Here is a 57045-nt window from a genome sequence, read left to right as displayed (position 1 = left end):
CCAGGGCGTGGGACAGCACGTCCCTGCCCGCCGGACTGGTGGAGGTCGCCTCCGGGTTCACCACGAGAACAGCGCGCACACCCGAAGCCTAGCCACCCCGTCCCCGTCCGTTCACTCGACCGGGGTGATCCTCGGAGGTCCCCCGTGCCGCCACCTCCCTGCCGTGTCCCCCCGGGGGGCGTTCACCCCTCGGCGTGCTCCGACACGCTTCGGCGGATCGGCTCCGTCACCGGACGGGCAAACACCCCGAAAACCCGCCCGGTGGGCACCGATCCTGTCCGCAGGATGCTCCCCGGTTCCGGCGGCGGCCATGCGGCAATCGGGCGGTATTACCATCGGCGACGGGTACGTACCGTGACCAGTGGTGTGTTCAGCCAGGAAAGAGGCTCCTCGTGTCGGCAGCGACAGCCCCCCGTACAGTCCGCCTCGCCGGTGCGGTGACCGTGCTGCAGGCACTGGCCGGCTTGGTTTTCGTCGTGGCTCTGCTGATCCGCGCCAGCCAGCTCGACCTGGGCTCGGCCGGTTCGCTCAGCCGGAGTTCCACGTACGGCGAGGCCGGATACTTCGGGATCATCTCCCTCGGTGTGCTGGCCGCGGGGATCGGCCTGCTGCGGAGCAAGCACTGGGCACGCACACCGGTGCTGCTGCTGCAGTTGTTGCTGCTCGGGGTCTCCTGGTACGCGATGGGCCCCTCGGACAGCCCGCTGGTGGCGTTCGCGTTCGCGGTGCCCGCCGTGTTCGTGCTGTGGTGCCTGTTCAACCGCGCCGGCAGGAACTGGTGGACGGGTTCCGTGACGGCCGCCCGGGAGGACCGCGAAACACGGTGAGCGCGTGCCGGGCACGGTGCGTCCCGGTCTCCGCCCGGCGGAGTCCGGGTGGCTGGGATCACCGGGGGCGACCCGAGCCGTTCTCGCCACGGGGGTCGCCGGGAAGGCTCCGTGGGTTGGCGGCGGCCCAGTTCTCGGCGATGCGTGCCAGCGCCCCGGGCTTGTCCCAGTCCGAGGGATTGGCGGGGATCGCCGCCACCCAGGTTTCCCGGTCCCGGGCCGGATCCTCGGAAGGACGGTCGGATATCGCGAAGTGCTTGGGCCGCGTCACCTCGATGAACGGGTTGCCCTCCACGACGTAACCGCGTTTCACGGCGATCTCGCGGTCTCCCTGGGCCCAGCGGAACGTCAGTCCGTGGTTGAAGTACCTGCTGATCGGCCGAGTGGGCATGCCGACACCTCGCGTCGTGCTGCGTTCCGGTTGGCCCGGCCAGATTATCCTTTTTCCCGCCGGACGGAATCCGTCAACCGTGGGCCGTCCGTTCGGGTCCCCGTGGGACACGGGCGGGGACACTGTTCGTCCGGGGGACGGCCTCGCGAGCGGTTCGCCAACGTCCCCCCGCGCTGCTCGTGCCGGATGGGAGGGGGTCAGCGCGGTGCCCACTCCGGTCGGCACGACCCGCGCGGAACGAGGGTGAAGGGGTACTGCCCCGGCGTGGCCGACATGTGCACCTGGTCGGTGACGCCCTGGTAGGTCCCCAGGGGAGTCTCGTCCGTGAAGGTCTCCGGGTCGAGGTAGGCGTGACGTGTTCCGGTGCCCGCCACCCGGCCGGCGTAGTCCCTGTCGACGATTCCGAGGCTGAGGATCCACAGTGCCGCCCGGGTCAACGAGACGTGCACTCGGTAGCTGCCGCCCTCGACGGCCCGTCTGGCCAGCGCCCGTCCGACGCCCGCGGCCAACAGCCAGGAGACGATGTAGTCGTTGACCACCATGATCGGGGGAAGGGCCGGTCGCTGGCCGTCGCCCTCCAGGTGCATCATCCCGACCAGGCTGCCCGCGGTCTGGTCGAAACCCACCCGCTCGGCCCAGGGGCCGGTGGGGCCGTTGAGGGTGGTGGTGGCGTGCACGATTCCCGGTCGCACGGCGGCGGCCTGGTCCGCGTCGAACCCGATCTCGTGCAGGTAACCGGGACGCCGGTTGGCGTAGAAGACGTCCGCCTCGCTCAGCAGTTCGCGCAACCGGCAGGCCCCCTCGGGGGAACGCGGGTCGACCGTGGCGGAGCGGACACCGACGTTGGCCGTGGCGTAGGTGGTGTCGTGCTCGTGCTCACCGGGGCGCCAGATGTTCAGCGCGTCGGCACCGTGCAGAGCCAGGGCGCGGCCGACTCCGGCACCGGCGATCACATGGCCCATTCCCAGGGCGCGGATGCCGCTCAGGGGTTGTTCGCCGTGCGAGGGGAGCGGTTCGGCGGGGCTGTCCCCGATCCTGTCGATCCGCACCAGCGGCATGTGTGCGAGGTGGTCCCGGTACTGGGGTTCGGCGAGGATCTCCTCGGGCGAACGCAGCACCGGCATCACGACCCCGGCCTCGGCCCCGGCCCGCTCCAGGTCCCAGGAGCGCCACCGGGACACCGCCCGCGCCACGGCGTCCGGGTCGTCGGGGACGTCCAACAGCTTCTGGGCGGCCACCTTGATCCCGGGGTAGGGGTTCAACGGCATCACCCAGCGGGAGTCGGCGGTGGGGTAGAAGGAGAAGTTGAACGCCTGGTTGACGTTACTGCTGGTGGCCGGTGGGTAGCCGTTCAGCAGTTCCCAGCGTCGGTCGTAGAACGGGCACAGTCGGTGGGGCGCGCTGCGCAGGTCGACGGAGATGTCCTGACCCGTGCCGCCGCGCCGGCGCCACAGTGCGGCCACGGCGGCGGACTTGGCCGCCAGGGCGATGCCGGCGGCCGCTCCCAGCCGCAGGGTGCTCGGCACGACGGGGTCGGCTCCGTGGAAGGTGACCCTGCCCCCGGTGTCCTGTGGGGTCATCCCGAGATCGGTGAGCACGTCCGCGAACGCGGTGTGCACGTCGAAGGCGTCGTCGGTGGCGGGGCGGGTGATGGCCTGTTCGATGCGTCGGGTGAGTTCCGGTTCCTGTCGGGCGCTCATGGGGCGGCTCCCTGACCTGCGCGCGGTTCCTGGACGGGGGTGCCGTCGACATCCTTACTGTTGCATAGTACACCTAAATAAGTGTTCGTGCACTGCTCCCGGTCGAGGACGCGTCCCGGAGCGGAAGCGGAAGAAGGGGTTCAATCCTTCCTGGCCCCCGGAGGGTCTCGTCGACCTGCCGAGGCTCTCGTCGTTTCCGGTCAGGAGTAGTTGGCCCGGTTTGCTCGATCGGACCGTACAGGGTCCGCCAGGGCGGATCCGTGCTTTCCCGTCCACCGCGGACTGTCCGAATCTTCCTCCGCTGCTGGAAAAATCTCGGACGTCGAGTCGTACCGGTATTCTTCCTGGTCTGGTGAACTGTGCGATAGCTGTCACCGGCGCGGCAGGAACAACGGTGTCGGCTGTTGTCGCTGTTTTCGTCTCCGGAGGCCGCTCGCCTTCGCATCCCCTTTCTGCGGGATATTCGGGGCGGCGTTGCGGGGTCGTGTTAGGATGAGAACGTAACTCCTCCCTCTCTCCTGGCGAAAGATGGTATTGCGAGGCCGCTGTGAGTCGGATATCGTCCAAATTCCTGATAGTCGATTCGATAATTCTTTTTCTGGTCGACTTCACGTTGACAGTGAATGTGGCCTCGGGATCGAGTTCGCTCCTGCCGGAACCCGTCAGATGGGTTCTGGTTGTGTTGACAACATTTCTTCTTCTGGCTGCTTTGGTGGAACTCGCGCGGCGCAAAGCGGCCGGCTCGCCGCGAAGCGACGTTGGATGACCAAAAAGAAAAATCATCGCCGGCGTGTTTTCCCGTGGAACATGCTGTCGATTCCTTGCCGACAACAGCTGTCCTCGAAGGACTAACAGGGCTCGCGGCCGTCCGCGGGTCGTCAGGCCGTCCACGGGCCGTGGGACACCGCCGGCCGACACGAAACGACGCTGACCAACGAAGTGGTGTTTTCGTCGGTCAGCGTCGTGAAGAAGGCTATGGGGTCAGCCCTTCTTGGTCTCCCAGAAGATCTTGTCGATCTCGGCGATGTAGTCCAGCAGCTCCTGGCCGGTGGACGGGTCCATCGAGCCCTTGGTGCCGGCGGCACCGGCTGCCTTGGTCGCCTTGTTCACCAGCTCGTGCAGCTGCGGGTACTTCTCGAAGTGGTGGGCCTTGAAGTAGTCGGTCCACAGTACCCAGAGGTGGTGCTTGACCAGCTCCGAACGCTGCTCGGCGATGTTGATCGCGCGAGTGCGGAACTCGGGGTCCTCGTTGTTCTGGTACTTCTCCTGGATGGCCTTGACCGATTCGGCCTCGATCCGGGCCTGAGCCGGGTCGTACACGCCGCACGGCAGGTCACAGTGCGCGGTGGCCTCCAGACGAGGACCGAGAAGTCGCGACAGCACTCGCATACTTCCTCCCTGACAGTGACAGTGAATGCTCCGACAGGGTCGACCCTACTCCGTTAGGATCGGCTTTGTCTTACGGAGGTGGGTGTGAGTTCCCTCGGCCGATTGCGGTGGCGCAGGCTGCGCGTGCGTGGGCCCTCGATGGCGCCCACACTGCGGGACGGGGACGTGGTCGTGCTCAGGCTCCGTGGCGAACCGGCTCCGGGGGACGTGGTGCTGGTGCGTTGGCCCTCGCGTCCGGAACAGCTCTCGGTCAAGCGTGCCGTGTGCCGTCAGGACGGTGGTTGGTTCGTGACCGGTGACCACCCCGAGGCGTCCACGGACTCCCGCCAGCTCGGTCCCGCCGAGGTGCTGGGCGTGCTGCGGTGGCGACTCACCCCTCGCCCCGGTCGAATACGTTGAGTGTTTCGCTTTTCCGTGGTGTCACACTTTGTCGTGTATGTGACGTGAACTCCTGGTTCGGCCGTCCGTGGTCCTCCCAGGATGATCGGGATGGCGAACTCGGATCTTTCGCGGAGACGTTTCCTGGGGTTGGCCGCCGTGCAGTCCGCCGCCGCTCTCGGGCTCGAACGGATAGCCCTCGGGTCCGAACAGGATTCGGATTCGTTGCCCTCCTTCGTGCCCGCTCTCGTGGTGGGAAGCGGCTACGGCGGTGCGGTGAGCGCCCTGCGCCTCGGAGAGGCCGGCGTCCGCACGCTGGTGCTGGAGGAGGGGAAACTGTGGAACGAGCCCGGACCCGACGGTGAGGTCTTCTGCTCCGTGCTCGATCCGGACCGCCGTTCCACCTGGTTGCGGACCCGGACCCAGACCCCGCTGGGCACGTTCCTGTGGCTGGACGTGGTCAACCGCGACATCGAGCGCTTCACCGGGGTGCTCGACCGGGTCGAACACCCCAACATGGCCATTTACCAGGGCCGAGGGGTGGGTGGCGGTTCCCTGGTGAACGGAGGGATGGCCGTGGTGCCGGAGCGGCGCGCCCTGCGTCGGGCACTGCCCACCGTCTCCCCCGAGAGCATGTACGAGCGCTACTTCCCCCGGGCTCGCCGACAGCTCGGGGTCAACGAGATCTCACCGGCCTGGTTCGAACACACCGAGTGGTACCGCTACGCCAGGGTGGCCCGCCGACACGCGAACCGCGCCGGACTGGACTCGGTGCTCGTGCCGAACGTCTACGACTTCGCCCACATGCGGCGCGAGGCCGAGGGTGAGGCGCCGCGTTCGGCACTGGCCGCCGAGGTCATCTACGGCAACAACTACGGCAAACGCAGTCTCGACCGGACCTATCTGGCCGACGCGGTGGGAACCGGCAACGTGCGGATCGAGAGCCTGCGTCGGGTGCGTTCGGTGCGTCGGGAACCGGACGGCACCCTCGTGGTCTCGGTGCGGAGGATCGACGAGTCCGGCACCGTGCTGGAGAGCCGGGAGGTGGGATGTCGGTGGCTTTTCCTCGGAGCGGGCAGCAACGGGACGACCGAGCTGTTGCTGCGCTCCCGTGAGACCGGATCGCTTCCCGAGTTGAGCGAGCACCTCGGCCAGGGCTGGGGGACCAACGGGAACGTGATGTTCGGCCGGTCCAATCCGCTCTGGGACCCGACCGGGGGACGGCAGTCCACGATTCCGGTGGTGGGCATCGACGACCGGAACAACCCACACGGGCCGGTGTTCGCCGAGAGCGTCCCGCTGCCGGCGGGAGTCGAGACCTTCGTCAGCCTGCACCTGGCCATCACCGAGAACCCGGAGCGCGGCCGTTTCGTGTTCGACTCCGCCAGCGACTCCGCCCGGCTCCTGTGGGACCCGGACCAGGGGCAACCGTCGGTGACGGCGGCACGGGCCACGTTCGACCCGGTCAACCGCGCCAACGGGACGATCTACCGGCGGGACCTGTTCGGGGACACCAGAGCCTTCGAGGACCGTTTCACCTATCACCCGCTGGGTGGGTGTGTGCTCGGTGCCGCCACCGACGGACACGGTCGGGTGCGCGGTTGTCCCGGTCTGTACGTGACGGACGGTTCGCTGATTCCCGGGGCGGTGGGGGTGAATCCCTTCGTCACCATCACCGCGTTGGCCGAACGCAACGTGGAGCACGTGTTGGCCGCCGACATCGGGGTCCGCCGGTGAGGGCCGGTCGTGCTCAACCGAGGGAACGTCTCCGCTCGTACTGGTCCAGACAGTCCTGGTAGGAGGGAAGCGTTCCGGCGGCGGCCGCCTCGGCGAGTCCGGGGGCCTCGCGGTCCTTGTCGGACAGGATCGGGGAGGTGTCCAGTTCCCCCCAGGGCAGGCCCAGCTCGGGGTCCAGCGGGTTGACCGCGTGCTCGGCCGGAGGGTTGTAGGGGGTCGAGCACAGGTAGATCATCACGGTCTCCTCGGTCAGCGCCGCGAAAGCGTGACCGAGCCCTTCGGCGAGGTAGACGGCGTTGTAACGCTCGGCGTCCAGCCGCACCGCCTCCCACCGCCCGAAGGTGGGGGAACCCGCGCGCACGTCGACGATCACGTCCAGCAGGCTCCCCCGCGCGCAGTAGACGTACTTGGCCTGTCCGGGTGGGACGTCGGCGAAGTGGACCCCGCGGACCACCCCCCGGCGGGAGACGCTGTTGTTGACCTGTGCCAACGGCATGGGATGTCCGGTGGCCTCGACGAAGGGGTCCTGCTGGAAGGGGGCGACGAACAGTCCGCGTTGGTCGGGAAAGACCGGAGGGGTGAACTCCAGGGCTCCGTTGATGTCGGTGTGACGTACTCGCACGAGGGCAAGCCTAAGGAGTCCTTCCCGGTTGAACCGCCGGGTGGTCGGTGGACGGCGCACGCGGCGGCCCCGCGTGGTGCGGCGGGTGCTTCGGGGCAGGACCGGCTGCTGTGGGTGTTCCCGGCGCGGCCCACCGTGTCCGGATTCGCGGAGAATATATTGACATTTTGTTGAAGACACTGGTGAGCTGTGACACCAGTCGCAGACAGCCGCGGGGTGGCCTGGCAGACTTGTCGGACCGCAGCGTCCGCCGAGCCGCTGCCCGATCCGGGCAGTCAGTCTCGGTCACCCCTAGACGCCTCCCGGGGGCACCAGCTTCTCCGGTGTGGCGTCGCCCGTCCGCCGACCGGAAAGCTCCTTTCCCGTCGGCCAGGTCAAGGCAACAGGAGGGACGCCGTGACCACCGTTAGTGACCAAGAGAACACGTCCGATTCGGCGGGGACACCCCCATCGGCGGTCAACGCCGAACTCACCACCGAGGAGATCTTCGGTGCCCACGAGGGCGGCAAGCTTTCCGTCGCGCCGTCGACCGCGCTGACGACCCCCCGTGACCTCTCGATCGCCTACACCCCCGGTGTGGCCCAGGTCAGCCGAGCCATCTCCGCGGACGAGACCCTGGCCGCGCGCTACACCTGGACCAGTCAACTCGTGGCCGTGGTCAGCGACGGCACCGCCGTGCTGGGACTCGGCGACATCGGCCCCCGGGCCTCGTTGCCCGTCATGGAGGGCAAGGCCGCCCTGTTCAAGTCCTTCGCGGACCTGGACTCCTTCCCGTTGGTGCTGGACACCACGGACAACGACGAGATCGTCGAGACGCTGGTGCGTCTGCGCCCCTCGTTCGGGGCGGTCAACCTGGAGGACGTCGCGGCGCCCCGGTGCTTCGATCTCGAACGCCGGCTGATCGAGGCGCTGGACTGCCCGGTCATGCACGACGACCAGCACGGCACGGCGGTGGTGACCCTGGCGGCGTTGCGCAACGCCTGCCAGTTGTCGGGGCGCGAGTTCGGCTCTCTGCGGGTGGTGATCTCCGGTGCCGGTGCCGCCGGGGTGGCCTGCGCGGAGATCCTCGAGGCCGCCGGGGTCGGCGAGGTGGTCGTGGCCGACTCCCGTGGGGTCATCCACGCGGGCCGGGACAACCTCACCCCGATCAAGGAGGAACTGGCCCGGCGTACGAACCCTCGAGGGATCACCGGGGAGCTCGCCGAGGCGCTGCGTGGTGCCGACGTGCTGATCGGGGTCTCCGCCGGAACCATCCCCGCCGAACACGTGGCCACCATGGCCGAGGACGCGATCGTGTTCGCGCTGTCCAACCCCGATCCGGAGATCCACCCGGACACGGCCGCCGCCCACGCCGCCGTGGTGGCGACCGGCCGCAGCGACTTCCCGAACCAGATCAACAACGTGCTGGCCTTCCCCGGAATATTCCGGGGAGCCCTGCAGGCCGGGGCGCGGATGATCAGCGATCGGATGAAGGTCGCCGCCGCCGAGGCCATCGCCGAGGTGGCGGCCGAGGCGCTGTCCGCCGACTACATCGTGCCCAGCCCGCTCGACCCCCGGGTGGCTCCCGAGGTCACCGCCGCCGTCGCCGAGGCCGCCCGGCGCGACGGGGTGGCCACCGCCTGACTCCCGTCGGAGCAACGGGCACGTGAACCCCGCTTTCCCGGGGACGTGCCCGCCCCGAGCGAGGTGAGTGCCGGGGTGCCGGAAGGAGGGGCGGGACTCCCCCGCCACGTCCGCCCGGTGTCCCGGCCTCCTCCGGTGCGGAAGAGCCCCCGACGTCGACCTCCGCGACTCTCTCCGCGTCCCTCCGCCGGAAACACCGCCCGGTTCCGCCGAACACGGCGAGAACGGTGTGACTTGTCCGGCACGGCATCACATTTTCGGCCGTTGTGCGTCCCACCTTGAGAAGTGTTCGGTTACTTCTCGACGTTGTGGCTGAATTTTTCACTCGAATGCCGGTATGGTTGGAAGAACGGGGTGTGGTGTTCACCACACTCCGGATCCCGGCCTGTGTGCACGGCGCGCGAAGCGGTGATGCGGAGGTTGGCCCTTGACCGAACGCAGCAGGCGAACCCGGCGGGTGCGCGGGGGGCTGCCCTCGGTGGACAGTGCCGAGGTGATCGGCCCGGGAGTCGCCGACTCCCGGGTGGCCGTGGAGTCCCTGCCGGACGCTCCCGCCTTGCTCAGCACCTCCGAGGGCCTGGTCATTCGCGCGACCGAACAGGCCGCGAGATCGCTCGGCACGGGTTCCGAGGAGGAGCTGCTGGGACGGGAGCTCACCGAGCTGCTGCGGGTGGAGGGGGAGTTCGCTCGCCCCCGGAACGGGGACGAGCGGTCGTGGTTCCGGGTGCTGAGCTGGTCGCACCGGGAGAACCCACTGCTGACCGTCACCCTGCTGGTCGACGTGTCCGACCTGGTGACCCCGACCGTGGGGATGCTGGCCGCCGAACGACACAAATTGCAGAGCGCGCAACGCGCCGCCCGCATCGGTACCTGGGAGTGGGACCCTCGCACCAACAGCACCCGGCTCTCGGAAATACTCTTCGAGATCACCGGCACCCCGCCGAGCACCGAGACCACCTTCGAGTACTACATGGACCGCATTCACCCGGAGGACCGGGCGCGGGTGCGGGCCTGTTGGAAACGACTCGTGGACGAGCACGTCCCCCTGGAGGTCGAGCACCGCTACATCCGTCCGGACGGTGCGCTGCGTGTTCTGCTCTGCCACGGCGGGGTCTCCAGCGACGGGTCGGGGCGGACCCTCATGGTCGGCACCGCACAGGACGTCACCGAACAACGGACGGCCGTGCGCAGAATGGAGAGGTCCAGTCAGCGGTTCACCGACCTGGTCGACGTCACTCCGATCGGGATCGGGCTGTTCGACGAGAGCCAACGGCTGGTCGACGCCAACGACGCACTGTGCGAGCTGCTCGGCTACCGTCTGGAACAGCTGCGCGGCACCAGCGCGGTGGGAATCACCCACCCCGATGACCGGGCGATCGACCTGACCGACACGGAGTCCTCCGGTCGGCGGCGCGGGCACGGGGGCTCTCCGCAACAGCGGATGCTGGTCCGCTCCGACGGACAGCCGGTTTACTGCGAACTGCGCAGTGTCCCCTCGGTGCAGGACGACGGAACCAGGTTCTGGCTGGTGGTGTTCCAGGACGTCACCGAACGCAGACGCAACGCGGAGGCGTTGCGTTTCCAGGCCACCCACGACGAGCTCACGGGGCTGCCGAACCGGACCGCCGTCAAGGAGATGCTGACCGGGATGCTCGCCGGGCGGAACTCCGGGAGCACGGCCGTGCTGTTCTGCGATCTGGACAACTTCAAACGCATCAACGACGCTCTCGGGCACGACGCCGGTGACGAGCTTCTCGTCGCCTTGGCCCGCAGGCTGGAGGACGGTCTTCCACAGGGGTGCGTGGCCGCGCGCATCTCGGGGGACGAGTTCGTGGTGCTCTGTGTCGACGTGGACCGGGTCGGCGGGACGGACGCGCTGGCCACCCGGGTGTCGGGTCTGCTGGGGACCGCCGTGCCCCTGCGCGGACAGCTGGTGCGGCTCTCGGCCTCCGTCGGTGCCGCCGTACCGAGTGACGAGGCCACCGACGGCGACGATCTGCTCCGCTTCGCGGACGCGGCGATGTTCGAGGCCAAACGCAGTGGCCCGGGGCGGGTGTCGTTGGCCGGTCCCGCGCTGATGGCCTCGGCCGACAGTCAGCTGCGGATGGAGGGGCAGTTGAGGGACGCCCTGAACGGGGACCAGCTGAGCCTGCACTACCAGCCCGTGGTGAACTCCGCCGGGGAGATCGTCAGCGCCGAGGCCCTGCTGCGCTGGCCGCATCCGGAGCGGGGGCTGCTTTCCCCCGGTGTTTTCCTGCCGGTGGCGGAGCAGGCGGGGCTGTTGCGGGACATCGACCGGTGGGTGCTGCGCACCGCCCTGCGGGAGGCGGCGGACTGGCCGCGTGGCCCCGTGGGGCCGGTGTCGGTGGCGGTCAACCTGGGGGCCCTGGTCCCCGGGGACCACGGTTTCGTGGACTACGTGGCCGACTGTGTCGCCGCCTCGGGCCTCGACTGGGACCGGCTCGTCCTGGAGCTGGTGGAGACCTCACTGGTCGAGCTTCCCTTCCGGTCCAGGGACGCCATGCGGGAGCTGGTGGCCCGGGGAGCACGGTTCGCCGTGGACGACTTCGGTACGGGATTCTCCTCGCTCGCGCGGTTGAAGGAGTTGCCCGCGCAGATCATCAAGGTCGATCGGCAGTTTGTTTCCGAAATTCATTCGAACAGGTGTGATCTGGCCGTGACCAAGGCGGTCGTCGACATGGCCGCTGCGATAGGCAGGGAGTGCGTGGCCGAGGGCGTGGAGAACTCAGCCCAGTTCGAGACGCTCACCGGCACCGGAGTGGACGGTTACCAGGGATGGCTGTTCTCCCCGGCCGTTCCGCCCGAGGAGTTCCGCGCCGTGCTCGCCGCGGGAGCCCTGCCGTGGAAACCGGACGAAGCGTGACCGTGCCCGGTCCGCTCGTTGCGGCAGCGGCTCAGACCCCCTCGCTGTGCAGCAGGGCGTTCAACCGGTGCCGGGGCAGGTCGATCAGCCGCAACCGGAGGTCCGCGGCGTCGGGGACCAACGCGGCCACGTGCGCGGCGGCCTCCTTCTTGGTCAGGGGAGTCTCGGAGTGGGCGATCAACGCCTCGCGCCACGTGTTGCCCAGCTTCCCGTGCGCACGGTGCAGCAGGTAACCGGCCACCCCGCCCTGTGCGCCCCGCGCTCGTGCGGACACCACCGCATGGGTGGCGTCCGGGGTGCTGCGGTGGAAGCGGAGCGTGTACTTGCCGCCGACCAGCTCGGTGAGCGCCTGTTGGGCGTGCTCACTGGTGATGTCGGGATGACGGTTGTCCACCAGGAAGGCCGCTTGGTCGGCGTTGCAGGCCAGCAGCATACGAACCAGCCAGGGACCCGGGTCGGAGCGCAGGTCGAACAGGGGGGTTCCCGTGCCGCCGCGCAGGGGACGTTGCCACCCCACCGGACGCGGCCCCTCCACGGCGGTGCCCACCACGGAGGCGACCGCGTCCACCAGCTCCGGGGTGACCTCGTCGGGATCACCCTCCACGGACTGGGGGCCGTGGGTGTAGATCCGGTGTTTGTGCCGTTCCACCGACCTGCGGGCCTGGCCGGTCGGCTGGCACACGTACAGGTCGCTGGTGCTTCCGATGGCCTGGGCGCCCTCGTACTCGTTCAGCCCGGTGACGATGTTCTCGAACACCAGACCCAGCCGCAGCAGTTCACGCTGCACCTTGTGCCCCAGGGCCGGGCTGCGGGAGCTGAAACCGTAGGCCAGCAGCAGTCGGGCGGCGGTGCCGGACATCCCTTCCAGCGCCCTGGTGGCGAACAGCCCGACCCCTTCCGGGGTGTAGGGCGGGTCGCTGAAGACCAGGTCGAAACCGCCGGCCAGGGACGGCGGAAGCCCGAACCGCAGGTCCGCGTGCACCGTGTGCACGGCAAGTCCGTGTTCGGCGGCGATCCCGTCGATGTGGGCGAGGATGCGTTCGTCGACGTCGACGACGGTGGCCCGGACTCCGGGGGCGAGCAGGCAGGTGGCCAGCGAGGTCAGATCGTGGTCGCCGAGCAGCAGCAGCCGCGTTCCGTCCAGCTCGTAGTTGTCCCGCATCCACTCGGCCCGCCGGAGCGCGGTTTCGGGAGTGGCCGTCACGTGGTCCAGCGCGGTGGCCGGGGTGGGGCCACCGGCCACGAATCCGCGGAGGAGTTCGGCCGCCTCGTGCGAGGACCTACCGGCGGGTCGCTCGTCGAGCACCTGAGCGCGGTAGTCGGCGAGGACCTCTTCGGCCAGCCGGTATCCCTCGGGCAGGTCCTCCACGTCCTCCCCGGCCAGAGCCAGCAGCTCCTCCACGGTGCGGCGTGGTGTTCCGCAGATACGCACCAGTTCCCGCAGCGAGTGGGGGCGTTCGGCCAGCAGGGCGAAGATCCGGCGCAGGGGACGCGCGAGTGCGCCCTCCTGGCTGATTCGGTGGCGAACGGCTTCCGGTCCCGTGGATCCGGAAGCGGTCTCGGTCGGTGTGCTCATGTCGTGCCCCGGGATTCGTCGCCGCGGAACCCGTCCACCTCCGCGGTGGTGCGGACCCCATTGTCCACAACAACGGTTCCCGCACACGTGGCGCCCGTCGCCCACACGGAGTGACCGCTTCCCCTCGGTGGGGCAGGGGTCGTTCGGGTGAGGAAACCGAACGGTCCTGGTGCCGCCGAGGACGCGTAACGCTCATTACATCGCGTGAGACGCCTGATCGGGTTAGGCTCGGCGAAGCTTGTGACGGTCGGCGAGTGACCGTCGGTGATCCTCGAGGGGGCTCGATGATCGAGTTCCGAACCGTGCGCAAGCAGTACGACGACGGCACCGTCGCCGTCCGGGAACTCAGTCTGACCGTTCCGGCGGGAACCGTCACCGTGCTGGTCGGCCCCTCCGGGTGCGGCAAGACCACGCTGCTGCGGATGGTCAACCGCATGGTCGAGCCCTCCTCCGGTGCCGTGCTGCTTGACGGCAGGGAGGTTCGTGATTCGGACCCGGCCGAGCTGCGTCGCGGCATCGGGTACGTCATCCAGCAGGCGGGGCTGTTCCCCCACCGCACGGTGCGGGACAACGTGGCCACCGTTCCGCTGTTGTTCGGGACGTCCCGCAGAAAGGCCCGGCGTGACGCCGAGGAACTGTTGGAGCGGGTGGGGTTGTCCCGGGAACTGGGTAAGCGGTATCCCGGACAGCTCTCCGGAGGACAGCAACAGCGGGTCGGGGTGGCCAGGGCGCTGGCCGCCGACCCGCCCGTGCTGCTCATGGACGAGCCGTTCAGCGCCGTGGATCCCGTGGTGCGCGCCGGTTTGCAGCAGGAGCTGTTGCGGTTGCAGGAGGAGCTGGGCAAGACGGTGCTCTTCGTGACCCACGACGTCGACGAGGCCATCCGACTGGGTGAACGAGTCGCGGTGCTGCGACAGGGAGGAGAGCTGGCGCAGTACGCCGCGCCGGCGGAACTGCTCGCGCGGCCGGCCGACGACTTCGTGGCCTCGTTCGTCGGCAAGGACCGCGGGTACCGCAGTTTGTCCTTCGTGGACTCCTCCGGCCTGGAGCCCGGCCCCGTTGACACCGTCCACATCGGTGACACCAGTGCGGACGTGCCCAGCCGGGCCGGGTGGGTGCTGGCGCTGGACGACCAGGACCGTCCGCGTGGTTGGCTGCCTCCGGAATCGACCGTGCGCGGACGGCTCACCGAGGACCAGCTGGTCGCCGGCGGATCGCTCCACACCCTGGGCCGCCCGCTGCGCGAGGCACTGGACGCCGCGCTGTCCTCCCCGACGGGACGGGGGGTGGTGGTCGACGCGGACGGCGTGTTCCAGGGCGTGATCACCACCGGACAGGTGCTGGAACTGATCGAGAACAGACGAAGTCCCGTGCTGACCGAGGGTGCTGTCCAGTGTTCGAGGGACTGATCCGCTACTTCTCCAGCCCCAGCAACCGGGAGGTACTGTTCGAGCAGCTCGGCCAGCACGTCTACCTCTCCCTGGTGCCGTTAGCCGCCGGTGTGCTGCTCGCGTTGCCGCTGGGCAGGCTCGCCCAACGGCTCCGTTGGCTGCGTGCCCCGCTGCTCGGCGGAGCCAACGTGGTCTACACGGTGCCCTCGTTGGCGGTTTTCGTGCTGCTGCCCAGCGTGATCGGCACAGGATACACTTCGCCGGTCAACGTGGTCGTCGCGCTCACGCTGTACACGACGGCGCTGCTGCTGCGTCCGGTGCTGGACGCGTTGGAGGCCGTTCCGGAGCACGTGACACTGGCGGCCACGGCCATGGGGTACCGGACGCACCGTCGTTTCCTGACGGTGGAGCTGCCGCTGGCGGTGCCCGCGCTGACCTCGGCCGTGCGGGTGGCCTCGGTGAGCAACATCAGTCTGGTCAGCGTGGGGGCGCTGATCGGCATCGGCGGGTTGGGCAGGCTGTTCACCGTCGGGTTTCCGATGCCGGACACGGTGCGGATCGTCGTGGGAATCGTGGCCACGGTGCTGTTGGCGCTGGCGGTGGACCTGCTGTTGGTCGCGCTGTGGCGGTTGCTGACCCCCTGGGAACGCGCGGAAAGGCGGTGAGCCAGCCCTGATCACCGAGATACTCGCCTGGCTGCTCGACCCCGGGAACTGGAGCGGCCCCCACGGAATCCTGCGGCAGACACTGCTGCATCTGTTCTACTGCGTTCTCGCGGTGACCAGCGCGGCCCTGCTCGCGGTACCCGCCGGTCTCTACATCGGACACACCGGGCGCGGTGCGGTGTTCGCCGTCGGGTTCGGCAACGCGCTGCGTGCCCTGCCCACACTCGGGCTGGTCACCCTGTTGGCGCTGGTCTTCCGCGGACGTGTCGCGCTGGTGGCGCTGACCGTGCTGGCGACACCCGCCGTGCTGTCCGGGACCTACGCGGGAATACGCGCCGTGCCCGCTCACGTGGTGGACGCGGCCAGGGGCATGGGCATGACCTCCCGGCAGCGGCTGTGGAAGGTGGAGCTGCCCAACGCGCTGCCGCTGCTGATGGGTGGTGTCCGTAACGCGATGTTGCAGGTCATGGCCACCGCCATGGTGGCGGCCTACGTGGGGCTCGGTGGACTGGGGCAGATCCTGCTGACCGGGCAGCGGATCAACGACTACGAACGAATGGCCGGGGCGGCGATCCTGACAGCACTGCTGGCCGTGCTGGTCGACCTGGTGCTGGCCGGGCTCACCCGCCTGGTCACACCTCGCGGCGTGTTTCTCGCCGCAGGGAGCGGGACCACGTCCCGGAGAAGGAGGTAGCGATGAAACGGTTGCTCGTGTCGGTGGTGACACTGGTGACCGCCCTGGGAGCGCTGGTGGGGTGCTCCGACCCGACCGGGACGGGCGACGACTCCGGTGGGCCGATCGTGGTGGGCTCGGCGGACTTCAACGAGAGCCAACTGTTGATGGAGATCTACGCCGAGGCACTGCGCGAGACCGGTGCCGAGGTGCGCACCAAGGGACGCATCGGTGCCAGGGAGGTCTACGTCAACGCCGTCCGGGACGGGGAGATCTCGGTGATTCCCGAGTACACGGGGAACCTGCTGCGGCACTTCGACGACGACACCGAGGCCACCGGATCGGAGCGGATCCACTCCGAGCTGCGCGCGAAGCTTCCGGAGGGGCTGCGGGTGCTGGACTACTCCTCCGCGGAGAACTCCGACGTGCTGGCGGTGACCGAGAAAACCGCCGACAGCGGGCTGCGTTCGATGGCCGATCTCGACGGCCGGTGCGGTGATCTGGTGCTGGGGGCCCCGGCCGAGTGGGCACCGCGTTGGAAGCAGCGCATCTCCGAAGTGTACGGGTGCGAGTTCTCCGAGATCAGGAATCTGCAAGCCGGCAGTGTGCGGGTCAAGGAACTGACCGAGGGGCGGATCCAGGTGGCCAACCTGTTCAGCACCACGGCGGCCATCGACCGGAACGATCTGGTCACACTGGACGACCCGGAGAACATGTTCCCGGCGCAGAACGTGGTTCCGCTGGTGAACCGAGGTGAGTTGGACGACGAGCAGCGCGGGGTGCTCGACAGGGTCTCGGAGCAGCTGACCACGCGGGATCTGACGCGGATGAACCGGCGCATGTCCGTGGACAAGGCCAATCCGCGCGAGCTCGCCGAGGAGTTCGTCGGCGGTCTCGACCTGTGAGCCCGCTCCGTGGGCTGTTCCCCTTCCCGGCCGGGTCTAGGCGCAGCCGGACCCGTCCGGGGCGGGGCGTCCCCCGACACGCGAGGTGAGTTCCTCGGCGGTGGCCCGCACCAGCCGCGCCAGGTCCGGCCAGACGGACCCGCACGGCTGCCGGTTCCGGTCGGTGCTCCCGGCCTCGCCGGGCTCGGAGCAGTGGTGCCGCATGGTCATGCTGATCGCCGCGGTCGGATGCCCGTTGTGGTCGAAAACCGGACAGGCCACCGACGCGAAGCCCTCGGTGATCTCCCCGTCCTCCACCGACCAGCCGCGTCGCCGTTCCCGGGTCAGCAGCCGCCGCAGTTCCGGAAGGTTCCGCGGACCCCGCTCGGTACGCAGCACGAAGCTCTCCGCACGGGGGAACAGCGCCCGCACCTGCACCCGGGGCAGGTGGGCCAGCATCGCCCGTCCGGAGGCCGCCAGCTGTGCGGGCAGCCGCACCCCCACGTCGGTGACCAGGGTCTGCGGCTGCGCGGGACGTTCCTTGATCAGGTACAGCAGTTCCCCACCGTGCAGCACCCCCAGGTGGGCGTTGTACCCCGCCTGGTCCACCAGCCCGCGCAGCAGCGGCCCGGCCAGTCTCTCCAACGGCTCGTGGCGCAGGTACGCCGACCCCACCTCGAAGGTGGCCACCCCCAGGCCGTAGCGACGTTCCTCCGGCAGGTGCGTCACGAAACCGGCCTCGACCAGCTCGCCCAGCAGGTGGTACGTCGTCGAACGCGGCAGCTCCAGCTCGCGGGCGATCACACCCGCCGAGACCGGCCCCGCGCGCGTCGCCAGCAGCCGCAGCACCGCCAGCCCCCGCCGCAGGGCCGGGACGTCGCTGCTCGCTCCCATCGCACCCTCCCGGGAGTCGATGTCTGAAATCCCAGACACGAACACGCTACCCCGGCTTTCCGAGTCCCTCCCACCGCGATGGGATGGACGTATGCAGCACCACGCCGAAAGCGCGGACCGCGTCACCGAGCTCGGTCCCGAGCCGCTCACCGTCGACACCGTGCTCGCGGTCGCCCGGGGCCACGCCGAGGTGCGGCTGTCCGACCGGGCCGAGCAGGGGATCGGCGAGACCAGGAAACACATCGACACCCTCGCCGCGGCCGAACAGCCCACCTACGGCGTCTCCACCGGTTTCGGGGCACTGGCCGTGCGCCACATCCCTCCGGAACGTCGCGCTGCCCTCCAGGCCTCCTTCGTGCGTTCGCACGCGGCGGGCACCGGACCGCCGGTGGAACCGGAGGTGGTCCGGGCGCTGATGCTGCTGCGGTTGCACACCATCGCCACCGGACGCACCGGTGTGCGCCCGGAAACCGCCCACGCACTGACCGCGCTGCTCAACTCCGGCATGGTCCCGGTGGTGCACGAGTACGGCTCCCTGGGGTGCTCCGGGGACCTCGCCCCGTTGGCCGCCGTGGCTCTCGCCCTGACCGGGGAAGGGGAGGTGTTCGACACCTCCGGCACCCGTCGTCCCGCCGCCGAGGCCCTGCGTGAGGCGGGGATCGAGCCGGTCACCCTGGCCGAGAAGGAGGGGCTCGCCCTGACCAACGGCACCGACGGGATGCTCGGGATGCTGGTGCTGGCCCTGCGCGACCTGTCCGAGCTCGTCGACATCGCCGACGTCACCGCGGCCATGAGCGTGGAGGCCCTGTTGGGCACCGACCGGGCCTTCGCCGCCGACCTTCAGGCGCTGCGCCCACACCCGGGTCAGGCGCTGTCCGCCGCCCGGATGAGTGCGCTGCTGAGCGACTCGGGGATCGTGGCCAGTCACCGCGGCCCCGACTGCACCCGGGTGCAGGACGCCTACTCGATGCGCTGCTCCCCCCAGGTGCACGGCTCGGCACGGGACACGATCGCCCACGCCCGCACCGTCGCCGAACGGGAGCTCGCCGCGGCCATCGACAACCCCGTGGTGCTCGACGACGGACGCGTGGAGTCCAACGGCAACTTCCACGGCGCCCCGCTGGCCCACGTCCTCGACTTCCTGGCGATACCGGTGGCCGACGTGGCCGGCATCGCCGAACGGCGCACCGACCGCATGCTCGACGTGGCCCGCTCCCACGGTCTGCCCGCCTTCCTCGCCGACGACCCGGGGGTGGACTCCGGGTACATGATCGCCCACTACACCCAGGCCGGGGTGCTGACCGAGCTGAAGCGCTCGGCCAACCCCGCCTCGGTGGACTCGGTTCCCACCAGCGCGATGCAGGAGGACCACGTGTCCCTGGGCTGGTCGGCGGCCCGCAAACTCCGCTCGGCCGTCGACGGGCTGCGCCGGGTGCTGGCCGTGGAGCTGCTGGTCGCGGCCCGCGCCCTCGACCTGCGGGCACCGCTGAGTCCCGCCCCCGCCACCGGGGCCGTGCGCGACCTGCTGCGCACCCGTGTCGCCGGGCCGGGGCCGGACCGCCACGTGGCTCCCGAGATCGAAGCGGCCGAACAGCTCCTCGCCTCCGGGCGGGTCCGTGCGGTCGCCGCCGAACACGTCGATCCCCTCGTCCAGGGAGGAAACCAGTGAACACCGGACCCCGCACCGTGCGCGCCCAGCGCGGCACCGAGCTCACCGCCCGCAGCTGGAGCACCGAAGCCCCGCTGCGCATGCTGCGCAACAACCTCGACCCGGAGGTGGCCGAACGCCCCGAGGACCTCGTGGTCTACGGCGGGACCGGCAAGGCGGCCAGGGACTGGGCCAGCTACGACGCCCTGGTTCGCGAGCTGACCACCCTCGGCGAGGACGAGACCCTGCTGGTGCAGTCCGGCAAACCCGTGGGGGTGCTGACCACCCACGAGTGGGCTCCGCGCGTGCTGATCGCCAACGCCAACCTGGTCGGAGACTGGTCCACCTGGGAGGAGTTCCGTCGGCTCGACGCCCTGGGGCTGACCATGTACGGCCAGATGACGGCCGGATCCTGGATCTACATCGGCACCCAGGGGATTCTGCAGGGCACCTACGAAACCTTCGGTGCCGTGGCCGCCAAGCGTTTCGGCGGTAGCCTGGCCGGAACCCTCACCGTCACCGCCGGACTCGGAGGCATGGGCGGGGCGCAGCCGTTGGCCGTGACCATGAACGAGGGCGTGGCGCTGGTGGTCGAGTGCGACGCCGAGCGGGCGCACCGCCGGGTGCGGCACGGCTACCTCGACGAGGTCGCCGAGGACCTCACCGACGCCGTCACCCGGGCGGAGCAGGCCAAGCGCGAACGCAAGCCCTGGTCGGTGGCGGTGATCGGCAACGCCGCCGAGGTCCTGCCGGAGCTGTTGCGCCGCCAGGTCGAGGTGGACGTGGTCACCGACCAGACCTCGGCCCACGACCCGTTGTCCTACCTGCCGGTCGGCGTGTCCAACTCGGAGTGGCACGAGCTGGCCGGCCGTGACCCGGAAGGGTTTACCGCCAGGGCGCGGGAGTCCATGGCCGAGCACGTCCGTGCCATGGTCGGGTTCCTGGACGCCGGCGCGGAGGTCTTCGACTACGGCAACTCGCTGCGGGGAGAGGCGCGTGCTGCGGGCTACGAACGGGCCTTCGACTACCCGGGTTTCGTGCCCGCCTACATCCGTCCCCTGTTCTGTGAGGGCAAGGGCCCGTTCCGGTGGGCCGCGCTGTCCGGGGACCCGGCCGACATCGCCGCCACCGACCGGGCGATCCTCGACCTGTTCGGCGAGGACGAGCACCTGGCCCGCTGGATCAGGATGGCCGGGAAGCGGATCTCCTTCCAAGGACTGCCCGCGCGGATCTGCTGGCTGGACTACGGCCAGCGCGAACGGGCCGGGCTGCGGTTCAACGAGATGGTGGCCTCCGGCCAGTTGCGGGCGCCCGTGGTGCTGGGCAGGGACCACCTGGACACCGGCTCGGTGGCCTCGCCCTACCGGGAGACCGAGAGCATGGCCGACGGCTCGGACGCGATCGCCGACTGGCCGTTGCTGAACGCGCTGGTCAACACCGCCTCCGGGGCGAGCTGGGTGTCCGTGCACCACGGCGGTGGGGTCGGCATGGGACGTTCGTTACACGCGGGGCAGGTCACCGTGGCCGACGGCACCGACCTGGCTGCGCGCAAGCTCAGCCGGGTGCTGAGCAACGATCCCGCCACCGGGGTGCTGCGTCACGCGGACGCGGGCTACGAGCGGGCCCGGCGGGTCGCCGCCGAGCGTGGCCTCCACGTTCCCCACCAGAGCTGACACCGGGTTCCGCGTGAGCACGCCGGGCGCGCGCCCGGGTCGAACGAGTCGTCCTGACGGAGAACACCGGGGTGCCGGGCACACTCGGACGAACGGAGGATGCGGTGGCCACACCGAACGAACTGCTCGCCGACATCGCGGACGTGGGGGTCGTCCCCGGCAGGGGCGGCTACCACAGGCACGTCTTCGACCGCGCCGAGACGGAGCTGCGGGAATGGTTCGTCGGGCAGGCGGGAGCACGGGGACTGGACGTGCGCACCGACGGCAACGGCAACATCTGGGCGTGGTGGCCCGGACCGGGCGACGACGCGGTGGCCACCGGCAGCCACCTGGACTCGGTGCCCGGCGGAGGGGCCTACGACGGCCCGCTGGGCGTGGCCAGCGCCCTGTCCGCCGTGGACATGCTGCGGGCCGAGGGGTTCCGCCCCGGCAGGCCGCTGGCCGTGGTGGTCTTCGCCGAGGAGGAGGGCGGCAGGTTCGGAGTGCCCTGCCTCGGTTCCCGCCTGGCCTGCGGATCCGCCGATCCCCAACGGGCGTTGGGGCTGCGGGACGAGACGGGCACGACCCTCGCCGAGGCGATGCGCGCCGCGGGGGCGGATCCCGAGCTGGCCGGACCGGACCGGGTCAACCTGCCCCGGGTGGGCAGGTTCGTGGAACTGCACGTCGAACAGGGGCGGGGCCTGGTCGAGCACGGCTCGGCCGTGGGCGTGGCCTCGACCATCCTGGGACACGGGCGCTGGCGGTTCGGGTTCACCGGTCAGGGGAACCACGCGGGAGCCACCCCGATGGACGACCGCAGGGACCCGATGATCCCGGCCGCGCGGCTGGTCACCGAGGCGCGCGCCGTCGCGCGGCGGTTCCCGGACGCCCGGGCCACGGTGGGCAGGCTGCGCCCGGTCCCCGGCGGTACCAACGTGATCGCCGAGTCGGTGGACGTGTGGCTGGACGCCCGGGCACACGAGGACGCCGACACCAGGGCACTGGTCGAGGAGCTGTCCGCGCGGGCCCGGGAACTGGCCGCCGAGGAGGGGTGTACGGCACGCGTGACCGAGGAGTCCTACTCGGACACCGTGCGCTTCGACCCGGAGGTGCGGGACGAACTGGCCACCGTGCTCGACGCGCCCACCTTGCCCACCGGGGCGGGACACGACGCCGGAACGCTCGCCGCGCACGTTCCCACCGGGATGCTGTTCGTGCGCAACCCCACCGGCATCAGCCACGCTCCCCAGGAGTACGCGGAGGCGGCGGACTGCACCGCCGGAGCCGAGGCGCTGGCGCGGGTGCTGCGTCGGTGGAGTCGATGACCGGGAAGGAGCGACAGCGGGTCATGTCCTACTGGTGCGAACGGGCCTGGCTTCCCGAGGGGCCCGCGGCGAACGTGCTCGTGGAGACCTCGGGGGGACGCATCACCCGGGTCACCCCCGGTGTGGAGGAGTGCCCTCAGGGTGCCCGGAGGCTGGACGGGCTGACCCTGCCCGGGGCGGCCAACGCGCACTCCCACGCCTTCCACCGCGCCTTGCGCGGCCGCACCGCCGATCAGCGCGGCACCTTCTGGACCTGGCGGAACCGGATGTACCAGCTGGCGCACCGCCTCGATCCGGACAGTTACCACCGGCTCGCCCGGGGGGTGTACGCGGAGATGGCGCTGGCCGGGATCACCGCCGTCGGCGAGTTCCACTACCTGCACCACGCCCCCGGCGGGGAGAGTTACGCCGACCCCCACGCCATGTCGCACGCGCTGGTCCGGGCGGCCGATGAGGCCGGAGTCCGGTTGACCCTGTTGGACACCTGTTATCTGAGCAGCGGGTTCGGCCCCCCGGTGGAAGGTGTGCAGACCCGGTTCTCCGACGGGACGGCCGAGGACTGGGCCGAGCGGGTTCGGGACTTCCGACCCGAGTACGAGGGGGTCCTGGTGGGGGCCGCGTTGCACTCGGTGCGGGCGGTGCCCGCCGAGCAGATGCCGGTGGTGCGGGAGTTCGCCCACACCGGAGGGGTGCCGCTGCACCTGCACCTGTCCGAACAGCGCGCCGAGAACGACGCCTGTCTGGCCGCCACCGGCCGCACCCCGACACAACTGCTCGACGAGCAGGGCGTGCTGCGCGCCGGGACCACCGCCGTGCACGCCACCCACCTCGCACCGGCGGACGTGGCACGGCTCGGGCGCAGCGGCACCGGGGTGTGCCTGTGCCCCACCACCGAGTCCGACCTGGCCGACGGCATCGGTCCGGCCGACGAGCTCGCCGTGGCCGGTTGCGCACTCTCGCTGGGCAGCGACGGGCACTCGGTCGTCGACCCGTTCGAGGAGGCCCGGGCCGTGGAGTCGGGGATGCGGCTGCGCAGCGAGGTGCGGGGGCACTTCTCCACGGCGGAACTGACCGCCATGACCACCTACGCGGGGCACCGGGCGCTCGGCTGGCCGGACGCGGGAACCGTCGAGGCGGGCGAGCGCGCCGATCTGGTCACCGTTTCCCTGGACGGGGCGAAGTTCGCCGGGGTGCCGCCGTCCTCGGCCGTGCTGGTGGCCTCGGCGGCGGACGTGCGGGAGGTGGTGGTCGACGGCACGCCCGTGGTGCGGGACGGGGTGCATCTGCGGGTGCCCGACGTGGCCGGTGAGCTTCGCGCGAGTGTCGAGGAACTGCTCGGAGTGCCGTGACCACGATCGGACCCTCACGGCAGGACGGTCGCACACGAGACACCCCGCGGGGTGAACGAGGACGGAGCGGAACGCAGTTGCGGACAGCCACCATCATCACCGGGATCTCCGAGCTCACCACCAACGACGAGGAGCTCGGCCGCCTGACCGGGGCGGCGTTGGTCTTCGAGGGGGAACGCATCACCTGGGTGGGTCCCGAGCGGCGGGCCCCGGCGGCCGACCAGCGGGTCGACCTGGGAGGACGAGCCGTGTTGCCCGGCTGGGTGGACAGCCACACCCACCTGGTGTTCGCCGGGGACCGCACCGCCGAGTTCACCGCACGCATGGCGGGCCGGCCCTACACCGCCGGCGGTATCGCCCGGACCGTCCGGGCCACCCGCGCCGCCACCGACGAGGAACTCGCGGCCAATCTCCGCGCCCACCTCGCCGAGGCCGCCGCGCAGGGAACCACCTGCGTGGAGACCAAAACGGGATACGGACTGACCGTGGAGGACGAGCTGCGTGCCGCACGCCTCGCTGCGGCCGAGGCCGACGAGGTGACCTACCTCGGGGCGCACCTGGTTCCGCCGGAACGCGAGGCCGCGGACTACCTGGACACGGTGTGCGGGCCGATGCTCGACGCTGTGGCCCCGCACGTGTCCTGGTGCGACGTGTTCTGCGAACGCGGCGCCTTCGACGCCGGGCAGTCCCGGCGGGTGCTGCTGGCCGCCCGCGAGCGGGGGCTCGGGCTGCGGGTGCACGGCAACCAGCTCGAACCGGGCCCGGGGGTCGAGCTGGCCGTGGAGCTGGGAGCCGCCAGCGTGGACCACTGCACCCACCTCACCGAGGCCGACGTCGACGCGCTCGCCGCCTCGGAGACCGTGGCGACCCTGCTGCCCGCCTGCGACCTCTCCACGCGCCAGCCGCTGCCGCCGGCGCGGAAGCTGCTCGACGCGGGGGCGACCGTGGCGCTGGCCACCAACTGCAATCCCGGCTCCTCCTACACCTCCTCCATGGCCTTCTGCGTGAGCACCGCCGTGCTGCAGCTGGGAATGAGCGTGGAGGAGGCGGTCCGGGCGGCCACCCGGGGCGGAGCCACCGCGCTGGGACGGGACAGCGGCGACGGGGCGGTGGGAGTGGTGCGCCCCGGTGCCAGGGCGGACGTGCAGGCACTCGACGCGCCCAGCGCGGCGTGGCTGGCCTACCGCCCCGGGGTGCCGCTGACCCACCGGGTCTGGCGTGCCGGGCGGAGCCTGGTGTGAACCGAGCGGGCGGGGGAGCGCCGTCCCGGCCTCTCCCGCCGGCACGGATCGTCCGCTGCCGGACTCGGGCGGCACGCCCTCAGAACGGGAAACGCGCCTGCCGCTCCCGGAAGGTCACCCACCTGGTGTCGGTGAACGCCTCGACGCCGTTGCGTCCGCCGAAGTGCCCGAACCCGGAGTCCTTCAATCCCCCGAACGGGGCCTGCGGCTGGTCACCCACGGACTGGTCGTTGATGTGGAAGATGCCGGTGCGCACCCGCTGGGCGATCGACCACCCCCGTCGGGTGTCCTCGGTGATCACCCCTCCGGTGAGTCCGTACGGCGTGTCGTTGACGACCTCCACGGCCTGGTCGACCGACTCGTAACCGAGCACCGTGGTGACGGGGCCGAAGATCTCCTCGGAGTGGATCCGCTGCCGGGCGGTGACGTTGTCCAGCACGGTCGGTGCGTACAGCGTGCCCTGGGGTTCCTGCGCGCCGCAGTGCGGCACCGCACCGGCGCGCACCGCCTCCTCCACCAGCCCCCGGATCCGCAGCGCGGCCCGCTCGTTGATGACCGGGCCGATCACGGTCTCGGGGTCGCGCGGGTCCCCGTAGGGCAGCTTCGCCACCTTCTCGCCGAGCCGGCGGGCGAACTCGGCACGCATCCCCTCGGGCACCAGCACGCGGTCGGCGGACATGCAGATCTGACCGGCGTTCATGAACGATCCGAAGGCCACCGCCTCCACCGCGTAGTCCAGGTCCGCGTCGTCGAGCACCAGCACCGAGTTCTTACCGCCCAGCTCCAGCACGGCCGGGGTGAGATGACGGGCCGCCTCGACACCGATCGAACGTCCCACCTCGGTGGAACCGGTGAAGTTGACCCGGCGGACCCGCGGGTCGGCGATCAGCGTGGTGCCGATCTCGGCCCCTTCGGAGCGCTCGTTGGTGACCACGTTGAGCACCCCGTCGGGCAGCCCGGCCTCCCGCATGATCCCGGCCAGCCAGTACCCGGCGGTGACGGGGGCGTCCTCGCTCGGTTTGAGCACCACGGTGTTGCCGACGGCCACGGCCACGGCGAAGGAGCGGGTTCCGAGGATCAGGGGAGCGTTCCACGGCGCGAACGCAGCGACCACACCGGCGGGCTGGCGCAGGGCGAAGCCCCATTCGTCCGGGTCCGAACTGCTCAGCACCTCCCCTCGGGGCGCGGTGAGCGATCCGGCGGCCTCGCGGAGGATGTCGGCGGCGAGCTCGACGTTGAACAGCGCCCACGGCCGGGTGCCCCCGACCTCGCCGGCCATCAGCCGCACCGCCTCCTCGGCGCGCTCGGTCATCAGCTCGGCCGCGCGCAGCAGGATCTCCCTGCGGCGCAGCACCCCGGTGCGGGACCACTCCGGGAAGGCGGCCGCCGCCGCGTCCACGGCCGCGGTCACGTCCTCGGGCGAGGCCGCGGGAACCTCGGCGAAGACCTCGCCGGTGTAGGGGTCGGTATCGGTGGTGGTGCGTCCGCCCTCGGCGGGGCGGCTGTCCCCGCCGATGAGCAGTCGGTGTTCGAGCGGTGCCATCGTCTCCCACTCTCCTCCGGGTTCTCGCACGCATCCCATCACCGGAACCCGGTTCCGCGCACCCTTCCGAGCGATATCGCGTCCCGTTCGCCACCCGGTGTGCGCACTCCGGACGTTCCGGCCCACCTCGGCGCGCGGGTTCCGGTCACTCGACGCGGGCGGTCCCGTGGCCGGACTCCTCCTCGGGGGAGGGCAGGTGCACGTCGCCGACGGCGATGTTGACCTCGATGACCTCCAGCCCGGTCATGCGCTCGACCGTGTCGATCACGTTCCGACGCACGGCCCTGGTGAGGTCGACGATGGCCACCCCGTAGTCCACGACCAGGTCCAGGTCCACGGCCGCCTGTCTCTGCCCGACCTCCACCTGGACCCCCGAGGTGGAGGAGGTGCCGCCCCCGGGCACGCGTTCCCGCAGCGCCCCGAACGCCCGGGAGGCCCCGCCTCCCAGCGCGTGCACCCCGGGAATCTCGCGGGTGGCGTTCGCGGCGATCTTCTGCACCACCGGGGGAGCTATGCTCGTCCGCCCGCCCGAACCGTCCTCGGGACCTTCGTGGGCGGGGGTGTGCTCGTTCTGGGTCATGGTCGTGCTCCTTGTCCTCGTGGCCGGCTTCCCCGGCACTGCCCGGAGGCACGCGACGGCCTTCCCGACGTTCGCGCGCCGGTCGTGCGCGGGAGCTTTCCCGGAGGATGACACGGACGAGCGCTCCGCGAACGGCCCCGCGCTGCCGGTGGCCGGAAACGCTCACAGCCCACGGGCCGTGTCGAGCAGCGCGTCCAGCACGCTGCGCAGCAGTGGGTGCTCCTCGCGGCCGTGCGGGACGGCGGCGAACACCCGCCTGGTGGGAGCGTGGTGGCTCAGCGGGCGGACCGTGGCACCGTGCTCGGCCGGAACGGCCCCACGCGGCACGAGCGCCACCCCGGTTCCCGCGGCGACCAGCGCCACCACCGCGTGGAAGTCGTCGGAGACGTGGGTGATGCGCGGGGAGAAACCCGCGTCGGAACACCGCGTCTGGGTGACCTCGCGACAGGGGTTGTCCGGCAGGGGGGCGATCCAGTCGTCCCCGTCGAGTTCCTCCACCGTGACCGTCTGCCGGGCGCACAGCGGATGGTCCGGCGGCAGCACCGCGTCGAACGGTTCCGTGTAGAGCGCCCGACGGGTCAGCCGTTGCTCGTCGGAGCGCGCGGTGGCGCTGTACTCCATCGAGATGGCGATGTCCGTCTCACCGGAGAGCAGCATGAGCAGGCTGTTGTGCGCCTCCGCGTCGCGGACCAGCACGGTGATCCCCGGCGAGCGGGCCCGCAGCGCGGCGATGGAGGGGGCCACCACGCGGGTGATGGCGGAGGCGAAGGCGGCCACCTCGACCCGCCCCACCGAGCCCTCCGCGCAGGCGGCCATGCTGGCCTCGGCCCGTTCCAGCTCGGCCAGCACGTTCTTCGCGTGCTCGGCGAGCAGTTCCCCCGCGGCCGTCAGCCGCACCCGCCTGCCGCTGCGCACGAGCAGTTCCTGGCCCGCCTCGTGTTCCAGCGCGGTGAGCTGTTGGGACACGGCCGAGGGGGTGAGGAAGAGCGTCTCGGCCGCCGCGCGCACCGTGCCGTGGTCGGCCAGGGCGCGCAGCACGGCCAGTCGACGCGGGTCAATCATCAGCCCAGCTTATCCGCCTTCTCCCGAGCCCGGACGAACGCGTTGACCGCCCGGTCGACGTCGGCGGGTTCGAGCGCGGCCGACATCTGGGTGCGGATGCGGGCCTTGCCGTGGGGCACCACGGGGTAGGAGAACCCGATGACGTAGACCCCTTCCTCCAGCAGCAGTTCGGCCATGCGGGCGGCCTCGGCGGCGTCGCCGATCATCACCGGGATGATGGGGTGCTCGCCGGGCAGCAGGTCGAACCCGGCCTCGGCCATGCCCGCGCGGAACCGCTCGCTGTTGGCGCGCAGCCGTTCCCGCAGGTCCGGCCGGGAGGTGACGAGGTCCAGCGCGGCCAGGGCCGAGGACACGATCGGCGGGGCCACCGAGTTGGAGAACAGGTAGGGGCGGGAGCGCTGGCGCAGTATCTCCACGATCTCCGGCCAGGCGGAGACGTAACCGCCGCTGGCCCCGCCGAGGGCCTTGCCCAGGGTTCCGGTGACGATGTCCACCCGGTCGGTGACCCCGAAGAGCTCCGGTGTCCCGGCGCCGTTGGGGCCCAGGAACCCGGCCGCGTGCGAGTCGTCGACCATGACCAGGGCGTCGTGCCGTTCGGCCAAGGCGCAGATCTCGTCCAGCGGGGCCAGGTAGCCGTCCATGGAGAAGACCCCGTCGGTGACGATCAGGCGGTACCTGGCGTCGGCGTGCTCGGTCAGCCTGCGTTCCAGATCGGCCATGTCCCGGTTGGCGTAGCGCGCCCGACGGGCCTTGCACAGGCGGACCCCGTCGATGATGCTCGCGTGGTTGAGCTCGTCGGAGATGATCACGTCCTGGTCGTCCAGCAGGCTCTCGAACAGCCCCGTGTTCGCGTCGAAGCACGAGCCGTACAGGATCGTGTCCCCCGTGCCGAGGAACTCGGACAGCCGTCGTTCCAGTTCCTTGTGCGGCGCCTGGGTTCCGCAGATGAACCGGACGGAGGCCATGCCCAGCCCCCACTGGTCCAGGCCCCGCTTGGCGGCCTCGACCAGTTCGGGGTGGTCGGCCAGGCCGAGGTAGTTGTTGGCGCAGAGGTTGAGCACCTCGGCCTCGGAACCGTCCGCACCGACCCCCACGCGGGCGCGTTGCGGCGTTTCCAGGACGCGTTCGTGCTTGTACAGGCCGGCCGAACGGATCTCGTCCAGCCTGCCCCGGAGGTCGTCGGCGATGCTGCCGAACATGGGTTTCCTTTCGCCGGTGACTCGTGATGGGTGAAACGGCTCCTCACGCGGAGGTCCGCTCCACCGTCCAGTCCAGAATGATCTTCCCGCACCGGCCCTGGCGAGCCGTCTCGAAGGCCTCGCGGTGTTCGGTGTACCCGAAGCGGTGGGTGATCACCGGGCTCAGGTCGAGGCCGGATTCCAGCAGCACCGACATCGAGTACCAGGTCTCGAACATCTCCCTGCCGTAGATGCCCTTGAGGGTGAGCATCTTCAGCACCACGGAGCTCCAGTCGATCGCGAACCCCTCGGCGGGCAGGCCGAGCAGGGCGATGTGCCCGCCGTGGGACATGTTGGCGATCATGTCGCGCAGCGCGGCGGCCTGCCCGCACATCTCCATGCCCACATCGAAGCCCTCGGTCATCCCGAGCCGCTCCTGCACCTCGTCGAGGTCGTGCTCGGCGATGTTCATCGCGAAGTCCACCCCGACGCGGCGGGCCAGCTCCAGGCGGTACTCGCTCGCGTCGGTGATCACCACGTGCCTGGCCCCGGCGTGGCGGGCCACGCTCGCCGCCATCAGCCCGATCGGGCCCGCCCCGGTGATCAGCACGTCCTCACCCACCACCGGAAACGTCAGGGCGGTGTGCACGGCGTTGCCGAAGGGGTCGAACACCGCGGCCACGTCCGGGTCGACGGGTTGCTGGTGCACCCAGCAGTTCGACTCGGGGACGGCGGCGTACTCGGCGAACGCCCCGTCGTGGTGCACGCCGAGCCCCTTGGTGTCGGCGCAGAGGTGTCGCCTGCCCGCCAGACAGTTGCGGCACCGCCCGCAGACCAGATGCCCCTCCCCGCTGACGAGGTCGCCCACGGCCACCTGGCGCACTCCGGCGCCGACCTCGACCACCTCGCCGACGAACTCGTGACCGGCGATCAACGGGGGCGCGATGTTCGCGGCGGCCCACTCGTCCCAGGCGTCGATGTGCAGGTCGGTGCCGCAGATCCCGGTTCGCAGGATCCTGAGTACCACGTCCCTGGGGCCGGGCCGCGGGTCGGCGACCTCGGTGAGTTCCAGCCCCGGGGCGGCAGCCGGTTTCACCAGTGCTCGCACGGTTCCTCCCATTCCGACGGCGATCCGGCCCGGGCTGTTGGCCCGTCGTGAGGCCGCGTTCCTGCCGCCGAGGCACCGGTGGGTGCCTCGGGATCGCCGCTCGGGATTGTCTCCCCGCGCGGTGGCCCGGTCCAGCAGGACTTTCCGCACAGGGGGATTAGCCGAACTGAACAGAGCCGGGGGCCGTGGGGGCTGGGCGGCTGCGGCGGGTCGCGTACGTGCCCCCGAGGAGGGTGAATCTCGCCGCGATCGGCGGTGCTTTCAGGATCTGTTTCGTGTGTTCTGGTGCAAAAAGAATTCGTTTCTATTTTTGTTATTCTTGCGGGTGGCAAAAATTCCCCACCTGGGGGTTGAATGAGCTCGGGGATGGTGTCACAAGCTTCTTTGTCCTGTTTCTCACTCTGTTGAGGGACTGTTGCCGTTTCGTTGCTGTTGCTAGTTTTTTTGTGACGGAAATCCCGTCGAATCGACATGAATCGAGGTATGTCATGAAGCGTTTGGGTGTGGTTCTGAGTGCTGTCGCCATGGCGGCCGGGGCGGCTGTCATGGGTGGTTCGGCCGCGGCGGCCCCGGGAATCGTCGAGTGGGCCGACGGTCAAGGTAACTGGCACACCATCCAAAATCCTGACGGCTGCTATGACACTCCCGGCGGAAAGAAGCTGAACAACAAGACGTCAGGACCGATCGTGCTCTACACCGACGCCCGGTGCAAGGGAAGCGTCGTGTATACGGTTGGGGTGGGCAAGTCGGTGCCGCCGCCCGATGTGAACTTCGAGAGCATCAGGGCGTGACGAACTGATTTGGGGTGTGCGGTGGTTCTTTCCGTGAGCGTGTTTCGCCGGAAGGTTCCACCGCCCCTGGTGTCGTCGACTTCGATGTTTTTTCGCGACTTTGGTGGAAGGTTTCGTGATGAAGCGTTTGGGTGTGGTTCTGAGTGCTGTCGCCATGGCGGCCGGGGCGGCTGTCATGGGTGGTTCGGCCGCGGCGGCCCCGGGAATCGTCGAGTGGGCCGACGGTCAAGGTAAGTGGCACACCATCGAAAATCCTGACGGCTGCTATGACACTCCCGGCGGAAAGAAGCTGAACAACAAGACGTCAGGACCGATCGTGCTCTACACCGACGCCCGGTGCAAGGGAAGCGTCGTGTATACGGTTGGGGTGGGCAAGTCGGTGCCGCCGCCCGATGTGAACTTCGAGAGCATCAGGGCGTGACGAACTGATTTGGGGTGTGCGGTGGTTCTTTCCGTGAGCGTGTTTCGCCGGAAGGTTCCACCGCCCCTGGTGTCGTCGACTTCGATGTTTTTTCGCGACTTTGGTGGAAGGTTTCGTGATGAAGCGTTTGGGTGTGGTTCTGAGTGCTGTCGCCATGGCGGCCGGGGCGGCTGTCATGGGTGGTTCGGCCGCGGCAGGACAAGGAACCATCGAGTGGAAGGATTCGGAAGGACGCTGGCATGAGATAGTCAATCCAAAGGACTGTAATGATACCCCAGACGGGGTGGCGTTGAAGAACAAGACGACAGATCCTGTCGTGTTGTATTCGAAAAAGGGGTGTGACGGGATGATTGTTTATACGGTTGGGGTGGGCAAGTCGGTGCCGCCGCCCGATGTGAACTTCGAGAGCATATGGACGAAATGAACTCAGAACTCAACCAGGGTGTGCGGTGATTCCGTGTTTCGTCGGAAGGTTTCACCGTGCTCGTGGTCTCGGTTGTGTGACTTTGATGGAGGGTTTCGTGATGAAGCGTTTGGGTGTGGTTCTGAGTGCTGTCGCCATGGCGGCCGGAGCGGCTGTCATGGGTGCTTCGGCCGCAGCGGCCCCAGGGATCGTCCAGTGGAGCGACGGCAGGGACTGGCACACCATCGTAAATCCTGACGGCTGCTATGACACTCCCGGCGGAAGGAAGCTGAAAAACAACACGTCAGGACCGATCGTGCTCTACACCGACGAACAGTGCTTCGGAATGGAAGTGTACACAGTCAAGCCGGGCGGTTTGGTGCCGCCGCCCGACGTGTACTTCAAGAGCTTCGAAGCGTGACGAACTGAATCGGGGTGTGCGGTGATTCCGTGTTTCGTCGGAAGGTTTCGCCGTGCTCGTGGTCTCGGTTGTGTGACTTTGGTGGAGGGTTTTGTGATGAAGCGTTTGGGTGTGGTGCTGAGTGCTGTCGCCATGGCGGCCGGGATGGCTGTCATGGGTGGTTCGGCCGCGGCTGATCGGGGTAGTATCGAGTGGCGCGACGGCAGCGGTAAATGGCACGTCATTAAAAATCCTGACGGCTGCATGTCAACCCCCGGTGGAGTGGCGTTGAACAACAAGACGACACGGACAGTCCTGCTCTACACCGACGCCCGGTGCAAGGGAAGCGTCGTGTATACGATTGAAGCTGGCAAGTCGGTACCACCACCTCCGGTGCATTTCGAGAGTATCAGCGTCTGACCGCAATGGTGTTCCGCTCTCGGGTCGAGTGTTTCTTCGTCACTGTGGAGGAGAGGGGGAATCGACCGTTTCGGAGCTGGTGGAGAATAGCGTTTCTTGCGTCCTGTGTCCGGTCCGGGAAATGATGTGATTTCGCTGCGTTCTTCGTTGCCGGTTCGTGTTCTTCTCGTTTGTGTGCTCCTGGTGTTTCCGGGGGTCGCCCACGCGGCCGTCGGGGACTTCACCTACGCGAACCGGGATGGTCATCTGATAATATTTCGCAACCCCGAGGGTTGTTACGACACGAGCGCCTCGGGGGAGATGTGGAACGAGACCAATTCCTCGGCGAAAGTGTACGCCCTGCCGAACTGTGAGGGTGAGATTCTGCTGGTGCTGGGGCCCGGCAAGCGCGCCGATATTCCCGGGTTCCGCAGTGTTCACTTTTGAGGGGAAGTGTGGTTCGCGAAAACGAGGGAGTCCGTTCTCGTCCGGAAGGTGCTCGGGAGAGCACGGATGCGCGTCCTCCTTCGGAACTCGGGCCGGCGGAGCCCAGCGCTCCGCCGTGCCCCCGCCGTCCACCGCGCCCTGAATCCCGTCGGGGCGCACCATCGCATCCGAGTTCGGGCGCTCCCGCTTCCGTGCCGCCCGGTAGTGCCCCGCCCCGTCCCTCGCAGCACCCTTTCGACGGGACCTCCTTCGAGCTGGTCCGCTCCGCCTGCCCGCGGGCACGGCGGGTGGAGCCTCGTCTGAGCGGAGGACGGTCGGACAGAAGCACGGTCGGCTTTCAGCTCTCCGGCGCCTCGCTGAACTCCTCCTCGTCGTCCTCGTCTCTGGCGAGGAAGGTGGCCAGCCGGTCCACCGCGCCCTCGAACTCCGGGTTCGCGTCGACGAAGGCGCGCATACGGTCGGCCAACCAGGCCAGGTTCACCAGCTCGTCGCCGCGCCGTTCTTCCAGCTCCTCGAGACCACGATCGGTGAAATACACGTTGCTTCTCCTAACCGTCTCGTGTTCCCGCTCCGGGGACACTCCGGCAGCCTAGGCAACCAGTGGTGTTCCCACCCCACGGGGTTCTCGGGGACCGGGCGTAGCCCGCCGGGTGGGAAGCTCACCTCATCGCACGAGTGAGGGGCGTCCGAGCGGGCGGTGAGAACGGAAACGGGCCGCCGACCCGTGGTACGGATCGACGGCCCGTGGACATTCCCCGCGGCAACCAGCCGGCGCTGCGCGAGCAGGGCACCCGGAACGAGAACCCGGGAGAGGGTCCGCCAGGTGCCCACCTGAGAAACCCGGCTGTGGGAACCTCCGGTCAGTCGGCGAAGGCGTTGTCGATGACCTCGGCCTGCTCCACGTCGTGGACCTTCTTGAGGCCGGTGGCCGGGGCGGCCATCGGCCTGCGGGCGACCACGTTGAGCCTGCTGGCCAGCTCCGGCCCGAACTGGTGGGGCAGGGCGAGTCCGAGGAACGGCCAGGCGCCCTGGTTGCGCGGCTCCTCCTGGACCCAGCGGATCTCGGTGGCGTTGGAGTAGCGCTCCAGCATCCTGCCCAGTTTCCTGTGCGGAAGCGGGTAGAGCTGCTCCAGCCGCACGATCGCCGTGTCCTCCAGCCCCCGCTGGGCCTTCTCCGCCGCCAGCTCGTAGTAGAGCTTGCCGGTGCACAGCACCACCCGGCGCACCTTGGCAGGGTCCGGCTCGGCCGGGTCGTCGATGACCGAGGTGAACTTGCCCGAGGTGAAGTGCTCGATCGGGCTGGTCGCCTCCTTCAGGCGCAGCATCGACTTGGGGGTGAACACCACCAGCGGACGGTCGATACCGTCCAGGGCGTGCCTGCGCAGCAGGTGGAAGTAGTTCGCCGGAGTGGAGGGCATGGCCACCGTCATGGAGCCCTCCGCGCACAGCTGCAGCCAACGCTCGATGCGGGCCGAGCTGTGGTCCGGCCCCTGGCCCTCGTGACCGTGCGGCAGCAGCAGGACCACGTCCGAGCGCTGGCCCCACTTGGCCTCGCCGGAGGAGATGAACTCGTCGATGATCGGCTGGGCGCCGTTGAAGAAGTCACCGAACTGGGCCTCCCACAGCACCATGGCGTCCGGGTTGCCCACCGAGTAGCCGTACTCGAAACCGACGGCGGCGAACTCCGACAGCGCGGAGTCGTAGGTGAGGAACTTCGCCTGGTCCGGTGAGAGGTGCTGCAACGGGGTGTACTCGGCGCCGGTCTTGCGGTCGATGACCACAGCGTGGCGCTGGCCGAAGGTGCCCCGGCGGGTGTCCTGCCCGGTCAGCCGCACCGGATATCCCGAGGTGACCAGCGATCCGAGCGCGAGCAGCTCGCCGAAGGCCCAGTCGATGCCGCCTTCCCGGCCCATCTTGGCGCGACGTTCCAGCACGGGCTTGACCCGCGAGTGCGGGGTGAAACCCTCCGGGAGGTTGGTCTGGGCCTCGGCGATCCGCCGCAGCTCCCCCTCGGAGATGCTGGTGTCCAGCTTCGCCGGGATCTGCTGTTCGGACTCCACCGACGGGCTCGGCTCGGGCGGATGCTTCTCCAGCTCACGCACCTCGTTGAACACGTGCTCGAGCTGGTTGGCGTAGTCCTTGAGCGCGCTCTCGGCCTCCTCCATCGTGATGTCGCCGCGCCCGATCAGGGACTCGGTGTAGGTCTTGCGGACGCTGCGCATCTTGTCGATCGCGTCGTACATGGTGGGCTGGGTCATCGAGGGGTCGTCGCCCTCGTTGTGCCCGCGCCTGCGATAGCAGACCATGTCGATCACGACGTCCTTGCCGAAGGTGTTGCGGTACTCCACCGCGAGCTTGGCGACCCACACGCAGGCCTCGGGGTCGTCCCCGTTGACGTGGAACACCGGCGACCCGGTCATCTTGGCCACGTCGGTGGAGTACTTGCTGGAGCGGCCGGACTCGGGGGTGGTGGTGTAGCCGACCTGGTTGTTGATGATCACGTGCACGGTCCCGCCGGTGCGGTAGCCGCGCAGCAGCGACAGGTTCAGGGTCTCGGCGACCACTCCCTGCCCGGCGAAGGCGGCGTCGCCGTGCAGCAGCACCGGCAGCACGGTGAACCCTTCCTGGCCCTTGTCCAGGATGTCCTGCTTGGCCCGGACCAGCCCCTCCAGCACCGGGTCCACGGCCTCCAGGTGGGAGGGGTTGGAGGTCAGCGAGACCTTGGTCTCGCCGTCCCCGAACATCCTGAAGTACTTGCCCTCCGCGCCGAGGTGGTACTTCACGTCCCCGGAGCCGTGGGCCTGTCCCGGGTCGAGGTTGCCCTCGAACTCCTGGAAGATCTGCGCGATCGGCTTGCCCACGATGTTGGCCAGCACGTTGAGCCTGCCCCGGTGCGGCATGCCGATGACGACCTCGTCGAGCTCGGCCCGTGCCGAGGAGTCCAGCACGGCGTCCAGCAGCGGGATGATCGTCTCGGCGCCCTCCAGGGAGAAGCGCTTCTGCCCGACGTACTTGGTCTGCAGGAAGGTCTCGAACGCCTCGGCCGCGTTGAGCTTGGACAGGATGTACTTCTGCTCCGACTGGTCCGGCTTCTCGTGCGGCTTCTCCACGCGCCGTTGCAGCCATTCGCGCTCGTCCGGTTCGAGGATGTGCATGTACTCCACGCCGACGGTGCGGCAGTAGGAGTCGCGCAGCACCCCGAGCACGTCGCGCAGGGTCATGTGTTCCTGACCGGCGAAACCGCCGACCGGGAACTCCCGGTCGAGGTCCCACAGCGTCAGGTTGTGCGAGAGCACGTCGAGGTCCTCGTGCCTGCGCTGCCGGTAGTTCAGCGGGTCGATGTCGGCCATCAGGTGCCCGCGGGTGCGGTAGGCGTCGATCAGCTCCAGCACCCGGGCCGTCTTGTCGACCGCGCCTTCCGGGATGTCGGTGGACCAGCGCACCGGCTCGTAGGGGATGCGCAGCGAGGCGAAGATGTCGTCGAAGAAGTTGTCCTCGCCGAGCAGCAGGTTGTGTATCTTGCGCAGGAACTCGCCGGACTCCGCGCCCTGGATCACCCTGTGGTCGTAGGTGGAGGTCAGCGTCACGATCTTGCTGATCCCCATCTCCGTCAGGGCCTTCTCACTGGCGCCCTGGAACTCGGCCGGGTACTCCATGGCGCCCACGCCGATGATGGCGCTCTGGCCCTGGGTGAGCCGGGGCACCGAGTGGTTGGTGCCGCTGGGGCCGGGGTTGGTCAGCGAGATCGTGGTTCCCGCGAAGTCCTCGGCGGTCAGCGCGTTGTTGCGGGCCTTGCGGATGATGTCCTCGTAGGCCTGCCAGAACTGGAGGAAGCTCATGTTCTCGCAGGCCTTGATGGAGGCCACCACGAGGTTGCGCGAGCCGTCCTTGCCGGGCAGGTCGATGGCCAGCCCCAGGTTGACGTGCTCGGGGGTGACCACGGCGGGCTTGCCCTTCTCGTCCACCCCGTAGTGGCGGTTCATCCCGGGGAAGTCCTTCAGCGCGCGCACCATGGCGTAGCCGATCAGGTGCGTGAAGGAGATCTTGCCGCCCTTGTTCCGCTTCAGGTGATTGTTGATCACGATGCGGTTGTCGAAGAGCAGCTTGGCCGGGACCGCGCGCACACTGGTCGCTGTGGGCACCGTCAGCGACTGCTCCATGTTCTTGGCGATCGCCGCGGCGGGCCCGCGCAGCGGTTTGGTCTCCGCACCGCCGGACTCCTCCTTGACCGGGGCGGCCTTGGCGGCCTCCTGCGGCGAGGGTTTGGCACCCTGCTGCGCGCTCTTGGTGCCGTCCGGGGAGGAACCGTTCTGCTGCGTGGAGCCGGTCCGGGGGGCGGTCTGCTGCTCCCCGGTGGTGTCCCGCTGCTCCGTCGGTCGGGTCTCGGCGGGTGCGGCGGTGGCCACCGTCGCGCCGTTGTGCGACTGGCCGTTCTGTTGCTCGGCCCTCACGGCGGTCGAGGTGGTCCGGCTCGCTGTCGCGCTCGTCGCCTCGCCCGAGCCCTCTCCGGTGGTTGACTGGTCGGGACGGTAGTCGGCGAAGAACTCGTGCCACGCGGAGTCTACCGACGACGGGTCATTGAGGTACTGCTCATACATTTCCTCGATCAACCACTCGTTGGGGCCGAACTGTGAGGCTGGACTGCTGCTGGACACGGCTGGAGTTCGCCTCGATCCATCTGCTCGTGGTTTTGCAACGCTCGGCAACCAGGCTAACGCTTCCGGGCTGTCCCGTTGGCACGCTCCCGAAGCCGATCAGCGTGGACGCAGGGGATCCGGATCGATCAGGTGCCGGTTGTCCACGTTCTTTCGGAGGAGTAGGTGCCTGCCGAAACTCGTGCTTTCCGGTAGAGTGAGGGGCTTTGGTCGGAGCCGGGGCGGCTCGCCCCGCACGCTCGTGCCGCCCCGTTCCCGGGCTGATGTGAGGTTCCCCCCAATTCGGGTTCTTCCCGGATACTGGCAGGTAACGGCCGTATGACGGGAGTTTCTTGGGCGGGAGCCCCCGGCGTGGAGTCATCCCCGCGCCGGGGAGAGGGCGTTCTCCGCCACGGCGGATCCGTCCGGGGCGGGCTGCTCGGTGGCGCTGTCCCACAGTCGGGCGTAGTGGCCGCCGTGGGCGAGCAGCTCCCCGTGGGTGCCCTGCTCGACGATCCGTCCCTCGTGCAGCACCACGATGCGGTCCGCCCGCGCGGCCGTCGTCAACCGGTGCGCGACCACGAAAGTGGTGCGGTTCTCCGCGAGACTGGCGTGGGCCGCCGCGACCACGGCCTCGGTCGTCGGGTCCAGCGCCGCCGTGGCCTCGTCCAGCAGCAGCACGTCCGGGTCCACCAGCTCGGCCCGGGCCAGCGCGACCAGCTGACGCTGGCCGGCCGAGAGCGCTCTGCCGCCCTCCCCGGTGCGCTGGCGGAAGCCGTTCGGCAGCGCGGCTATGCCGGGCAGGGCCCCCACCCTGCGGGCGGCCCGTTCGATCTCGGCGGGGGTGGCCTCGGGCCGCCCGTAGGCGATGTTGCTCGCCACGTCGCCGGTGAACAGGTGTCCCTCCTGCGGAACCACCGCCAGGTGCCGGTGGTACTGCGGCAGCGGGTAGTCGCGGATGTTCACCTCGTCCGCGAGGATCCCTCCCTCCGAGGGGTCGTAGAACCGGGCCAGCAGTTTGACCAACGTCGACTTGCCCGCCCCGGTGGCCCCCACGAGAGCCACGGTCTCCCCGGGAGAGACGTGCAGGGAGACCTCGGACAACGCCGCGCGGTCGGTGCCGGGGTAGTGGAAGGAGACCGAACGCACCTCCATCTCCCCCGCCAGCTCGCTCGGCACCGTGGCGGGATGGGTGGCCTCGGGAACCGAGGTGGGAGTGCGCAGCAGCTCACCGATCCGACGCAGTCCGACCCTGGCCTGCTGGTAGGAGTCGAAAACCCCGGACAGCTGCTGCACCGGGCTGAAGAACATCCCCAGGTACAGCAGGAAGGCCGCCAGCACTCCCGCCGTGAGCTCGCCGTCGGCCACCCGGACGGCGCCGACGCCGAGCACGGCGGCCTGGGCCACCTCGGACAGCATCGTCACGAAGGGGAAGTAGGTGGCTATGTAGCGCTGGGCCCGCAGCCGGGAGCGCCGGTAGTCGTCGCTGCGGGCCGCGAAACGGGTGGCCGCCAGCCGTTCCCTGCGATAGGCCTGGGAGACACGCAGCCCGGCGACGTTCTCCTGCATCTCCGCGTTGACGGTGCTCACCCGTTCCCTGGCCTCGGCGTAGGCGACCGAGGACACCCGCCGGAACACCACCGTGGCGACCACCAGCAGCGGCAGCACCGACAGCGCCACCAGCGCCAACGAGAAGTCGGTGACCAGCAGGGTCACCGCCACTCCCAGGATGGTGGAGACGCTGACCACGGCCGTGGCCAGCCCGGTCTGCAGGAACGAGGACAGCGCGTCCACGTCGGTGGTCATCCGGGTCATGATCCGGCCCGCGCGTTCCCGCTCGTAGAAGTCCAGCCCCAGCCGTTGCAGGTGGGAGAAGCTGCGCAGTCGCAACAGGTACAGCAGGGTCTCCCCCGAGCGGGCCGCCACCACCGTCTGGAGCCGCATCGCGAGCCAGCCGAGCAGCACCACCCCGACCCCGACGGCCGTGGCGGTGAACAGCGCCCCCGGCTCGTGCGCGGCCACACCGCCGTCCACGCCCCAGCGGACCAACGAGGGCATGCTCACCCCCACCGCCGCGTTCAGGGCGAACAGCAGCACCGTGAGCAGCAGTGTCCCCCGGATGGGGCGGAACAGCTCCCTGAGTCGGAAACACGGGTCCGGTGCCGTGGGATCGGTCCCGTCCAGCTCCGGCTCGTCGGTGGCCGCGGGAAGCCGTTCGACCGCCTCCAACAGTTCCCGCGTGGGGGCCGCCGCCTCGGTGGCCGCCGCCGAGCCCCGCAGCGCGCGGGCCCCGCCGCCGGGGGCGGCCGAGGCCGCCGGGTTCCGGAGGCGCCCACGGTGGGAACGAGCGGTGTCGTCCGGTTCCGGCCAGAGTTCCGGGGTGGGTTCCTCCCCCGTCGGAGGTCCCACCGGATTGCCGGCCTGTTCCACCGAGTCGCCGGGTCCGCACAGCAGTGAGCGGAAGAGTTCCGAACGCCGTTGCAGCTCTTCCCTGGTACCGCTGTCCACCACCCGGCCCTCGTCGAGCACCGCGATGCGGTCGGCCAGGTCGAGAGTGGACCTGCGGTGTGCGATCAGCAGCGTGGTGCGCCGGGAGGTGACCGAGCCCAGGGTGGCGTGGATGGCCGCCTCGGTGGTGGGGTCCACGGCCGAGGTGGCGTCGTCCAGCACCAGGACGCGGGGGTCGCTCAGCAGGGCCCGGGCCAGCGCGATCCGTTGTCGCTGCCCACCGGAGAGGGTGAGCCCCCGTTCCCCCACCACGGTGTCGTAGCCCTGTGGCAGCGCGGCGATGAACTCGTGGGCCTCGGCGGCACGGGCGGCCGCGACGATCTCCTCCTCAGTGGCGTCGGGGTGCCCGTAGGAGATGTTGTCCCGGATGGTCTCCGAGAACAGGAAGGCCTCCTCGAACACCACTCCCACGGCCGAACGCAGCGAGTCCAGCCGCACCTTCCGGACGTCCGGGGCGGGCGAGTCCGTCCCGTCCCCACCGATCCGGATGCTTCCGGAGTGCACGTCGTAGAAACGGGGCAGCAGCAGCGAGACGGTGGACTTGCCGGAACCGGCCGGTCCCACGAGTGCGAGCGTCTCACCGGGGCGGATCTCCAGCGAGGTCCCGCGCAGCACGGGCTGGTCACCGGTGTATCCGAAGCACACCCGGTCCAGTTCCACCCGCAACGGCCCCTCGGGCAGGTCCGTCGCGTCCGGGGCGTCGGTGACCTCCGGCTGCGTGTCGATCACGTCGTGGAGTCGTTCCAGTCCGGCCCGGGCGTGCTGGGACTGGATCAGCACGTTGGACAACATGCGCGCCGGGGCGGCGAGCATGGTCAGATACCCGGCGAAGGCGACGAAGGTCCCCACACTGACCTGCCCCTGTAGCGCCAGCCAACCGCCGAGACCGAGCACGCCGACCTGCCCGGCCAGCGGGAGCGCGGTCAGGTGCGCCGAGGGGACCGCGGTCACCCGTGCGGCGCGCAACCGGTCGGCGAACAGCCGGCGGGCCCGGGTGACCATCCGGTTCACCTCGTGCGTTTCCTGGCCGAACCCCTTCACCACCCGTACGCCGCTGACGGTTTCCTCCACCTGCTCGGCCACCTCTGCGGCCCGCTGCTGGGCGGTCCAGGTCGCGGGGAACAGCCGTTTCTTGCTGCGTGCGGTGACCACGGCGATGAGTGGGCCGACCACGAGGGCGATGACCGTCAGCAGTGGGGACAGCCACAGCATCGCGGCCAGGGAGAACACGGCCAGCATCAGAGTGCCCGCCGCCAGCGGCAGCATGGACAGCAGACCGTTGACCAGTTGCAGGTCACTGATCGATCGGGAGATCACCTGGCCGGTGCGCAGTGAGTCCTGTTTGGCCCCGTCCAGTCGCTGCACGGCGCCGAACACGGCCCGGCGCAGGTCGTGCTGCACGTCCACCGCCAACCTGCCCGCGCTGTAGCGACGCACGAAGGCCGCGCCGAAGCGGAACAGTCCCAGCCCCACCATCGCGACCACGATCCAGCCGAGCCGGTGGGTCCGGCCCGCGACGGCGTCGTCCACGGCCACCTTGGTGAGCACGGGAACCGCCGCCTCCATACCCACCGCCGTGACGGCGGAGCCCATGGAAAGCAACACGGCCACGGGGTGGCGCCAGCAGGCGGCGGCCAGCCGTCGGATCCATCCCGGTTTCGGGTGCGCTTCTCCGGTTTCGGACACCCCGTCAGGTTAGGGGGTCGGTCCAGGGGTGACCGGGGTGCCGAGGCCGGGACGCGCTCGGGGTGTGAGCGGCGGAACACCTGCTCCTCGCGGGGAGACGGGCCGGGCTCCCCGCCGTCGCGGCACGGGCGGGGGGAGTTCGGTGGGGACCGGTGGCGGCGTTAGGATGCCCGCCGCGCGTGCTGGGGGCGCGGGTCCCCGAGAGCTTCTCCTTCCGTGGCGGGAATTCGACTGTGGCCGTTTTCCCGCTCGGGATGTCACGCTCGGGCGGCGGTGGGATCAGCCACCGGCCCAGGTACCGAAGCAGGCTCTTCGTGTTCGAGGTGTTTTCGTAGCGGCGTTTGTCGGGAGAGTCCGATGAAGTACGTGTGGTTCGGCGTACTGCTCCTGCTGGGGCAGTTGGTGCCGGAACTGTTGTTCCCCGAGGACGTGACCGTCGAGCCCGGCCGCTACGCGGCCATGGCGGGGACGGCGGTGCTGGCGGCCGTGGTGCTCTTCGTGTGGGAACGATGGTCGCGGGGCGAGCGGCTGCTCCGGCCACGTCGGGCCCGAGCGTACGAGGGCGAGGGCTGAACACCGTATCGTTCGGCTTCTCCTGGGGCTGGTGGGCGTTGTGTGCCGCACAACCTCGGATCGAGGACCGGTGTCGGCCCATACCCCTTCCCGTACGTGGGAACACTCCCGAGGCAGCAGCTCCGCAGTTTCTTCGTGGTAGGGGCACCATTGCTGTGAACAGCAACGGTGCTGGTCGCTGGATCCATGTCAGCGGCTTAGGTGGCGGTGCCGGTTGTGACGAACAGGTCACGGAAGGTGCACAGGAGGATGGCGGTCCTGGCTGGTACACCGGTAAGTACCGGCCGCGATTCCTTCTTCCTTGTTACCGGCGTCGTCCTGCCGGCACCGGCTTCCCAAAATATTTCAGAATATTCTGGGTCAGAACCAGGATCTGAGGTCGTAAAGACGTGAACAGAACTGATCGCTTGCGATCTCGTATTGTTGGATGTTGTCGAGTTTTCCCGTTCTCAGGAGTGCGTTCAGTTCTCCATGAAGAGATGCACTGGGAGTCAGGCGGATTTTTTCGTCCGAGAAGGTTAGTGGTAGATCGATGCCGATCGTTCTGTCAGGATGATTTGTTGTAAGATAGACGCGAAACTTTTCTCGTGCGAAGCACGAGAATCCTACCGTTTCGGCATCCCTCTCTGGAGGGGTGTCTGGTTCGCGGAAGTATTGACTGCTGAGAAGTTCTGTCATGCTGGAGCGAAGAGCGTCCTGAAGGAGGTGTTCCTGCTCGTGAGCTTTTTTGGCGAAGTCTTTTCCCGAGTAGGTGTCCGCTCCGTGAAAATGAATTCCTGTTCTGTTTTTTTCGAAATTTTCGAAGTCGGAAAGTCGGCATGATTCTGCAAGGCGTATTGCTTTCAGCGCGGTGACATGGTCGAATATGTTTCCTTCTTCCAAAATCAGCGGAAAGGTCAGGGCGTATCGACGGGTGATGTCACCTCCGAGGGATACGCAGACAAGGCATCGATTTTCCGAGGTGCGGACGACGCCGCATACCACAACGGACTCAGTAATGCTTATCGTCGTGATATCTCGCGTGAGACCAAGAAGTAGGAGCCGGTACGAGGTGTCGGTCAACGTGCTTGTGGTGGGGGACGGGCTCGACGGGCCCGTCCCGCCGGGATCAGCTGACACCGGGTTACTGGTTGACTGCGTCCGGGCAGGGATCCACCCGTTCGCAGAACGCCGTGATTGTTCCGATTGGTCTTCCATCCGGAGTAGTATAGACGCCGTTGGCGGTCACTGACGACTGTTCGTTGACAACTCGTACACGTGCGTACTGGGTCCCCCATTTTCTCGTGATTTTCTTGGCCGTCCTGTCTGGCTGTGCCAGCTTTGTGGAAGTTGTTTTCTGTTCTCAGGTTGAGGGTTTTCCGTGTTTGTCGTCCAGGTGGCAAGCGTCACTTGGCGGATTGCTCCGTCCGTGCCAAGCCTTTTCGTCAAATGTGCGCAAAAATATCTTTCCTGGGAAGAATGGCAAATAATACGTCCTTTGGTGTTATTTCTTGTGGATGGCCATCCGTCGATGGATGGATTTCTGCTCCTCTCTGCTAACCAAGGAAGATCTAGCCCTCGCTCCCGGCCGCTACGCGGCCATGGCGGGGACGGCGGTGCTGGCGGCCGTGGTGCTCTTCGTGTGGGAACGATGGTCGCGGGGCGAGCGGCTGCTCTGGCCACGTCGGGCCCGAGCGTACGAGGGCGAGGGCTGATCGACACCCGATTCCGCCGAGCGTGCCCCTTCCGGGGACGCGCTTGGTGGGAAAGCCGTGCCTTCGGGGAACCGAGACCCTCCCGGCTCGTTCGGTCGGCGGTGGAACGAGTCCCGTCGGTGTCGGCGCACCCACGGTGGTGCGCTGTCGGGTCAGCGCGTGGTGTTCGAACGTGCCCCGTGCCGTCGCTCGACGGTTCCGCGGAAGTCGATGGGCTGTGTCGGCAGGTCGATGGGCTGCGTCGGTGGCTCCGGGGGCGGCGCGGCGGCGCGGCCTTCGGGGCGGGCGTCGCCGGCCAGCACTAGTTTCCGCGTCCTCGGGTGCTTCCGCAGCGCCTCGACGGCTCGGGTCGCCGGGAGCACACCGAGCAGCATCACGAGCAGCACCACGCTCGCCCCGACCAGGAAGCCGACCGCCACGTCGTGCGGAAAGTGCGCTCCCACGAACACGCGGGAGGCCGCGGTCGCGATCCCGACCAGCAGTGCCGGAACACCGAGCCCGCGCCAGACGAACACGATCCCGACGGCCGTGGCACCCGCGACGGCGGAGTGGTTGCTGGGGAAGGACCAGTCCCCGGGAGGGTCACAAGCCGCGATCGTGTTGACGTCCGACAACAACCGGCACGGCCGTCCCACCTCGAACAGCTCCTTGAGGGTGTTGTTGGTGAGGTAGGCCGCGATCATACCGAGCGGCGCCAGCAGCGCGAACGCCGCTCCGCGTGCGGGGAGCCCGCGTGCCCGCCACATGCCCCAGGCGAGAACGGCGGCCATGACGAACAGCGAGCCGTCGGTGAACAGCATCGCGAGCAGGTGCACGAAGTCCGGTGTCGAGTTCGCGAACCCGATGACGTCGAGGTACCACTCGGCACTGACGTCCGGGACGCCCTCGACGCCCGAGACCGCCTGGTTGGTCGTCAACGCGGTCAACACGTCCCGTGGGCCCGTTTCGTCCATGCCGTCCGTCCTCGTCAGGAGTCGTCCTTCGCGGGATCGCCGGAACCGCTCGGAGAGTGGCGAGCGTTCCACGGTGGGAGAAGCTGATCTCCGCGCGGTTCGGGTGCTGACCCGGCACGTGCGTGACGGTCGCCGGCGTCGAGGCGATCTGTTCACACACAGTACCGTCGCGCGTTTCCCGCCGTTCACCCCGACGAGATCGTCGCTTCGGACGGCACCGGTTTCCCGGGAGGAGTTCCGCCGGGCGCGGACGGAGCGGCTTCGGCCCGGGGCCCGGTGCGTCCGCTGCGCTGTTCCGGAACCTCCCGGGCCGTGCAGCACGGTCGGTCGTTGCCGCTTCAGCTCGGTGCGGCCAGCAGCGCGGCGTTGCGACGCGGGCGGCGCAGCAGCCACCCGCACAACCCGCCCCACACCAGCAGGTTCACGGCGAGCTTCACCGTCAGCGCGGTGCCGCTCGGGGCGTAGAGCACGGGGTAGGCCGTGAGCACCAGAAAGGGATCGCCCAGCTCGACCCAGCGCAGCCCGATACCGGTCGAGGTGAGCGGCACCTGGACCAGCAGGGCTCCGGCGATCAGCAGGGTGGCCGTCCGCTGGTTCCGCAGGCCGTTGACGACCGCGGCCGTCAGCAGCCCGGTCAGCACCAGCGCGGCCCAGTCGAGCAGCAGTGCCAGCAGCACGAATCCGAGCCCCGGCTGGAGCACCGGATCCAGCCCTTCCACGGCCCGAGCGGTGAGCAGCGGGCTCCGAGGGCCCGAACCGAACTGGTAGGTCATGTGGACCAACAGCAGTAGCCAGGCCGCGAGGAAGGCCGTGGCGGTGAGCACCACGGAACCGATCACCGAGGCGATCCAGCGGTTGTGACCGAGCACCAGCTGTGCGTGGGTGTGCAGGCCGTTCGAGCGGGAAGCCGCCTGCGTGACCGCCGTCAGCAGTCCGTAGCAGACCACCAGTTCCATCGCCAGGGTCCGCGGCTCCAGCGAGGACAGCACGATCCAGTCCCCGTAGGTCGCCTCCTGCGGAAGGCCCGCCGGCGTGGAGCTGGTGCCGACGAAGAACCAGGCCAGCAGGATCACCGGGGTGGCCCAGCGCAGCGCGGGCAGCGTGGCCAGCATCACCGCCAGCCGCGCGGTGCCACCGCGTGCCGGGTTCGGGTGTCGTGACATCACCAACTGTCCAATCCACGGAAGGGTTGTTCGATGTCGCGGCCCAGGTCCTCCACGTTCTCCAGCGGCAGCTGTGCCCGCGAGAGCAGCGCCAGCAGTTCGTGCAGCGGCGCGGACCGCTCGGCCAACACCCCGATGTAGGGATCGATCCGGTGTGTCCAGTCGTGTTCCTTCAGCACCGTGGCGGCGGCGTGCCGGGTGTCTTCCGGGGCTTCCGTCTCGCCCGCGAAGCGTAGCCGCCACCACTGGGGGCTGTCCTCGGTCCAACGGGTGACCACCTCACCGCCGGAGATGTAGACGATCTCGTCGCTCATCTCGTCGACGTCGGCGATCGAATGGCTGCTGAAGATCACCCCGGTTCCGGCTCGTGCCCGTTCGCCGATCAGCTCCTTGAGCCGGATGATCCCGGCGGGGTCGAGCCCGTTGCCGGGTTCGTCGAGCACCAGCACCTCGGGATCGCCCAGCAGCGCCCGTGCCAGGCACAACCGGCGTCGCATCCCCAGCGAGTAGGTGCCGACCCGCTTGCGCGCCGCCTGGCGCATCCCCACCGCGTCGAGGCACTCGTCCACCTCCTTCGACGTGACGCCGCCCAGCATCCCGGCCCACTGGTCGAGGTTGCGGCGTCCGGAGACGCTGTTGATCAGCCCGTCCTGGTCGAGCACCGCGCCGAAGCCGGGCCGTGTGCCTCTCCCCGCGGTGTGGTGGTGCAGCTTGCCCGCGCTCGGTTCGATCAGCCCGAGCAGCGTGGCCAGCAGTGTGGTCTTGCCCGCTCCGTTGGGGCCGACGATGCCGACGGTGTGACCGCTTCGGACGGTGAGGTCGATGTCGCGGACCGCCCAGTGGCCGCCGAAGCGTTTGCCCAGTTTCTCGGTTTCCAGCAGTGCCCGGTTCGGGGTTTCCATGTGGTTGTGTGACCTAGCGTTCGGCTCGGGGGGCGAGTACGGCGAGGATGGTGATCAGCGTCGCGTCGACGAGCAGCCACAGCGTGGGGCCGATCGTCCAGTTCAGCGGGTTGTGCGGGAAGAGGTAGGCCCCGTGTCCGGGGGTGAGCATCAGGTTCGCGAAAGGTACTCCCAGTTCATCTCCTCCGAACGCGCCGAGCATCACCGCCAGCGGCGCGCAGACCAGCGCGACCAGCCGGGGTGCGCGGTAGACGGCGAGCAGGTGTGCCACCGACAGCACGCCCACCGAGACCAGGCAGCACCACAGCAGCATGACCAGGTCCACCACCGGTCCCATCGCGTGCATCCCGGGCCACAGCAGCACGCTTTCGTCGACGGTGCGCAACGGGTAGACGAACAGCGCCAGCACGTCGACGACGACCACCATCGTGACCGTCGTCGCCACCGCCCGACCCGCCGCCACGCGTACCGAACCGAGCACGTGCTCGCGTGCGCCGACTCCCGCGATCCGCAGGTACGGGCTGCGTCCGGTCTCCTGGTCGGTCACGAACACCGGCGCGGCGGCCAGCACTCCGACGAACAGCGCGAGGATCACGGGAATCGGATCCGAGTGCGCGAAGTAACCGATCGCGGCTTCCTTCAGCGAGATCCGGTGCTGAAGTTCCACGACGAACAGCGCGATCCCCAGCAGCAGCCCGGAACCGATACTCATCAACGGTTGGCCGGGCCAGTACCCGGCCGAACCGCCGCGTCTCACGACTCGCCGGGTTTCGGGTCGAGTGTTACTCAGAAATATTCCCTTCTTTTCTTTCTTTGGCTTTCTGGCAGGCCTCCAGGAATTCGAGTGGTGTCACCTTGCGCAGATCCTGGTATCTGTACACCGATCTCGTTGTAACTGTATCCTCCTCGCGAAGGAACCACTTCACTTCCACGTCTTGCCAATAGGGGCTGGTTATTATTCCTGGGTGGCCACGAATTAGCCCTTTGCCCGGAGCCCGACGATCTTCCTCGCCTTCGGGGGGATCCCAGACAACGTAGACGCCGACATAAAGTTCGTTTGCTTCCATGTCTCCTCAATACTCCTCCGGTTCTCCCCAGTGGCATCACTGTTTCCGTCGGCCTTCCACCGCCGCCCGCCGTGCTCTCGATATCGCGACCACACTCGGACAACACCACTGAGCCGCCGCCCTCATCTGCCACAAAAAGCTCACCACATAAGGCACGGTCGTCAGTAAGCTAGTTTGTTGTTGATCTTCGGTCAATGGTGTCGTATATCATTACCGTTTTTGCCCTGATCGTGTCAATAATGTTCATAACGGAACGGAAAATGCGCTTGACGAGTCACGAAATCGGCGTCCGCGAGAGATGCCTCGAAGGGTCGATGAACTTGTCGAAGCCGGCTGACGGGGATGACAGATGCTGTTTCCCAGTGGGGAACAGTCGAACGTGCGGCTACTGCGAGGTGGGGTACCGGGAGCAGTACGATGATCGACCGCTGTCAGTGCTTGTTCCGAATGGGACGTTGTCAGCAGTCAGGGGAGGGGCGATGGACGAGCACGAGGCACTCCACGAGGGCGATCCGGTGGTGATCGCGCGGATCGCGTTGTCGATCCGCTCGGAGTCCTCCGCCGAGGCGTTGCGGGCGGGGATGCGGCTGATCGAGGACACCGGTGCGAAGGAGGTACGCGTCTGTCCCGACGAGGACACTCCCTTCCCGTTCCACAAGCTGGAGCTGACCGTCTACCGGAAGTACAACACCGACGAGAGGTTCGGCAGTGCGTTGCCGGAGGCGTTGGTGCCGCTCGTGGAACGACTCGGGCTGCCCACGGACTCCGTGCGGCTGGATCCGGAGACGATGGGGGAGGCCCACGTCGAGTTCGGTACCGAGGGTCGACCGGGACGGCGGCCGGCAGGTTGCCTGGGTGGCACGATCCGGGCCGGGGTGGGGCTGTATCCGTACGAGGTTCCGCTCGAACCGGGGACTCTGGCGCTGGAGCACAACCTCACCGAGCAGGAGAAGGCCCAGTTCGAGCGTGAGCTGCTCATCAGCGGTGGTTTCGGCAACGACGGTGTACCACGTCCGGGTGGTCGCGAACGCGGTACTGCTGCGGCTGGCCGAGGCGATCACCGTGCCCGGCAGATGGAGCGGCCCGCAACGGCCCGCCGAGTGGGAGGCGATGGTCGTCCACGATTTCGCGCCCCCGCACCCCGCGCACGTCCTCATGGAGTGGCAGGCCCGTCGGCGACCCGCGCGGGGGCCACTCACTGTGGAGCTCCACGCCGCTCCCGGCCTGATCCTCACCGAGAACGACACCGTCTTCGGCTTCACCGAGCAGTGACCACGCCCGACGGTGGTGCCCCGGGCGCGGCGGCCCCGACCGGTTCGGCGGCGTTCTCGGAGGTGCACCGCCGGAGAACCGGACCGGCCTCGATCCCTTTCAACCGTGGGTCAGCGCGTCGAGCTGTTCGGCGAGGTAGCCGGCGAGGCGTTGTTTGTCGGCCCCGGCGAAGGTGTTCCATTCGGCGCCGTCGTTGTTACGTCGGGTGGTGACGCTGTAGCGGCCGCTGTCCGTGTCGCGCCAGCCGACGGGGGACATGCGGACGGTTTCGCCGCTGTCGTCCCGCCCGCTGACGAAGAAGTACCCGATGCGGTGCGTGGGCCGGGTGAGGATGTGCTGGGCGGCGTGCGTGTCCCGTCCGCCGCGGCGCTTGGTGGCGGTGGTCTCCACGGTGGACAACCAGCTTTCCTCGTCCTGCTCGGGTTCCTCGTCGTGCCGCCCGCCGCCGTCCGAGGCGGGGATGGTGGCGGCCTCCAGTTTGCCCACCGCCATCTCGGGCAGCAGGTCGGCGCTGAGCCTGGCGATCCCGCGTGGGTCGATGAACGTGATGCGCAGGGTGTCGGGATGCTGCACGGCCTGCACCCCGGTGCGGCCGGAGACCGCCGTGCGGGCGCGGAAGACCTCCTCGGTGGCGGTTTCCACGTAGGTCACGGCGATCTCGACACGGGGTGCGTGCAGCAGCCGCAGTGCCGCTTCGAGGTCCTGGTCCGGTTCCTCGCGGTCGAGCAGCCCCCGTCGGGACAGCTCGGCGTACACCTCGGAACGGACACCGCTCCGCTCGTCGGCGGTCGAACCGTGGTGGTCGAACTCGAACGGGAACCGGCGGAGGTTGATCGCCAGGTCCTCGGCGAGCACGTCGACGGCTTGGGTCGAGAGCGTGAACGATCTCGGCATCAGCGGTCGCCGCCCTCCTCCTCGGGCCGTGCTCCGATGACCGGGGGCGCCACGCGGGGCAGACCGAGGTCGTCGCCGATCTCGTCGCTGTCGAGCACGTACTTGCGCTCGTGCTCCTCGTCCTCGGCACCGTTGGAGTTGTTGCCGGCCCCGGCGCCCACGGGCGTACGCCCGGCACCACGGTTGGAACCCGAGGGGGCGGCAGCGCCGGATGCCGAGGACGTCGGGGAGGCAGGGGTGGGGCCGACTCCGGCACGTCCGCCGGGACCGAGCGGGTTCGATCCCGCGCCGGGACCGAAACCGCCCGAACCGCCCGCACGGCCGGGGGCGTAGCCGCCCGTACGGCCGGGTGTGTACCCACCGCTGCCGCCGCCCACACGACCGGTTCCGGGCACGGTGCCTCCCGGAGGCACGGGAGCCCAGCGGCCGTTGTAGGGGTTCTGCCGCATCCATTGGCCGGTGCGGGGGTCCTGGCGATACAGCGTGCCGTCCGGGCCGCGCACCACGCCGGGCTGCGAACCGCCCGTGTTGCCCGGAGAGCTCCACGACGGCGTGGTGGTGGACGGTTGGTTCGTGGAGGAGACGGGAGGCTGACCCGTGTTCGGGCCGGAGGTCGTCGGGGTGACCGTGCCCACCCCGGTTCCGGCGGAGGAGGTGCCGGCCGGGGGGCCGCCGCCGACCGGGCCGGAATAGCCGCCGCTGGCACCGAAGCCGCCTGCCGTGCCGCTGCCGGTTCCCGTTCCGGTGCCGTCCACACCGGTGGGGCCCGTTCCGGAGGAGTCGCCGTCGGGGGATTCCGGGGGAGGGGTGAACCGCGGGGTTTTCTCGGCGGTCTCGCCGAAACTCCGCTCCATGGTGCCCATGACCTGAGCGGCCTCCTGATGGGCCCGCTGGGCCTGCTCGGCCTTCTCACGGATTTCGTTGGCCCGCTGCACCGCCGTGAACGGGTTGGGGTTGGACGCCAGGTCCAGCAGCTCGGACTTGAGGTCGAACTCCGGATCCTCGGGCATGGAGTTACGGGCCTGCTCCCCGGCCTCGGCCTGCATCCCGATCTGGTTGGCCGTCAACTGGGCCGCCTGCCCGGAATGTCCCATGTGCTCGGAGAGCGTGGTGACCCGGGCCCGCATCGCGTCCCCGGCGCTGCCGGTCCAGCTCTGCTCCGTCCTGGCGGCGGCCCGGTGGATCCGTTCGGCGAAGTCGATGAAGTCCTTGCCGACCTGGTTGTAATAACGCCCCATGTCGTGCACGGAAGACGGATCGAAGTCCTCCCGCACGAACCGAACCAGCTCCTTGTGCGGGAAGGCTTCGTACCTGGTGCAGCCCAGGTCCGCGGGGCGCTGCCTCATCCGCATCTCAGGGGCAACCGAGCTGGCCTGCTGCCGGACATACTGCTGTGCCGCCTGGTCGGCTTCGGAGTGCGCCCGCAGCCTGTCCATCGCATCGGTGAGAAAACCGAAAGCGCCCGCGTCCTGCTGGCTCGGCCCGGAGTCGTAGTGCTGCTGGTAGGCTTCTTTCTCCTTGTCAGCCACGTACTCGTAGCTGTGGTAGTCGTGTTCCCCCTCGGACACCGGGAGTCCCCCTCTGCGTGTTCAGTTGTTCGGGATGTTCCTCTCGACCATCGGGGCCGCCTTCTTCACCAGCGCGCAGGCGGTCTGGGTATCGCCCGGTTCGTCGGCGATACTGTTTACCGAGACGGACGAGTGCTCGCTCACCGCGAACGCCAGAGAGCAAGCTGCTGATCCGGTATTATTTTTCGCCAGGAGCGCTTCGCGTCCGTTCACTTGAGTTTTTGTTTTCTCTTCGGATTCAGAGAAATTTATCTCGTGTAAAGACATGTCTTTGTAAACAGATATGTCGAAGTTGCTTCCGTCGGACATCCAGGTGCATGTCTGATCGTCTAACTTGCTTATTTTTCCGGGTTCTGTGATGTTGAGTTGGGTTTTTTGTTGGTCGGTCAGGGTGGAGCATGGTTCGATCGTGGCCAGTGGTGTGCTGTTCGTCTGTGTGGTCTGAGGGTCCTGATCGTGTGGTTGTGTGGTTTCGGTGGTGCAGGAGGTCGCCAGGATCGCGCAGGTGGCTGTCGCTGCGGTGGCGGCGATTCGTCGTAACGTGCTCGCGGGGGTGTGGGGGATCATTTTTGCGTGTCGTCCAGGATCTGTTTGTTCTGCTCGTCGTGCTGCTGGTAGGTGGCCATGGCTTTCTTGATCGCTTCGACCACTTGGGGAGTTTGGTTCCGCATCGAGGTGATCAAGTGTTCCAGGGACTCGTTGTCGCCGCTGGCCACCTGCTTGTTGAAGTCTGAAATCGCTCTTCCGGCTGGGCTAGGGCCAAGTGGTGTGCGACGTTTGGCGATATCTATCTGCGCCAATCTTTTCTGAAGACGGTCCTCCAGTTCCTGGAAGATCGTGATGAGCTCGTCCCCGGCGTCGGGGGTGATGGTGAACTCGCCCTTGTTGGCGGCGGCGATGAGACCCCGCATGGCGTCGTTGGTGGCCGAGAGGTTGTCGGCGAGGTCCTGTTGACCGGACATGATGTAGTTGATTCCCCCAACGTTGACGTGCGCACGAGTGCCACTGAGGCGTGAGGATACTGATCATGATCGGTTGCGGACAACGACTCCGCAATAACAGGGCAATAACAGGTTGGCGGTGGTACAACTCCACCGAGGTGTCGCTCGCGCGCTCGTCGATCACGAAGACGTGTGCCCGTACTCGGTCCGCTGCCTCGGTGAGAAAACCGAAAGCGCCCGCGTCCTGCTGGCTCGGCCCGGAGTCGTAGTGCTGCTGGTAGGCTTCTTTCTCCTTGTCAGCCACGTACTCGTAGCTGTGGTAGTCGTGTTCCCCCTCGGACACCGGGAGTCCCCCTCTGCGTGTTCAGTTGTTCGGGATGTTCCTCTCGACCATCGGGGCCGCCTTCTTCACCAGCGCGCAGGCGGTCTGGGTATCGCCCGGTTCGTCGGCGATACTGTTCACCGAGACGGACGAGTGCTCGCTCACCGCGAACGCCAGAGAGCAAGCTGCTGATCCGGTATTATTTTTCGCCAGGAGCGCTTCGCGTCCGTTCACTTGAGTTTTTGTTTTCTCTTCGGATTCAGAGAAATTTATCTCGTGTAAAGACATGTCTTTGTAAACAGATATGTCGAAGTTGCTTCCGTCGGACATCCAGGTGCATGTCTGATCGTCTAACTTGCTTATTTTTCCGGGTTTTGTGATGTTGAGTTGGGTTTTTTGTTGGTCGGTCAGGGTGGAGCATGGTTCGATCGTGGCCAGTGGTGTGCTGTTCGTCTGTGTGGTCTGAGGGTTCTGGTCGTGTGGTTGTGTGGTTTCGGTGGTGCAGGAGGTCGCCAGGATCGCGCAGGTGGCTGTCGCTGCGGTGGCGGCGATTCGTCGTAACGTGCTCGCGGGGGTGTGGGGGATCATTTTTGCGTGTCGTCCAGGATCTGTTTGTTCTGCTCGTCGTGCTGCTGGTAGGTGGCCATGGCTTTCTTGATCGCTTCGACCACTTGGGGAGTTTGGTTCCGCATCGAGGTGATCAAGTGTTCCAGGGACTCGTTGTCGCCGCTGGCCACCTGCTTGTTGAAGTCTGAAATCGCTCTTCCCGCAGGACTGTGACCAAGAGGAGTGTCACGCTTGATTTCTTGAATATCGTAAACCCTCTGTTTAAGCCAGTCCTCCAGTTCCTGGAAGATCGTGATGAGTTCGTTTCCGGCGTCGGGGGTGATGGTGAACTCGCCCTTGTTGGCGGCGGTGATGAGACCCCGCATGGCATCGTTGGTCGACGACAGGTTCCCGGTCAGCTCGTGCATATCGGCCACGGTGACATGTCCCCCATGTTCGTGTAATCGTTCGACCGCGCCGATAGTAGAGGCGTTAGTGTGGGGAGTCAACAGATCTTGAGGTGGAGAAATAACTTTTGAACCAGGGTTCATCCTTTTCGGGGAGTTGGCCCTGGGTGCATGAACAGATATCACATTTCGTGTTTGAAAACAGATTTTTTCGTTCGATCGAAAGGGGAGGGGGGAGAGAAAAACCGCCGAACGGCGGTATGCAGCACGTTCGTCAACCACCGAACGGAGCGGAACACGGCGGGACATCCCCGTCTGGTGTCCTCCGAAAAGGGGGATGTCCCGCCGGTGAGTCAGAGGATGTCGCGTTTGGCGGTGGCCAACCAGCCACCGGCGACGAACACCGCCGCGTAACCGACGAACACCAGCAGACTCCCCCACCACGGGAAGCCGTAGCTGCCGCCGAAGGCCGAGTGCAGCAGCTCGAACGCCGTCTTCGAGACGAAGGGTTCCCGGGCCCCGGCCACGTCCGAGATGAACATGGGCACCGAGACGTTGCCGACGATGCCGCTGGCAGCCTCTCCCGGAAGGTAGTCGGTCAGCCAGCTCACCGGAGTCTGGGTGAGCGCCGAGGAGGCCATTCCCTCGAACACCAGCAGGTAGCCGAGGATGATCAGCACGGCGGCCACCGAGTTGGTGACCAGCGCCCCCAGACCGATGCCCACCAGGGTCCACAGCACCATGGACAGCAGCCCGGCTCCGCCGACCATCAGCCACTGCGGGAGTTCGCCGAAACCGTCCGCCCCCAGTCCGACCAGACCGCCGAGGGAGGAGCACAGCGCGTTCACGAGTCCGTAGAGCAGTGCCACGTTGGTGTAGGCGATCAGCTTCGCCCCCAGAACCGCCCCCCGCGGGTTGGCCGTGAGGAACGTGGTGGTCACCGTCTTCTGGCGGTACTCGCCGGTCACGGCCAGCGCCCCGAGCAGCACGGCGAACACGGTGACGTTGTTCGTGGACAACGACATGGTCAGCAACCCGGTGGGGAGGTTCTGCCCCTCGGTTATCTCCAGGACGAAGTCCGTCTGGCCGAGCGCGGCTCCGCCCCAGCCGGCGAGGAAACTCAGCACGGCCACCGGGAGCAGTAACGCCCACCACAGATGGGTGGTGAAGATCTTGCGGAACTCAGCCTTGACCAGCCCGTTCATCAGACATTACCCCCGTGGCCGCCGTTGTCGTCCTGCCCGTACCGGTACTGCTCGGACGTTCGTTGATACCCCTGGCCCAGGCCCGGAGGGTGTCCTCCGGGGCCGGGGTGTCCGCTCGGAGCCCACGGGTCGGCGGTCGGCGGGTGCGCGGGACCGGTCGGTGCTGCGCCGGTGTACTGGCCGCTGGTGAGTTGGAAGAAGATCTGTTCGAGATCCAGGTTCTCGTCCTGCATCTCCTGCACCGCCACTCCGGCGCGCAGCGCCAGGTCGGCGACCCTGCCTGAGTCCGTGCCCGGGATCACCAGTCGGCCGTCCGGCAGGTACTCGGCGGTCATTCCCTCCTGGTTGAGCAACGTGACCAGGGCGGCCGGGTCCGAAACGCGCGTGAACACCCGGGAGTGCTGACCGGCGCGCAGTTGTTCCAGATCGCCGTTGTACACGCACCGGCCACGACTGACGATCACGACGTTGTCCACGGTGTGTTCCATCTCGCGGAGCAGGTGGCTGGAGACCAGCACCGTGCGCCCCGTGGAGGCGAAGGACTTCAGAAAACCGCGTAACCAGGCGATGCCCTCCGGGTCCAGCCCGTTGGCCGGTTCGTCCAGGATCAGGATGCCCGGATCGCCGAGCAGCGCGGTGGCCAGGGCCAGCCGCTGGCGCATGCCGAGGGAGAAACCGCCCGTCTTGCGGGTGGCCGCGCTGCTCAGCCCGACCAGCTCCAGCACCCGATCGGCCTGTTGGTCCGGCAGGTTCAGCGCCGCCACGTAGCAACGCAGATGAGTGCGTGCGGTCTGGCCGGAGTGGAATCCCTGCGAGTCCAGTACCGCCCCCACCACCGTGGCTGGGTTCGGCAGCCGGGAGAAGGGCTGCCCGTTGACGTAGGCAGTTCCGGACGTGGGTCGGATCAGCCCCAGGATCATGCGCAGGGTGGTCGTCTTGCCCGAGCCGTTCGGCCCGAGGAAGCCGGTCACCGAGCCCGGTTCCACCGAGAAGTTGAGGTTGTGGACCGCCTCGATCGGCCCGAAGCTCTTGTGCAGCCCCTGGACCAGGATGCGGCCGCTGCCGTCGTGCACTCGTCCCCTCCAGATCGCGGAATGTGCCGGCGTCCGTGCGCTCCCGTGGGCGATGGAGTGTCCGGGACGGGACGCCAACCACATCCTGCCTCATGTGGCGGGCTCCGGGGGGCGGTGTCGGGACGAGCCCCCGTGACGGGCCTGTCACGGGGGCTCGGGAAGCCGGGCCGGGCACGGGTCTTGCGCCCGGTTCGTCGCGGCCAGCGAGGGGTCACCCCCGGCGGGGACGCCGGGGTGTGTGTTCGGCCACTCCGGCACGGTGGATCCGACTGTGGTCCGTCTCCAGGTGGCCGCCCAGCGGTGGCAGGGAGGCGGTGAGCTCCCCGTGTGTGAGGGACGGGTCCTTCCGGAGTGGGAGTTCCCCGGTGTCCCAGTGTCCCGGGGCGTGTACTCCGGTGGACACGATGGTTTCCCGCACCACCGGAACGGAGGGGGTCGAGGGGCGGGGGCGTTGGT

The 57045-nt window shown here is 68.5% G+C and carries 52 protein-coding genes and 1 pseudogene (1 of these 53 only partly in view); 23 read left to right on the top strand and 30 right to left on the bottom strand.

Annotated features, from left to right (window positions below):
• Positions 1 to 79 carry the start of a diacylglycerol/lipid kinase family protein gene (locus CEP50_RS11355; RefSeq protein ID WP_106113919.1) on the bottom strand. The gene continues 848 nt to the left of window position 1, outside the view, so 79 of the gene's 927 nt are visible here — the first part of the coding sequence; its start codon is at positions 77 to 79; the stop codon falls past the left edge of the window.
• A 313-nt stretch (positions 80 to 392) separates the two neighbouring features.
• On the opposite strand from CEP50_RS11355, the gene CEP50_RS11350 reads away from it, so the two are divergent.
• Positions 393 to 827, top strand: a complete 435-nt coding sequence (locus tag CEP50_RS11350) for a hypothetical protein (RefSeq protein WP_258175164.1) — start codon at positions 393 to 395, stop codon at positions 825 to 827.
• A gap of 58 nt (positions 828 to 885) precedes the next feature.
• Here the strand turns inward: CEP50_RS11350 and CEP50_RS11345 are convergent, their stop codons facing one another.
• From CEP50_RS11345 to sodN, 3 genes are all read right to left on the bottom strand, one after another.
• Complete coding sequence (locus CEP50_RS11345; RefSeq protein WP_019855340.1) at positions 886 to 1218, bottom strand: hypothetical protein; 333 nt, start codon at positions 1216 to 1218, stop codon at positions 886 to 888.
• 197 nt (positions 1219 to 1415) lie between these two features.
• Positions 1416 to 2918, bottom strand: coding sequence for a CoA transferase (locus tag CEP50_RS11340; RefSeq protein ID WP_106113917.1), 1503 nt, complete (start codon positions 2916 to 2918; stop codon positions 1416 to 1418).
• A gap of 981 nt (positions 2919 to 3899) precedes the next feature.
• Positions 3900 to 4307, bottom strand: coding sequence for a superoxide dismutase, Ni (gene sodN / locus CEP50_RS11335; RefSeq protein ID WP_106113916.1), 408 nt, complete (start codon positions 4305 to 4307; stop codon positions 3900 to 3902).
• An 84-nt stretch (positions 4308 to 4391) separates the two neighbouring features.
• Here sodN and sodX point away from each other — a divergent pair, with 84 nt between their 5' ends.
• Together sodX and CEP50_RS11325 are read left to right on the top strand one after the other, a co-directional pair.
• Positions 4392 to 4706, top strand: a complete 315-nt coding sequence (sodX, locus tag CEP50_RS11330; RefSeq protein ID WP_106113915.1) for a nickel-type superoxide dismutase maturation protease — start codon at positions 4392 to 4394, stop codon at positions 4704 to 4706.
• Positions 4707 to 4787: 81 nt separating this feature from the next.
• Positions 4788 to 6422, top strand: coding sequence for a GMC oxidoreductase (locus CEP50_RS11325; RefSeq protein ID WP_106113914.1), 1635 nt, complete (start codon positions 4788 to 4790; stop codon positions 6420 to 6422).
• A 13-nt stretch (positions 6423 to 6435) separates the two neighbouring features.
• On the opposite strand, the gene CEP50_RS11320 is transcribed toward CEP50_RS11325, so the two are convergent.
• On the bottom strand, positions 6436 to 7044 hold the full coding sequence (locus CEP50_RS11320) for a dTDP-4-dehydrorhamnose 3,5-epimerase family protein (protein WP_106113913.1): 609 nt from the start codon (positions 7042 to 7044) through the stop codon (positions 6436 to 6438).
• 396 nt (positions 7045 to 7440) lie between these two features.
• Here CEP50_RS11320 and CEP50_RS11315 point away from each other — a divergent pair, with 396 nt between their 5' ends.
• Both CEP50_RS11315 and CEP50_RS11310 read left to right on the top strand, forming a co-directional pair.
• Complete coding sequence (locus tag CEP50_RS11315; protein ID WP_106113912.1) at positions 7441 to 8667, top strand: NAD(P)-dependent malic enzyme; 1227 nt, start codon at positions 7441 to 7443, stop codon at positions 8665 to 8667.
• Positions 8668 to 9094: 427 nt separating this feature from the next.
• Complete coding sequence (locus tag CEP50_RS11310; RefSeq protein WP_181188338.1) at positions 9095 to 11551, top strand: putative bifunctional diguanylate cyclase/phosphodiesterase; 2457 nt, start codon at positions 9095 to 9097, stop codon at positions 11549 to 11551.
• A gap of 31 nt (positions 11552 to 11582) precedes the next feature.
• Here the strand turns inward: CEP50_RS11310 and CEP50_RS11305 are convergent, their stop codons facing one another.
• On the bottom strand, positions 11583 to 13127 hold the full coding sequence (locus CEP50_RS11305) for a bis-aminopropyl spermidine synthase family protein (RefSeq protein ID WP_106113911.1): 1545 nt from the start codon (positions 13125 to 13127) through the stop codon (positions 11583 to 11585).
• 284 nt (positions 13128 to 13411) lie between these two features.
• Between CEP50_RS11305 and CEP50_RS11300 the strand changes: the two genes are divergently transcribed.
• The 4 genes from CEP50_RS11300 (at position 13412) to CEP50_RS11285 (ending at position 16761) form a co-directional block, all read left to right on the top strand.
• Positions 13412 to 14536 (top strand): ABC transporter ATP-binding protein, encoded by a 1125-nt coding sequence (locus CEP50_RS11300; protein WP_106113910.1) that lies wholly within the window; start codon positions 13412 to 13414, stop codon positions 14534 to 14536.
• Positions 14521 to 15183 carry an ABC transporter permease gene (locus CEP50_RS11295; RefSeq protein ID WP_106113909.1) on the top strand — a complete coding sequence of 221 codons (663 nt, stop codon included), beginning with the start codon at positions 14521 to 14523 and terminating at the stop codon, positions 15181 to 15183. Before CEP50_RS11300 ends, CEP50_RS11295 begins: the two co-directional genes overlap by 16 nt.
• 112 nt (positions 15184 to 15295) lie before the next feature.
• Complete coding sequence (locus tag CEP50_RS11290; RefSeq protein ID WP_258175162.1) at positions 15296 to 15877, top strand: ABC transporter permease; 582 nt, start codon at positions 15296 to 15298, stop codon at positions 15875 to 15877.
• A gap of 2 nt (positions 15878 to 15879) precedes the next feature.
• Positions 15880 to 16761: an ABC transporter substrate-binding protein gene (locus CEP50_RS11285; RefSeq protein WP_106113907.1), complete on the top strand. Its 882-nt coding sequence runs from the start codon at positions 15880 to 15882 to the stop codon at positions 16759 to 16761.
• Between the two features lie 36 nt (positions 16762 to 16797).
• On the opposite strand, the gene CEP50_RS11280 is transcribed toward CEP50_RS11285, so the two are convergent.
• Positions 16798 to 17634, bottom strand: a complete 837-nt coding sequence (locus tag CEP50_RS11280; protein ID WP_106113906.1) for an IclR family transcriptional regulator — start codon at positions 17632 to 17634, stop codon at positions 16798 to 16800.
• Positions 17635 to 17725: 91 nt separating this feature from the next.
• On the opposite strand from CEP50_RS11280, the gene hutH reads away from it, so the two are divergent.
• From hutH to hutI, 5 genes are all read left to right on the top strand, one after another.
• On the top strand, positions 17726 to 19303 hold the full coding sequence (gene hutH, locus CEP50_RS11275; protein ID WP_106113905.1) for a histidine ammonia-lyase: 1578 nt from the start codon (positions 17726 to 17728) through the stop codon (positions 19301 to 19303).
• Positions 19300 to 20955, top strand: coding sequence for a urocanate hydratase (gene hutU, locus CEP50_RS11270; protein WP_106113904.1), 1656 nt, complete (start codon positions 19300 to 19302; stop codon positions 20953 to 20955). Before hutH ends, hutU begins: the two co-directional genes overlap by 4 nt.
• A gap of 104 nt (positions 20956 to 21059) precedes the next feature.
• On the top strand, positions 21060 to 22259 hold the full coding sequence (locus CEP50_RS11265; RefSeq protein ID WP_106113936.1) for an allantoate amidohydrolase: 1200 nt from the start codon (positions 21060 to 21062) through the stop codon (positions 22257 to 22259).
• Positions 22260 to 22282: 23 nt separating this feature from the next.
• Positions 22283 to 23608 (top strand): formimidoylglutamate deiminase, encoded by a 1326-nt coding sequence (locus CEP50_RS11260; protein ID WP_106113937.1) that lies wholly within the window; start codon positions 22283 to 22285, stop codon positions 23606 to 23608.
• Positions 23609 to 23685: 77 nt separating this feature from the next.
• Complete coding sequence (gene hutI / locus CEP50_RS11255; protein WP_106113935.1) at positions 23686 to 24849, top strand: imidazolonepropionase; 1164 nt, start codon at positions 23686 to 23688, stop codon at positions 24847 to 24849.
• A 79-nt stretch (positions 24850 to 24928) separates the two neighbouring features.
• Here hutI and CEP50_RS11250 read toward each other — a convergent pair whose 3' ends face one another.
• From CEP50_RS11250 to tdh, 5 genes are all read right to left on the bottom strand, one after another.
• Positions 24929 to 26392 carry an aldehyde dehydrogenase family protein gene (locus tag CEP50_RS11250; protein ID WP_106113934.1) on the bottom strand — a complete coding sequence of 488 codons (1464 nt, stop codon included), beginning with the start codon at positions 26390 to 26392 and terminating at the stop codon, positions 24929 to 24931.
• Between the two features lie 145 nt (positions 26393 to 26537).
• Positions 26538 to 26972 carry an Asp23/Gls24 family envelope stress response protein gene (locus CEP50_RS11245; protein ID WP_106113903.1) on the bottom strand — a complete coding sequence of 145 codons (435 nt, stop codon included), beginning with the start codon at positions 26970 to 26972 and terminating at the stop codon, positions 26538 to 26540.
• A 162-nt stretch (positions 26973 to 27134) separates the two neighbouring features.
• Complete coding sequence (locus tag CEP50_RS11240; RefSeq protein ID WP_106113902.1) at positions 27135 to 28034, bottom strand: LysR family transcriptional regulator; 900 nt, start codon at positions 28032 to 28034, stop codon at positions 27135 to 27137.
• Positions 28034 to 29233: a glycine C-acetyltransferase gene (locus CEP50_RS11235; RefSeq protein ID WP_106113901.1), complete on the bottom strand. Its 1200-nt coding sequence runs from the start codon at positions 29231 to 29233 to the stop codon at positions 28034 to 28036. Before CEP50_RS11235 ends, CEP50_RS11240 begins: the two co-directional genes overlap by 1 nt.
• Before the next feature lie 43 nt (positions 29234 to 29276).
• Positions 29277 to 30320, bottom strand: a complete 1044-nt coding sequence (tdh, locus tag CEP50_RS11230; protein ID WP_106113933.1) for an L-threonine 3-dehydrogenase — start codon at positions 30318 to 30320, stop codon at positions 29277 to 29279.
• A gap of 233 nt (positions 30321 to 30553) precedes the next feature.
• Between tdh and CEP50_RS19905 the strand changes: the two genes are divergently transcribed.
• The 6 genes from CEP50_RS19905 (at position 30554) to CEP50_RS11210 (ending at position 33181) form a co-directional block, all read left to right on the top strand.
• On the top strand, positions 30554 to 31111 hold the full coding sequence (locus CEP50_RS19905; protein ID WP_146134800.1) for a hypothetical protein: 558 nt from the start codon (positions 30554 to 30556) through the stop codon (positions 31109 to 31111).
• Positions 31112 to 31229: 118 nt separating this feature from the next.
• Positions 31230 to 31532, top strand: a complete 303-nt coding sequence (locus CEP50_RS11220; protein WP_106113899.1) for a hypothetical protein — start codon at positions 31230 to 31232, stop codon at positions 31530 to 31532.
• A gap of 118 nt (positions 31533 to 31650) precedes the next feature.
• A complete protein-coding gene (locus tag CEP50_RS19900; RefSeq protein WP_146134799.1) occupies positions 31651 to 31956 on the top strand; it encodes a hypothetical protein in 306 nt (101 codons plus the stop codon).
• A gap of 76 nt (positions 31957 to 32032) precedes the next feature.
• Positions 32033 to 32356, top strand: coding sequence for a hypothetical protein (locus CEP50_RS11215; RefSeq protein WP_106113898.1), 324 nt, complete (start codon positions 32033 to 32035; stop codon positions 32354 to 32356).
• 72 nt (positions 32357 to 32428) lie between these two features.
• Entirely contained in the window at positions 32429 to 32755 is a 327-nt protein-coding gene (locus tag CEP50_RS19895) for a hypothetical protein (protein ID WP_146134798.1), read from the top strand.
• Between the two features lie 174 nt (positions 32756 to 32929).
• Positions 32930 to 33181: a hypothetical protein gene (locus CEP50_RS11210; protein ID WP_146134797.1), complete on the top strand. Its 252-nt coding sequence runs from the start codon at positions 32930 to 32932 to the stop codon at positions 33179 to 33181.
• A 337-nt stretch (positions 33182 to 33518) separates the two neighbouring features.
• Here CEP50_RS11210 and CEP50_RS11205 read toward each other — a convergent pair whose 3' ends face one another.
• The 3 genes from CEP50_RS11205 to CEP50_RS11195 all read right to left on the bottom strand — a co-directional run bounded on the left by CEP50_RS11205 (position 33519) and on the right by CEP50_RS11195 (position 42009).
• Positions 33519 to 33719 (bottom strand): DUF6104 family protein, encoded by a 201-nt coding sequence (locus CEP50_RS11205; RefSeq protein ID WP_106113896.1) that lies wholly within the window; start codon positions 33717 to 33719, stop codon positions 33519 to 33521.
• 322 nt (positions 33720 to 34041) lie between these two features.
• Positions 34042 to 37836, bottom strand: a complete 3795-nt coding sequence (locus tag CEP50_RS11200; RefSeq protein ID WP_106113895.1) for a multifunctional oxoglutarate decarboxylase/oxoglutarate dehydrogenase thiamine pyrophosphate-binding subunit/dihydrolipoyllysine-residue succinyltransferase subunit — start codon at positions 37834 to 37836, stop codon at positions 34042 to 34044.
• Between the two features lie 357 nt (positions 37837 to 38193).
• Positions 38194 to 42009, bottom strand: coding sequence for an ABC transporter ATP-binding protein (locus CEP50_RS11195; protein ID WP_106113894.1), 3816 nt, complete (start codon positions 42007 to 42009; stop codon positions 38194 to 38196).
• Between the two features lie 357 nt (positions 42010 to 42366).
• Here CEP50_RS11195 and CEP50_RS11190 point away from each other — a divergent pair, with 357 nt between their 5' ends.
• Positions 42367 to 42582, top strand: coding sequence for a hypothetical protein (locus CEP50_RS11190; protein WP_106113893.1), 216 nt, complete (start codon positions 42367 to 42369; stop codon positions 42580 to 42582).
• Between the two features lie 360 nt (positions 42583 to 42942).
• On the opposite strand, the gene CEP50_RS19890 is transcribed toward CEP50_RS11190, so the two are convergent.
• Entirely contained in the window at positions 42943 to 43779 is an 837-nt protein-coding gene (locus CEP50_RS19890) for a hypothetical protein (protein WP_146134796.1), read from the bottom strand.
• Positions 43780 to 44078: 299 nt separating this feature from the next.
• On the opposite strand from CEP50_RS19890, the gene CEP50_RS11185 reads away from it, so the two are divergent.
• Positions 44079 to 44276: a hypothetical protein gene (locus tag CEP50_RS11185; protein ID WP_106113932.1), complete on the top strand. Its 198-nt coding sequence runs from the start codon at positions 44079 to 44081 to the stop codon at positions 44274 to 44276.
• A gap of 152 nt (positions 44277 to 44428) precedes the next feature.
• On the opposite strand, the gene CEP50_RS11180 is transcribed toward CEP50_RS11185, so the two are convergent.
• The 5 genes from CEP50_RS11180 to CEP50_RS19885 all read right to left on the bottom strand — a co-directional run bounded on the left by CEP50_RS11180 (position 44429) and on the right by CEP50_RS19885 (position 48361).
• A complete protein-coding gene (locus tag CEP50_RS11180) occupies positions 44429 to 45229 on the bottom strand; it encodes a phosphatase PAP2 family protein (RefSeq protein ID WP_106113892.1) in 801 nt (266 codons plus the stop codon).
• A gap of 338 nt (positions 45230 to 45567) precedes the next feature.
• On the bottom strand, positions 45568 to 46392 hold the full coding sequence (locus tag CEP50_RS11175) for a hypothetical protein (RefSeq protein ID WP_106113891.1): 825 nt from the start codon (positions 46390 to 46392) through the stop codon (positions 45568 to 45570).
• Positions 46392 to 47294, bottom strand: a complete 903-nt coding sequence (locus CEP50_RS11170; protein ID WP_106113890.1) for an ABC transporter ATP-binding protein — start codon at positions 47292 to 47294, stop codon at positions 46392 to 46394. Before CEP50_RS11170 ends, CEP50_RS11175 begins: the two co-directional genes overlap by 1 nt.
• Positions 47295 to 47307: 13 nt before the next feature.
• On the bottom strand, positions 47308 to 48006 hold the full coding sequence (locus CEP50_RS11165) for a hypothetical protein (protein ID WP_258175161.1): 699 nt from the start codon (positions 48004 to 48006) through the stop codon (positions 47308 to 47310).
• Positions 48007 to 48076: 70 nt separating this feature from the next.
• Complete coding sequence (locus CEP50_RS19885) at positions 48077 to 48361, bottom strand: hypothetical protein (RefSeq protein ID WP_146134795.1); 285 nt, start codon at positions 48359 to 48361, stop codon at positions 48077 to 48079.
• 966 nt (positions 48362 to 49327) lie between these two features.
• On the opposite strand from CEP50_RS19885, the gene CEP50_RS11155 reads away from it, so the two are divergent.
• Positions 49328 to 49633 (top strand): hypothetical protein, encoded by a 306-nt coding sequence (locus CEP50_RS11155; protein WP_219905434.1) that lies wholly within the window; start codon positions 49328 to 49330, stop codon positions 49631 to 49633.
• Between the two features lie 99 nt (positions 49634 to 49732).
• Here the strand turns inward: CEP50_RS11155 and CEP50_RS11150 are convergent, their stop codons facing one another.
• The 9 genes and pseudogenes from CEP50_RS11150 to CEP50_RS20355 form a co-directional block, all read right to left on the bottom strand.
• Positions 49733 to 50527 carry an ESX secretion-associated protein EspG gene (locus CEP50_RS11150; protein WP_106113887.1) on the bottom strand — a complete coding sequence of 265 codons (795 nt, stop codon included), beginning with the start codon at positions 50525 to 50527 and terminating at the stop codon, positions 49733 to 49735.
• On the bottom strand, positions 50527 to 52095 hold the full coding sequence (locus tag CEP50_RS11145) for a PPE domain-containing protein (protein WP_106113886.1): 1569 nt from the start codon (positions 52093 to 52095) through the stop codon (positions 50527 to 50529). Before CEP50_RS11145 ends, CEP50_RS11150 begins: the two co-directional genes overlap by 1 nt.
• Before the next feature lie 21 nt (positions 52096 to 52116).
• Positions 52117 to 52662, bottom strand: a complete 546-nt coding sequence (locus tag CEP50_RS11140) for a DUF3558 family protein (RefSeq protein WP_106113885.1) — start codon at positions 52660 to 52662, stop codon at positions 52117 to 52119.
• Positions 52659 to 53057 carry a hypothetical protein gene (locus tag CEP50_RS20115; RefSeq protein ID WP_181188337.1) on the bottom strand — a complete coding sequence of 133 codons (399 nt, stop codon included), beginning with the start codon at positions 53055 to 53057 and terminating at the stop codon, positions 52659 to 52661. The genes CEP50_RS11140 and CEP50_RS20115 overlap by 4 nt, the downstream gene beginning before the upstream one ends.
• Positions 53058 to 53400: 343 nt before the next feature.
• Positions 53401 to 53946, bottom strand: coding sequence for a DUF3558 family protein (locus CEP50_RS11130; RefSeq protein ID WP_106113883.1), 546 nt, complete (start codon positions 53944 to 53946; stop codon positions 53401 to 53403).
• The gene (locus tag CEP50_RS11125) at positions 53943 to 54332 is read right to left on the bottom strand and encodes a hypothetical protein (RefSeq protein ID WP_258175160.1); all 390 of its coding nucleotides are present in this window, start codon (positions 54330 to 54332) and stop codon (positions 53943 to 53945) included. Before CEP50_RS11125 ends, CEP50_RS11130 begins: the two co-directional genes overlap by 4 nt.
• 332 nt (positions 54333 to 54664) lie before the next feature.
• The gene (locus CEP50_RS11120) at positions 54665 to 55516 is read right to left on the bottom strand and encodes an ABC transporter permease (RefSeq protein WP_106113881.1); all 852 of its coding nucleotides are present in this window, start codon (positions 55514 to 55516) and stop codon (positions 54665 to 54667) included.
• A complete protein-coding gene (locus CEP50_RS11115) occupies positions 55516 to 56589 on the bottom strand; it encodes an ABC transporter ATP-binding protein (protein WP_106113880.1) in 1074 nt (357 codons plus the stop codon). The genes CEP50_RS11120 and CEP50_RS11115 overlap by 1 nt, the downstream gene beginning before the upstream one ends.
• Before the next feature lie 211 nt (positions 56590 to 56800).
• Positions 56801 to 57045: pseudogene (locus tag CEP50_RS20355) on the bottom strand (hypothetical protein); the annotation flags it as partial.

This window comes from Actinopolyspora mortivallis, assembly GCF_003001495.1.
GTDB lineage: Bacteria > Actinomycetota > Actinomycetes > Mycobacteriales > Pseudonocardiaceae > Actinopolyspora > Actinopolyspora mortivallis_A.
Note: the sequence above shows the minus strand (reverse complement) of the source record. Positions and strands in the feature narration are given on the sequence as shown.

What these genes read in the sequence shown, in the direction of transcription:
- CEP50_RS11345 (WP_019855340.1), bottom strand. Translation starts at nt 1,218, where the DNA reads ATGCCCACTCGGCCGATCAGCAGGTACTTCAACCACGGACTGACGTTC.
- CEP50_RS11340 (WP_106113917.1), bottom strand. Translation starts at nt 2,918, where the DNA reads ATGAGCGCCCGACAGGAACCGGAACTCACCCGACGCATCGAACAGGCC.
- sodN (WP_106113916.1), bottom strand. Translation starts at nt 4,307, where the DNA reads ATGCGAGTGCTGTCGCGACTTCTCGGTCCTCGTCTGGAGGCCACCGCG.
- CEP50_RS11325 (WP_106113914.1), top strand. Translation starts at nt 4,788, where the DNA reads ATGATCGGGATGGCGAACTCGGATCTTTCGCGGAGACGTTTCCTGGGG.
- CEP50_RS11305 (WP_106113911.1), bottom strand. Translation starts at nt 13,127, where the DNA reads ATGAGCACACCGACCGAGACCGCTTCCGGATCCACGGGACCGGAAGCC.
- CEP50_RS11300 (WP_106113910.1), top strand. Translation starts at nt 13,412, where the DNA reads ATGATCGAGTTCCGAACCGTGCGCAAGCAGTACGACGACGGCACCGTC.
- CEP50_RS11285 (WP_106113907.1), top strand. Translation starts at nt 15,880, where the DNA reads ATGAAACGGTTGCTCGTGTCGGTGGTGACACTGGTGACCGCCCTGGGA.
- CEP50_RS11280 (WP_106113906.1), bottom strand. Translation starts at nt 17,634, where the DNA reads ATGGGAGCGAGCAGCGACGTCCCGGCCCTGCGGCGGGGGCTGGCGGTG.
- hutH (WP_106113905.1), top strand. Translation starts at nt 17,726, where the DNA reads ATGCAGCACCACGCCGAAAGCGCGGACCGCGTCACCGAGCTCGGTCCC.
- CEP50_RS11260 (WP_106113937.1), top strand. Translation starts at nt 22,283, where the DNA reads ATGTCCTACTGGTGCGAACGGGCCTGGCTTCCCGAGGGGCCCGCGGCG.
- CEP50_RS11250 (WP_106113934.1), bottom strand. Translation starts at nt 26,392, where the DNA reads ATGGCACCGCTCGAACACCGACTGCTCATCGGCGGGGACAGCCGCCCC.
- CEP50_RS11245 (WP_106113903.1), bottom strand. Translation starts at nt 26,972, where the DNA reads ATGACCCAGAACGAGCACACCCCCGCCCACGAAGGTCCCGAGGACGGT.
- CEP50_RS11240 (WP_106113902.1), bottom strand. Translation starts at nt 28,034, where the DNA reads ATGATTGACCCGCGTCGACTGGCCGTGCTGCGCGCCCTGGCCGACCAC.
- CEP50_RS11235 (WP_106113901.1), bottom strand. Translation starts at nt 29,233, where the DNA reads ATGTTCGGCAGCATCGCCGACGACCTCCGGGGCAGGCTGGACGAGATC.
- CEP50_RS11220 (WP_106113899.1), top strand. Translation starts at nt 31,230, where the DNA reads ATGAAGCGTTTGGGTGTGGTTCTGAGTGCTGTCGCCATGGCGGCCGGG.
- CEP50_RS19900 (WP_146134799.1), top strand. Translation starts at nt 31,651, where the DNA reads ATGAAGCGTTTGGGTGTGGTTCTGAGTGCTGTCGCCATGGCGGCCGGG.
- CEP50_RS11190 (WP_106113893.1), top strand. Translation starts at nt 42,367, where the DNA reads ATGAAGTACGTGTGGTTCGGCGTACTGCTCCTGCTGGGGCAGTTGGTG.
- CEP50_RS19890 (WP_146134796.1), bottom strand. Translation starts at nt 43,779, where the DNA reads ATGGAAGACCAATCGGAACAATCACGGCGTTCTGCGAACGGGTGGATC.
- CEP50_RS11185 (WP_106113932.1), top strand. Translation starts at nt 44,079, where the DNA reads ATGGCCATCCGTCGATGGATGGATTTCTGCTCCTCTCTGCTAACCAAG.
- CEP50_RS11180 (WP_106113892.1), bottom strand. Translation starts at nt 45,229, where the DNA reads ATGGACGAAACGGGCCCACGGGACGTGTTGACCGCGTTGACGACCAAC.
- CEP50_RS11175 (WP_106113891.1), bottom strand. Translation starts at nt 46,392, where the DNA reads ATGTCACGACACCCGAACCCGGCACGCGGTGGCACCGCGCGGCTGGCG.
- CEP50_RS11170 (WP_106113890.1), bottom strand. Translation starts at nt 47,294, where the DNA reads ATGGAAACCCCGAACCGGGCACTGCTGGAAACCGAGAAACTGGGCAAA.
- CEP50_RS11165 (WP_258175161.1), bottom strand. Translation starts at nt 48,006, where the DNA reads ATGAGTATCGGTTCCGGGCTGCTGCTGGGGATCGCGCTGTTCGTCGTG.
- CEP50_RS19885 (WP_146134795.1), bottom strand. Translation starts at nt 48,361, where the DNA reads ATGGAAGCAAACGAACTTTATGTCGGCGTCTACGTTGTCTGGGATCCC.
- CEP50_RS11150 (WP_106113887.1), bottom strand. Translation starts at nt 50,527, where the DNA reads ATGCCGAGATCGTTCACGCTCTCGACCCAAGCCGTCGACGTGCTCGCC.
- CEP50_RS11140 (WP_106113885.1), bottom strand. Translation starts at nt 52,662, where the DNA reads ATGATCCCCCACACCCCCGCGAGCACGTTACGACGAATCGCCGCCACC.
- CEP50_RS20115 (WP_181188337.1), bottom strand. Translation starts at nt 53,057, where the DNA reads ATGTCCGGTCAACAGGACCTCGCCGACAACCTCTCGGCCACCAACGAC.
- CEP50_RS11130 (WP_106113883.1), bottom strand. Translation starts at nt 53,946, where the DNA reads ATGATCCCCCACACCCCCGCGAGCACGTTACGACGAATCGCCGCCACC.
- CEP50_RS11125 (WP_258175160.1), bottom strand. Translation starts at nt 54,332, where the DNA reads ATGCACGAGCTGACCGGGAACCTGTCGTCGACCAACGATGCCATGCGG.
- CEP50_RS11120 (WP_106113881.1), bottom strand. Translation starts at nt 55,516, where the DNA reads ATGAACGGGCTGGTCAAGGCTGAGTTCCGCAAGATCTTCACCACCCAT.